The organism is Rhodanobacter sp. DHB23 (assembly GCF_014842975.1).
GTDB lineage: Bacteria > Pseudomonadota > Gammaproteobacteria > Xanthomonadales > Rhodanobacteraceae > Rhodanobacter_A.
In genome coordinates this window covers 1-56482 of record NZ_JACYXK010000026.1, presented here as the reverse complement: position 1 = coordinate 56482, position 56482 = coordinate 1, and the positions used below count along the sequence as shown (strand labels likewise).

The window sequence follows — 56482 nt, the reverse complement described above, 5'->3', positions numbered from 1 at the left end:
GCGTGCCGGTGACGATCACGCCCGCGCCGGTGGTGAGGTGCTTCACCGCGCTCTCGTAGTTGGTCAGCTTGTCGGTGGCCACGGCCTGGATCGGGTCGAAGCAGGAGCCGTCGGTCACGTTCACGAAGGACAGGCCGCCCTTGGCGTCGCGGATCGTGCGCACCCAGCCGCGCACCGTGACCACGCTGCCGGCCGCGATGGCGCCGGAAAGAGCCTGCTTGACGCTGACCACCGTCATGGATCGGAACTCCTGTTGAAATGCGCCGGAACAGGCACATCTGTAGGGGAACGCACTTCCAGCGAAGCGCGTGGACAAACCCGCATGATAAACTAGGCCTCGCACGTGCCGCGACCGGAAAGGCATGCGCCCTGCCACGTTTCCAAAGATCGCCCGCAGCCATGACCATCACGATCACCCCAGCCGCCAGCGAACGCATGCGCCGCTTCCTCGCGCAGGCGCCGGACGCCGCCGGCGTGCGTTTCGGCGTGAAACGCACGGGCTGCTCGGGATTCGGCTACGTGGTGGACCTGGCCCAGGCGGTGGGCGAGGGCGATCGGCTGGTCAGCATCGACGGCGTGCCGCTGGTGGTGGACGACAAAAGCCTGCCGCTGGTGGACGGCACCGTGATCGACTTCCAGAAGCAGGGCCTCAACGCCAGCTTCGTGTTCCACAACCCCAACGCCACTGGCGAATGCGGTTGCGGCGAGAGCTTCACCGTCGGGTGAGGGTGGTTGGTACCGGTGCGCTCGTCCGTGAGCGCAAGGTCAAACGGGCGGGCTATGGGGTATTTGTGCGCTCGTCCATGAGCGCGGAAGTCATAATGGGCGGCCATCCATGGCCGCACTCTTCAAGGTTCCCGCGCTTGGCCCGAGCGCAGGAATCAAAAAGCTGCCGTCCTCGGTCGTGCTCTTCAAATTCAGTCGCTTGCGTGGCGTTCCGCGCTTCGCGTACAATTCCGCCTCTGTCCGCCCTGCAAGGGGCGTGACGGGCACTTGCCTCACCGCATCCGGCGGGAGGCTGCGAGGCCATTCCGGCCGCATCCACAAGGAGTCGAACCACGATGTCCCTGCGACATTACGAAGTCGTGTTTCTGGTCCACCCTGACCAGAGCGAACAGGTCCCCGCGATGATCGAGCGCTACAAGGCGCTGATCGAGGCCGACGGCGGCAAGATCCACCGTCTGGAAGACTGGGGTCGCCGCCAGCTGGCCTACCCGATCGTCAACCTGGCCAAGGCGCACTACGTGCTGCTGAACATCGAAGTCGGCCAGAACGCGCTGAACGAGCTGGAGTCGGGCTTCCGCTTCAACGACGCCGTGCTGCGCCACCTCGTCGTCAAGCGTGACGCCGCCGACACCGAGCAGTCCTTCATCCTGAAGAGCAAGGAAAAGGACGACGCCCGCTCGTCGCGCCGCCGCGACGACGACGTTGACGGCCGCGACAACGACAGCGACAGCGAAGACTGAGAGGAACCACGACCATGTCCAAGTTTTTCCGCCGCCGCAAGTTCTGCCGCTTCACTGCGGAGAAGGTGAAGGAGATCGATTACAAGGATCTCAACACCCTGCGCCAGTACATCACCGAGAACGGCAAGATCGTGCCGAGCCGCATCACCGGCACCAAGGCGCGCTACCAGCGCCAGCTGGCGACCGCGATCAAGCGCGCGCGCTTCCTCTCGCTGCTGCCGTACACCGACAACCACGACGTTTAATCCGGGATTGGTGATTCGGGATTCGGGATTCGCAAGAGCGCCGCGTGCTGCTTTTCGGAATCCCCAATCCCGTCTCCCGAATCCCGGCTCTTCGGACACCCGTCCACGGCTGCGCCGGCCATCCCGGCGCTAACGAAAAGGAATACCCATGGAACTCATCCTCCTGCAGAAAGTCCGCAACCTCGGCGACCTCGGCGACAAGGTCAGCGTGAAGCCGGGTTACGGTCGCAACTTCCTGATCCCGCAGGGCAAGGCCGTGCGCGTGAACGCCGCCAACCTGGCCGCGTTCGAGCAGCGTCGCGCCGAGTACGAGGCACGCGCCAAGAACATGCTGGGCGAAGCCGAAGCCCGCAAGGCCAAGCTGGCCGACGTGTCGGTGACGATCGAGGCGCACGCCAGCCCCGAAGGCAAGCTGTACGGCTCGGTGGGTCCGCGCGACATCGCCGAGGCGCTGCAGGCCATCGGTCACGACATCCACAAGGGTGAAGTGATCCTGGGCGAAGGCCCGCTGCGCAACGTGGGCGAGTTCGAGGTGGCCATCCACCTGCACGCCGACGTGCAGACCAGCGTCAAGGTGATCGTGGTCGGCGAGAAGAAGTAAGCCACCTTCGCCACCAACGCAAACGGGCGCCTCACGGCGCCCGTTTGCGTTGGTGGCGCGGGATTCGGGAGACGGGATTGGGGATTCGGTAAAAGCGGCGCGCGGCGGGCCTGCCGTGCCTTTGCGAATCCCGAATCTCCAATCCCGAATGCCGGTCTTCTTATCCCCAACTTTCCCCAGCTTTTCCACAGGTTTCCATCTCGACCCTTGAGACGCCGCCGCGCATCATGTGGGTCTTGCCCGTCGACTGGCGTCGGCGCGTGCCGCGGCGAGCGCGGCCGTTTCGTCTTTCCGAGGTAGCCCGATGTCCTTCGTGCCCGAACGCAAGCCTTCGTCGCCGGCCATCGAGGCGCTGCGCGTGCCACCGCATTCCATCGACGCCGAACAGGCGGTGCTGGGCGGCCTGATGCTGGCGCCCGACGCGCTGGACAAGGTGGCCGACAAGCTGGGCGAGGACGACTTCTACCGCCGCGACCACCGCCTGATCTGGCGTGCGATCACCGAGCTGTCGAACAAGGGCATGCCCTGTGACGCGGTGACCCTGGGCGACTGGTTCGAGGCCAACGGCCTGGCCGAGATGGTCGGCGGCGCCAGCTACCTGATCGAACTGGCCAACAGCACGCCCAGCGCGGCGAACATCGCCGCCTACGGGGAAATCGTGCGCGAGAAGTCGGTGCTGCGCCAGCTGATCGACGCCGGCACCTCGATCACCGAGGACGGCTACCGCCCAGAGGGCAAGAGCGTGCAGGAGGTGCTGGAAAGCGCCGAGCAGGCGGTGTTCAAGATCGCCGAGTCCGGCGCGCGTGGCAAGAAGGATTCCGTCTCGATGCGCGAGGCGGTGAAGGACGCGTTCCGCCTGCTCACCGAGCGCTACGAGAACCGCGGCCAGCTCACCGGCATCACCAGCGGCTTCACCGACCTCGACAACCTCACCTCGGGCCTGCAACCCTCCGACCTCATCATCGTGGCGGCGCGTCCCTCGATGGGCAAGACCGCGTTCGCGCTGAACATCGCCGAGAGCGCCGCGCTGCGCGCGAAGAAGGCGGTGGCGGTGTTCTCGATGGAAATGTCCGCCTCGCAGCTGGCGTTCCGCCTGATCTCCTCGGTGGGCCGCATCCACCAGCAGGCGCTGCGCAACGGCGACCTCAACGAGGAGGACTGGCCGCGCGTCTCCAACGCCATCGCCATCCTCTCCGAAGCGAAGATCTTCATCGACGACACGCCGGGCATGTCGCCGGTGGAAATGCGCTCGCGCGCGCGCCGCCTGCACCGCGAGCACGGCGGCCTGGGCCTGATCGTGATCGACTACCTGCAGCTGATGCAGGTGCCCGGGAACAAGGAGAACCGTGCCACCGAGATTTCAGAAATCTCGCGTTCACTGAAGGGGCTCGCCAAGGAACTCAACGTGCCCGTGATCGCCCTCTCGCAGTTGAACCGCTCGCTGGAACAGCGCGCGGACAAGCGTCCGATGATGTCCGACTTGCGCGAATCCGGCGCCATCGAGCAGGACGCCGACGTGATCATGTTCATCTACCGCGACGAGTACTACAACAAGGAATCCCCGGACAAGGGCCTGGCCGAGATCATCATCGGCAAGCAGCGCAACGGCCCCACCGACACCGTGAAGCTCACCTTCCTCGGCCACTACACCAAGTTCGAGAACTACGCCGCCGACTCGTTCGTGGGCGGGTTCGAATGAGAGCCGGGATTGGGGAGTCGGGATTCGGGATTCGGAAAGGCAAAAGCCGCGTTCCGGCCGCTGAGGCAAGTCTTGCCGCGCTTCGCTTTGCCGAATCCAGAATCCCGACTCCCCAATCCCGGCTTCACACCGAATCCCGAATCCCGTATCCCGAATCCCGGCAGTCATGAGCCGCACCACCGTCGCCACCATCCATCTCGGCGCCTTGCGCCACAACCTTGCCCGCATCAAGGCGATGGCCGCGCCGGCGAAGGTGATGGCGGTGGTCAAGGCCGATGCCTACGGCCACGGGCTGGAGCGCGTGGCGCGTGCGCTGGACGCCGATGCCGAATGCTTCGCGGTGGCCGCGTTGGGCGACGGCCTGCGCCTGCGCGCGGCGGGACACCGGCAGCGCATCGTGGTGCTGTCCGGTCCGGACCAGCCCGGCGACATCGCCGAGATGCAGCGGCTGGGGTTGGATGCAGCTGTTCATCACGAGGCGCAACTGGCATGGCTGTCCGAGGCCAGCGCGACACGTGGGCGCCTGCGTGTATGGCTGAAGATCGACAGCGGCATGCATCGCCTGGGCTTCGTGCCGGAGCGCGTGGCGGAAGTGCATGCGCGACTCGCGGCGTTGCCAGGCATCGACCCCGAGATTGGCCTGCTCACGCACTTCGCCGAATCGGAGGTATTCGACGGCGACGTCACGCGGGCGCAGATCGCACGCTTCAACGAAGTGACCCGTGGCCTCGACGGGCCGCGTTCGCTGTCCAACTCGGCCGCCGTGCTGGGCTGGCCCGAGGCGCGTGCCGACTGGGTGCGTACCGGTGGCCTGCTGTATGGCCTGTCGGTGGTGGACGGCAAGAGCGGGGCGGATTTCGGCTTCCGTCCCGCGATGACGCTGTCCACGCGGCTGATCGCGGTCAACCGCATCGGCAAGGGCGAGCGCATCGGCTACAACGGCACCTGGGTCTGTCCCGAGGACATGCCGGTGGGCGTGGCCGCGATCGGCTACGGCGACGGCTACCCGCGCAGTGCGGCCAGCGGCACGCCGGTGCTGGTGGGCGAGACGCGCGTGCCGCTGGTCGGCCGCGTCTCGATGGACCTCGTCACGCTCGACCTGCGCGAAGCGCCGCAGGCGAAGGTGGGCGATCGCGTCACCCTGTGGGGCGACGAGTTGCCGGCGGAAATCGTCGCTGCCCACGCCGGTACCATCAGCTACGACCTCACCTGTGGCATGACGCGGCGTGTGCTGTTCGTCGAGGATGAAGGCTGACGCCTCGCGTCGGCGATGCCGTCTCGTCGCCTGCGATAGATGCCGGTTACTCTTGGCCGCATCACCTTTGCACTCGTCCATGAGTGCGAAGATAAAGAACAGGAACCTCTGCATGACCAAAGCCAAGACCGCCTACGTCTGCACCGACTGCGGCGCCGAGCATCCCAAGTGGCAGGGCTCCTGCGTGGAGTGCGGCGCGTGGAACACGCTGTCCGAGATCGTGCTGCAACCGGCGGTGAAGTCGGCCGGCGCCGCGCGCGGCGGTTATGCGGGCAAGGCGGCCGGTTCTCCCAGGGTCATGCCGCTGACCGAAGTCGCGGTGACGGCCGAGGCACGCACGCTCACCGGCATCGGCGAGCTGGACCGCGTGCTGGGCGGCGGCCTGGTCGAGGGCTCGGTGGTGCTGGTGGGCGGCGATCCGGGCATCGGCAAGTCCACCCTGCTGCTGCAGATGCTGGGCACGCTGGGCGTGCAACTGCCCAGCGTCTACGTCACCGGCGAGGAGTCGTTGGCCCAGGTGGCTGCGCGAGCGCAGCGCCTGGGCCTGCCGCTGGAGCCCTTGCAGGCGCTGGCCGAGACCTGCATCGAGCGCATCCTGGAACAGACCGCGATCGCGCGGCCACGCGTGCTGGTGATCGACTCGATCCAGACGATCTGGACCGAACTGCTCACCGCCGCGCCGGGTTCGGTGTCGCAGGTGCGCGAGTCGGCGGCACGGCTCACGCGCTTCGCCAAGGAGACCGGCACGTCCGTGTTCCTCGTCGGCCACGTCACCAAGGAGGGCGGCATCGCCGGCCCGCGCGTGCTGGAGCACATGGTGGACGCGGTGCTGTATTTCGAGGGCGAGTCCGGCAGCCGCTTCCGCGTGCTGCGCGCGTTCAAGAACCGCTTCGGCGCGGTCAACGAGCTGGGCGTGTTCGCGATGGGCGACAAGGGCCTGCGCGAGGTGCCCAATCCTTCCGCGATCTTCCTCTCCGCGCATGCCGGCCCCACCCCGGGCAGCGCGGTGATGGTGACGCGCGAAGGCACGCGGCCGCTGCTGGTCGAGGTGCAGGCGCTGGTCGACCAGTCCAGCCTGGGCAATCCGCGCCGCGTGGCGCTTGGCCTGGAGCAGAACCGCCTGGCGATGCTGCTGGCCGTGCTGCACCGGCATGGCGGCGTGGCCGCCTACGACCAGGACGTGTTCATCAACGTGGTGGGCGGCATCCGCGTGCAGGAGACGGCGGCTGACCTGCCCGCGCTGCTGGCGGTGCTGTCCTCGCTGCGCGACCGGCCGTTGCCGGAAAAGATGATTGCCTTCGGCGAGGTGGGTTTGTCGGGCGAGATCCGCCCGGTGCCGAACGGCGAGGAGCGCCTGAAGGAAGCCGCGCACCACGGCTTCCGCCGCGCCATCGTGCCGAAGGCGAACGCGCCGAAGTCCGGTCGCGTGGGCGAGTTGGAGGTGGTGGGGGTGGAACGTCTGGGGCAGGCGATCGACGCCTGCCGTTGATCGCCTGCGTTGCGCCTGGTTCATGCAGCAGGCGCGCCTGCGCACGATGGTTTCGCATCGCTGTGGCGGGTCATTTCGCGATGCGTGGCACGGGCGGTATACACCGTCCCGCGGACGGGGCCGTGATAGCGAAGGAATTGCGCGGAGGGCAACCGCATCGTGCCTTTGCGGAGAATGTCCCCGTGGCGGTTGTCGCAATGGAACCAGGTTGCCTCCCGATGACAGCGGATGGCAGGTGCGCCCCGGGAATTCACGCAAGGTTGAGGGTGCAGGCTGGATCGTGGAGCAGGCCACGGTACGGCTTGTGCCGGAACAGGAGCGTGGTGGCGCGCAACCGCAGGGAGTGCCGGAGAAATCGACCGAGGAGGATTCCATGAAGAAAGCTATCGGTGTAATGGTGCTGAGCGGTGCCTTGCTGGCTTCGAGCGGGGCCGCCTTCGCCCAGCAATACGGGCCCGGCCAGGGCTATCCGCCGCCGCGGCACGACCAGCAGCGGTATCACGGCATGTACGACCAAGGCCGTCACGAGGGCTGGTACAAGAAGGGCGGTCACCTGCCGTCCTCGTATCGCAGTCGGCAATACGTGGTGTCCGATTGGCGCGGCGCCCATCTGCGTCCGCCACCGCGCGGCTATCACTGGGTGCGCAGCGACAACGGCGACTTCCTGCTGGTGGCGATCACCACGGGCGTGATCGCCAGCATCATCGCGTCGGCGGTCAGCCACTGACGTCGTTCGATTCCCTGCCGATGCCGCACGGCATCGGCAGGGAACGTCAGGACCTGTTCACGATCCACCCATGGTCCGCGCCAGTGCGGCCGTCGAAACCAGGGCGGCGAAGGGAACGGGTGGCGGTGGCGGAACCGTCGCCACCTGCAGCTCCTTCTGCCACACGCCCACGTCCCACCAGCGGCCCAGCTTCCAGCCGCTCTGGCGCCACACGCCGGCAGGCGCGAAGCCCATCGTTTCATGCAGCGCCACGCTGGCGGTGCCGGGCAGGGTGATGACGCCCACGGCCTGCGTCAGGCCCTGCAGGCGCATCACGTCGAGCAGGCAACCGTAGAGTCGTCGCGCGATGCCGCGTCCCTGCGCGTCCGGGTGCACGTAGATCGAGGTCTCGGCGATCCAGTCGTAGGCGGCGCGTTCGCGGAAGCGGCCGGCATAGGCATAGGCCAGCACCTCGCCGCCTTCTTCCCATGCCAGCCAGGGGTAGTGCGGCAGGCGCGCGCGGATGCGTTCGCGCATGGCGTCCACGCCGGGCACGACGTTCTCGAAGGTGGCCACGCCGTCGGTGACGTGCGGCGCGTAGATCGCGTGGATGGCGGCGGCGTCCGCTTCGTGCGCGGTACGGATCATCGGGCGGTGGTCCTCGTGTCGTATTTCCAGTTCCGGCGCTTGCCTTCGGCCAGCCATTCCAGCGTGGTGGCGAGGCGCTTCTGGCGGGTGGCGTCGGTCTTCGCCTCGACGATCCAGTCGATGTACTCGCGCTGGCTGCCGGGCGGGAAATTTTCCCAGACCTTGCGTGCGGCGGCGTGCTTGCGCTGGGCGAGCAGGGCGGTGAAATCCTCGGGCGGCGTGGGCGGCGGTTTGCTGCCGGCCTTGGCGCGTGTCGTTTTCACGCCGGTTTCGTTCAAGGCCATCGCCTTCCTGACGAAGGCGACCAGTGCTTTCCTCGGTGGCAGTTCGCGCGCCGAAGTGAGCTTGCCGAACTGGCCCGCGCCGTCTTCCGCATCCGCACCGGTGACCTGTTTGCCCAGCCAGAAGCCGAAACTGCAGTGCTGCTTGAACGCCGACATCATGCACAGCGTGGCGTCGCGATAAGTGAAGAACGGCCGGCTCCACTTGATCGTCTCCTCGACCTCGGGGCAGGCCTCGTGCACCACGGCGCGCAGGTGGTCGAGGATGGGTCGGGCGAATTCCGCGGACTTGGCGATGTAGGCATCGATGCGCGGATCGCGATTTGCCATGACATATCTCCTTTTCAGAGATCGCGGATGAAGAAGCGGTCGCAACTGAAGTGCCCGGTGCCGCCCATCGGCGCGCACAGCGGGGTGAAGCCGGACTTCGCGTACAGCGCCTGCGCCGCGTCCATGCCGGTGAGCGTTTCCAGGTAGCAGCGGCGGAAGCCCTGCGCACGCGCCGCGTCGAGGCAGTGCTGCATCATCGCCGCGCCGGCACCAATGCCGCGCGCCTCCGGCAGGAAGTACATCTTGCGCAGCTCGCACACGTCCGGCTCGCCGTTCACCAGCGGCGCCACGCCGCCACCGCCGATCACCCGGCCATCCTGTTCGACCACGAAGTAGCTGCTGCGCGGCTGCGCGTAAGCGGCGCTCATCGTGTCCACCTCGGCATCGTGGATCGCGAAGCCGGGGCCGTCGGCGCCGAACTCGGGCATCACAGCGCGGATGATCGCTGCAACCGCGGCGTCGTCGCGTGGCTCGATGGGACGGATCAGGAACGACGACATGGCGGCTCCGGGGGCAGGGGAGTCCGGATTATTCCATTTCATGGCATGGGCGCCAGTGGTGGGGTGAATCCAAAGGGCAGGCTGGCTGCATCCAAGCCTTCGACATCCGCGCTTGTGCGGACCGGACACCATCAGGAGAGCGCAATGACGAGCCATTCCATCCATGTCCATCCGCCCAAGGCACGGAGGCGTTTGCTGGCTTTCGTCCTGGCCTGTGCGGCAAGTGTGCCCGCGGCCATGGCGGCGACCCCGGCGATGAACCCCGCGCTGCCCGACACCCCGGTCGGAAAGCTCGCCGGCACGCTGATCCGGCATATCGATGCCGACACCCCGGCGCAGATCCGGCAGTGGGCCCCCGGCGTCCTGGCTGCATCCGTCGCCGCGGACGACAAGGCGGATTTCATTGCCGGCCTGGTTTCGGCCGTGCGCGACGAAGGTGGCGTGGACGTGTTCGACGTGCGCACCGACCCGCGCCAGCCGGGGCTGCTCGAAGTCGCCGTCAAGGGCCGACGCAACGCGCAAGCCGGCCTGTTCTGGCTGGTCGCCGACCCGGCGCATCCCGGCCAGTTCGCGGATGCGCACCTGGTCGGCATGGACAATCCGCTTTATGCCGACTGGCCCAAGGGGCCGGTGCCGCATGCGGAGTTGCGGAAGCTGATCCATGCCGCGCTTGACCGGCTGGTGAGCGTGTCCGACTTCTCCGGTTGCGTGACCGTTTCCGATGGCGGCGAGACCGTGTTCGACGAGTGCCGTGGCCTGGCCGAGCGCAATTTCAACGTGCCGGTCGACCAGCAGACGAAGTTCAATGTCGCCTCGGTCGGCAAGATGTTCACCGCGGTCGCCATCGCGCAACTGGTCGAGGCCGGCAAGCTGTCGTGGGACGACACGCTGGCGAAGCTGGTGCCGGAATATCCCGACCAGGCGACGGCGAAGAAGATCACCGTGTGGGAACTCCTGCACCACACCTCGGGCCTGGGCGATTTCATGGTGCCGGACTACTTCGAGCACGCCCAACGCTATGTCAATCCGGCGGACTACCTCGGGCTGATCGCCCGCCAGCCCAAGGTGGGCGAGCCCGGCAAGGCGCCGAGCTACAGCAACGCCGGCTATGTCCTGCTCGGCCGCATCGTCGAGAACGTCTCCGGCGAAAGCTACTTCGACTATATCCGGCGCCACGTCTTCGAGCCTGCGCAGATGACGTCCAGCGGCTTCGAGAGCATCGATGAAATCGTTCCAGGGCTGGCCGTCGGCTACTACCACGACGACGGGGTGTTCTCCCGGACGTGGAAGGCAAACTGGATGCAGGGCATCTACAAGGGCAGCCCCGCAGGTGGCGGTTATTCCACCAATGCCGACCTGCTGCGGTTCGCCGAGGCCTTGCATGGAGGCAAGCTGCTCAAGCCCGCGACGCTGGCGAAGATGTTCGACGGCGAAGTGCCGATCGGCCCCGGCATCGCCTTCGGCGCCGGCATCGACGAACGGCTCTCGCGCGGCCGCCACATTCGTGGCCACCAGGGCGGCATCGAAGGCACCACGGCAGACCTGGAGATGGTTTGGGAAACCGGTGCGGCCGTGGCCCTGACCAGCAACGAAGGGCCGTCGCAGCACTGGTTGCTGGCTGAGCAGATTGCCGATCTGCTTGCCGCCGAAGGCGCCAGGCACTGAGTTCCGGCAGGCGTGTTGCACCATCATTCGTTGCCCAAGCCTTCCGGCCCGCTACACCCTCTGGAGCAAGACCATGGAATTCCTTTTCATCCCCTTCGTCGTGATGTCGGCTCCCGTCCTCATCGTGCTGATCCTGCTGCGCTATCGCTACCTGCAGACGCAGGCGCGCTACCGCACCTTGATGCAACTGGCCGACAAGGGCGTGGAGCTGCCGCCGCAGCTGCTGGTCGAGCCGGCCGTCGCCTATTCCGAACGGCGCCGCGCGCTGGTGCTGATCAGCATCGGCCTCGGATTGATGGCGACGCTGCTTGCGTTGCCGGTCCAGCTCGACAGCGGCCGCAGCATCGGCAGCCTGTGGGGCCTGGGCTTGCTGCCCTTGATGAGCGGGCTGGGCTATCTCGCGAGCTGGTGGTTGAACCGGCGCGACGGCCGGCATGACTGATGGCGATGCCGAGGCACGCGTCGACCGGGCACTGGTGGCGCGTGCCCTGCTGGAAGGCGACCGCAGGGCGTTCGAGCAGTTGCTGCGCCGGCACCAGGGCATGGTGCGCGCCCAGCTGCGCCGGCTGCTGCGCGGCGACGAGGCCGCGGCCGACGACTTGGCGCAGGAAACATTCCTGCTGGCGTGGCGCAAGCTCGACCAGTTTCGCGGCGAGGCGCGCTTTTCGACCTGGCTTTACCGCATTGCCTACAGTTGTTTCCTGCAGGCCGTGCGCAAGCGATCGTGGCCTGCCGGCGACGCGGACGACGGCGAGTTCCAGCAGTTGCCGGCGTCGCCGCAGCCGGTCGACCTGCAACTGGATGTCGAGCGCGCAATGCAGCGCCTGTCCAGCGCCGAGCAGGCGGTGCTGCTGCATTGCGTACAGATGGGCCTGAGCCACGACGAGGCGGCCTACGTGCTGGCGATGCCGCTGGGCACCGTGAAGACCCACGCATTGCGCGGCAAGGCAAAACTCAAGACATGGCTGGCGGCGTGGCAAACCAACGACGAGGAGCGCGCATCATGAGCGACTTGCACGATGACGAGATCGAGACACTGCTGCGCCGGAACTTCGATGGGCCGGTGCCCGATGCGGGCTTCAGCGGGAAACTGATGCAGCGATTGCCGCCACGCCGGCGTCGTACCGCATGGCCGTTGTGGGGCGGCATCCTGGCCGGGATCGGGGCGTGCGGATGGAGCCTGCTGCGCTCGCCATTGCTGGGCGATGGCCTGCACGACTGGCTGCGTGGCGAGTGGTCGATGCCGGCGGTCGCGCTGCTGCTGACGGCGGCCGGCATGTCGCTGCTGACCTGCTGGTGGGGCGCGACCGAGGCAGATGCACGCTGAGCAGCGGGAAGCGCCGGGCGGACATGACATCGCGTCAGCGATGATCCAGGGGACGGCTGCCAGGACTGGCGGCCACAAAAAAAGCCGGCGTCAGCCGGCTTTTTCATGACGCGCAAGGCGAACGGCTTACGCCAGTTCGTGGATCTTCGCGTTCAGGCGGCTCTTGTGGCGAGCAGCCTTGTTCTTGTGGATCAGGCCGCGCGAGGCGTAGCGATCCATCACCGGCTGGGCGGCGGCGAAGGCTTCGACGGCGGCAGCCTTGTCCTTGGCCTCGATGGCCTTGACGACCTTCTTCAGCGCGGTGCGCACCATGGAACGGGCGCTGATGTTGCGCAGGCGGCGCTGCTCGGACTGGCGCGCACGCTTCTTCGCGGACTTGATGTTGGCCAAGGTAGAACTCCCGAATCGCGGGTTGCAGGTTGGAGAAAGAGGAGGATTATGCGGCCGATTCGCTCATGCGTCAAGCAGTTAGGCGGCTGGAATGGGGTGTTGCCCGGGTTCGGCCATGATCCGCCGGTGATCTTGCCCGCGCCGGCTGGCAGACTGTGCGCCCATTCGCCCGCTTGACCCAGGATTCCCCACCGGATGAAGTCCCCCAGCATGTTCCGCGGGCTGCTCTCGTTCAGCAGCATGACGATGGTATCGCGCGTGCTCGGCCTGATCCGGGACATGTCGCTCAACGTGGTGTTCGGCGCCAATGCCGTCACCGATGCGTTCTGGGTGGCGTTCCGCATCCCCAACTTCATGCGCCGGCTGTTCGCCGAGGGCTCGTTCTCCACCGCCTTCGTGCCGGTGTTCACCGAGGTGAAGGAGAAGGGCACGCACGAGGACCTGCGACAGCTGATGGCGCGCGTCTCCGGCACGCTGGGCGCGGTGGTGCTGGTGGTCACCGCGCTGGGACTGATCTTCGCGCCGCAGGTGGCGACGCTGTTCGAGCCGGGCGCGCTGGACCAGCCGCACAAGTTCGACCTCACCATCGACCTGTTGCGGCTGACCTTCCCGTTCCTGTTCTTCGTCTCGCTGACTGCGTTGGCAGCCGGCGTGCTGAACAGCTTCCATCGCTTCGCGCTGCCGGCGCTGGCGCCGGTGATCCTCAACGTCTGTATGATCGCGGGCGCGCTGTGGCTGTCGAAGCACCTGGCTGTGCCGATCATGGCGATGGGCTGGGCGGTGCTGGTGGCGGGCGTGCTGCAGTTGCTGTTCCTGCTGCCGGAGTTGCGCAAGCTCGACATGCTGGTGTGGCCGCGCTGGGGCTGGAGCCACCCCGAGGTCAAGCGCATCCTCAAGCTGATGGTGCCCACGCTGTTCGGCTCGTCGGTGGCGCAGATCAACCTGCTGCTGGACACGGTGATCGCCTCGCTGCTGGTCACCGGTTCGCAGAGCTGGCTGTCGCTGTCCACGCGCTTCCTCGAACTGCCGCTGGGCGTGTTCGGCGTGGCGCTGGGTTCGGTGGTGCTGCCGTCGCTGTCGCGCCACCACGTGAACACGGACCGCGAGGGCTTCTCGCGGGCGCTGGACTGGGGCCTGCGGCTCACCCTGCTGATCTCGGTGCCGGCGATGTGCGCGCTGCTGCTGCTGAGCGGGCCCATCGTCAGCACGCTGTTCCAGCACGGGCGCTTCAATGCCTTCGACACACGGATGTCCACGCTGTCCATCCTGGCGCTGTCCTGTGGCCTGCCGGCCTTTGCGCTGGTGAAAGTGCTGCTGCCCGCGTTCTACGCGCGGCAGGACACCCGCACCCCGGTGCGCGCCGGGGTGGCGGCGATGGTGGTGAACATGCTGTTCAACGGCGTGTTCATCGCGATCCTGTTCGAGCTGTGGGCGACGCCGGCGGCGCGGCAGGCCGGCTGGATGGCCGGCATCGCGCAGGTGCCGGGGCTGCACTTGGCGCTGGGCATCGCCAGCTCGCTGTCCAGCTACCTCAACTTCGTGCTGCTGTGGCATTGGCTGAAGCGTGCAGGTGTGTACCACCGCCAGCCGGGCTGGTTGCGGCATTGGACACGGCTGGCACTGGCCTGCGCGGCGATGGTGGCGGTGCTGCTGTTCGGCCGCTGGCTGTGGCCGGACTGGGACCACGTCGGCACCTTCACCCGCGTCTGGCGCCTTGCGCTGATGGTGGCGGCCGGCGGCGCGGCGTATGTCGCGGCGCTGTTTGCGGCGGGCTTGCGGATGAAAGACTTGCGGGCCGTTTGATTGCGATCGTCCCTGATCGCGAAGATCAAGAAGCGGCCATCCTTGGCCGCAACTTCCATGGGGTGCGATCGTCCTTGCTCGCGAAGATCAAAAGGCGGCCATCCATGGCCGCACTGTTCACAAGAAGCTTTGGATCCCTTTGGCGACGGGGTCGGGATGGGCCCGATATACTGGCCCGATGACGAAACTTTCCCGCGACATCGCAGGACCCTGCCTTGCACCCAACGGCAGCGTGGTGGCCATCGGCGCGTTCGATGGCCTGCATCGGGGGCACCAGGCCCTGTTTGCGCAAGTGCAGCGCCGTGCGCGCGCCTTGGGGTGCACGCCGGCGGTGGTGACGTTCGAGCCGCTGCCACGCACCTATTTCTCGCCCGAACCGTTGCCCCGCCTTTCCAGCGTGCGCGAAAAGCTGCTCGGCTTTGCGGCGGCGGATTTCGAGCAGGTGCACATGTTGCGCTTCAACGCCGGGCTGGCGGCGATGTCCGCCGAGGACTTCGTGCAGCGCATCCTGGTCGAGCGCCTGGCTGCCAGGGAAGTATGGGTGGGCGCGGGCTTCCGCTTCGGCCACAAGCGTGCGGGCGATGTGGCCCTGCTGCGCGAGCTGGGCGAGAAGGCCGGTTTCGCGGGCTGCGTGATGCCGTCGATCCTGCTGGATGGCGAGCGCGTCTCCGCCAGTCGCGTGCGCCAGTTGCTGGGCGCGGGCGAGTTCGCTGCTGCTGCCGCGCTGCTTGGCCGCCCGTTCGTGATCGAGGGCCGGGTGGAATACGGCAACCAGCTCGGCCGCACGCTGGGTTTCCCGACCGCCAACGTGCACCTGCGCGGGCGGGTCAGCCCGGTGCAGGGCATCTTCGCCGTGCGCGTGGGGTTGGGCGAGGGTGAGTGCAGCTGGCCGGGCGTGGCCAGCCTGGGCGTGCGGCCCACCGTGAACCAGGTCAGCCAGCCGCTGCTGGAAACCCACCTGTTCGATTTCGAGGGCGACCTCTACGGCCGGCGCATGGCGGTGGAGTTCGTGGCCAAGCTGCGCGACGAGCAGAAATTCGACGATCTGGATGCACTGAAGGCGCAGATGAATCATGATGCGCATTCGGCCCGGGAAATCCTGGGCATGAATCCGGTACTGGCCCGCGCATGAGCACCCGCGAAAAGTCCAACCTGCCGCACCCCGCCCGCGAGCGCGCCAGCGCAGTCGCGGCGATCGTCATTATTATTTGAAGGCATCCGCCTGCAGCGCGAGCGCCTGCCGCCGCGCGCGGCGGGCGGCACAACAGCGCTTCGGGCCGGCCGGCTTCGGGGCGAGACTCAAGTCGAGGCACCCGAAGCGATGAGCACCGATTACAAGAGCACGATCAACCTGCCGCAGACGGATTTCCCGATGCGCGGCGACCTGCCCAAGCGCGAGCCGGGCTGGCTGGCCGACTGGGAAAAGGCCGGCCGCTACGCGCGCATCCAGCAGGCCACGGCGGGGCGCGACAAGGTTTTCGTGCTGCATGACGGCCCGCCCTACGCGAACGGCGCGATCCACATCGGCCACGCGGTCAACAAGATCCTCAAGGACATGGTGGTGCGCTCGAAGCTGCTGGCCGACCACCGCGCACCCTACGTGCCGGGCTGGGACTGCCACGGCCTGCCGATCGAGATCGCGGTGGAGAAGCAGCACGGCAAGCCGGGCGAGAAGCTCGACGCGCGCGCGTTCCGCCAGAAGTGCCGTGAATACGCCGCCGAGCAGATCGACACCCAGCGCGCCGGTTTCAAGCGCCTGGGCGTGCTGGGCGACTGGGAAAACCCGTACCGCACGATGGACTTCAAGTACGAGGCCGACATGGTGCGTGCGCTGTCGCGCATCGTCGCCAACGGCCACGTGGTGCGCGGCGCCAAGCCGGTGTACTGGTGCTTCGACTGCGGCTCGGCGCTGGCCGAGGCGGAGATCGAGTACGGCGACAAGGTCTCGCCGGCGGTGGACGTGGCCTACGACGCGGTCGACGCCAAGGCGCTGGCCGCGAAGTTCGGCGTGGATGCGGGCGACGTCATCGTGGCGGTGCCGATCTGGACCACCACGCCGTGGACGCTGCCGGAAAGCCAGGCCGTATCGCTGGGTGCCGAGCTGGAGTACGCGCTGGTCGATGGCCCCGCGCGCAACGGCAAGCGCGTGCTGCTGGTGATCGCCGCTGCGCTGGTGGAGAAGGCGCTGGCGCGCTACGGCGTAGAGTCGCCCACGGTGCTCGGCCATGCCAGCGGTGCCGGGCTCAATGGCACGAAGCTGCAGCATCCGTTCTACGACCGCATCGTGCCGGTGATCCTTGGCGACCACGTCAGCGCCGAGGACGGTACCGGCGCGGTGCACACCTCGCCCGACCACGGCGTGGAGGACTTCGTGGTCGGCCGCGAGAACGGCATCGGCCTGCTCAACTACATCGGCGCGCGTGGCACCTACCGCGACGACACGCCGAAGGCCGGCGATCTGGACCTGGCCGGCATGCACGTGTGGAAGGCCAACGACGCCATCGTCGAGCTGCTGCGCGCGCACGGCGTGCTGCTGGCGCACGCGAAGATCGAGCACAGCTATCCGAACTGCTGGCGCCACAAGACGCCGGTGATCTTCCGCGCCACGCCGCAGTGGTTCATCGGCATGGAGCAGGCCGGCCTGCGCGCCACCGCGCTGCAGTCGATCAAGGACGTGCGCTGGGTGCCGGGCTGGGGCGAGGAGCGCATCGCCGGCATGGTGGCCGGCCGCCCGGACTGGTGCATCTCGCGCCAGCGCACCTGGGGCGTGCCGATCGCGCTGTTCGTGCACAAGGCGACGCAGGAGCCGCACCCGGATTCCGTGGCGCTGATGGAGCAAGTGGCGCAACGCATGGAGCAGGGCGGCATCGACGCGTGGTACGACCTCGATCCTGCCGGCCTGCTGGGCGACCAGGCCAGGGACTACGACAAGGTCACCGACGTGCTGGACGTGTGGTTCGACTCCGGCGTCACCCATTTCGGCGTGATCGGCCAGCGTCCCGAGCTGCAGCAGGGCAGCGCATCGCAGTACAAGGTGATGTACCTCGAAGGCTCCGACCAGCACCGCGGCTGGTTCCAGTCCTCGCTGCTCACCTCGGCGGCGATCCACGGCCGCGCGCCGTACGACGACGTGCTCACCCACGGCTTCACCGTGGACGCCTCGGGCCGCAAGATGTCCAAGTCGCTGGGCAACGTGGTGGCGCCGCAGAAGGTGATGGACACGCTGGGCGCCGACGTGCTGCGCCTGTGGGTGGCCTCGGCCGACTACCGCAACGAGATGAGCGTCTCCGACGAGATCCTCAAGCGCGTGTCGGACGGCTACCGCCGCCTGCGCAACACCGCGCGCTTCCTGCTCGGCAACCTCGACGGCTTCGATCCCGCGCAGCATCTGGTTGCGGTTGCAGACAGCCTGCTGCTCGACCAATGGGCGGTGCAGCAGGCATACGACGTGCAGCAGGCGGTGGTCGCGGCCTACGAGCGCTACGACTTCCCCGAGGTGGTGGCGCGCGTGCAGAACTTCTGCACCAACGAGATGGGCGCGCTGTACCTGGACATCACCAAGGACCGCCTCTACACCATGCCCACCGACAGCCACGGCCGGCGCAGCGCGCAGAGCGCGATGTACCGCATCGCCGAGGCGCTGGTGCGCTGGCTGGCGCCGATCCTGGCCTTCACCGCCGAGGAAATCTGGCAGGCGTTGCCGGGGCAGCGCGGCGAGAGCGTGCTGCTGGAAACCTGGTACGACGGCCTGGCCGCCACGCAGGCGTCGCCGGAGCAGCGGCGCTGGTGGGCCGACCTGCTGGCGGTGCGCGACACTGCCGCGCGCGTACTCGAAGGCATGCGCAAGGACGGGCGGATCGGCGCCGCGCTGGAAGCGAAGCTGGCGATCCACGCCGACGCCACCACGGTGGCGCGCTACGCACCGGCGCTGGACGAACTGCGCTTCTTCTTCATCACTTCCGATGCGAGCCTCGCGGCCGCCGAAACCCAGCCCGCCGACGCGGAAGCCGTGGAGCTGGACGGCGCCAAGGCCTGGGTCTCGGCCAGTGTCAGCGACGCCGCCAAGTGCGTGCGCTGCTGGCATCGCCGCGACGACGTGGGCAGCCACGCCGATCACCCCGAGCTGTGCGGTCGCTGCGTGAGCAACGTGGAAGGGCCGGGCGAGACGCGTCGCTGGTTCTGATGCTTTGCTTTTCCTCTTCTCCCCTTCGGGACGCGGGGAAGGGCCATGGATGGCCCTGCCTTGAGGAGCGAGGAAGAGGAGCGAGGTGAGGGGCGGGTGCTCGCGGAAATCCCTCCCGACATACGCTCCGATTTAGCTTCACGGCAAGATTGGCCCCTCACCCCAACCCTCTCCCCTGCGGGGAGAGGGAGTAAACCAACCAGACTGTGTCCCCATGACCACCAAACCCAACGCACTCCCCTGGCTGCTGCTTTCCGCCCTCATCGTCGCCCTCGACCAGCTCAGCAAATGGTGGGCACTGGCCGCGTTGCAGCCCGCCGGGTTGCCGCATCCGGTGATCCCCGGTTTCCTGAACTGGACGCTGGCCTACAACCCCGGCGCGGCCTTCAGCTTCCTAGCCTGGGGCAACGGCTGGCAGCGCTGGTTTTTCGTGGTACTGGCGCTGGTCATCGGCGCGGTACTGGTGGTGTGGCTCGCACGCACCGCGCGGCGCGACTGGTGTACCGCGCTGCCGCTTTCGATGATCGTCGGCGGCGCCATCGGCAACCTGATCGACCGCTTGCATGCCGCGGCAGTGACCGATTTCGTTGACGTGCAGTTCGGCGCCTGGCATTTCGCGACCTTCAACGTGGCTGATTGCGGCGTCAGCGTGGGGGCGGTGCTGCTGGTGGCGTTCGGCCTGTTCGGCGGCAAGGGACAGGGCAGCGTGCGATAATCCGCATTCGCCCGTGGGAGCGCACCCTGTGCGCGATGGCTTTGATGCTTGATCGGAGCAAGAGCAATCGCGCACAGGGTGCGCTCCTACGCCGGTTTCGCTCTGCTGGTGCTTTCATGGACATCCTGCTCGCCAATCCCCGTGGTTTCTGCGCCGGCGTCGACCGCGCCATCGCCATCGTCGAACGGGCGCTGGAGTCGTACGGCGCGCCGATCTACGTGCGCCACGAGGTGGTGCACAACCGCTACGTGGTGGACAAGCTGCGCCGCGACGGCGCGGTGTTCGTGGAGGAACTGCACGAGGTGCCCGACGGCGCCACGGTGATCTTCAGCGCCCACGGCGTGTCGCAGGCGGTGCGCGAGGAGGCCGAGCAGCGCGACCTCAAGGTGTTCGACGCCACCTGCCCGCTGGTCACCAAGGTGCACATGGAAGTGGCGCGGCTGGGCCGCGTCGGCCGCAGCGTGGTGCTGATCGGCCATGCCGGCCATCCCGAGGTGGAAGGCACCATGGGCCAGTGGAACGCCGCCAACAGCGGCGAGATCCTGCTGGTGGAATCGGTGGAGGACGTGGCCGCGCTGGCGCCGGAGTTCCCGCACGATCTGTCCTACGTCACCCAGACCACGCTGTCGGTGGACGACACCAAGGCCATCATTACTGCGCTGCGCGCGAAATTCCCCGACATCGAGGGGCCGCGCAAGGACGACATCTGCTACGCCACGCAGAACCGCCAGGACGCCGTGCGCCGGCTCGCCGACGCGGTGGACCTGATGCTGGTGGTCGGCTCGGTCAACAGCTCCAATTCCAACCGCCTGCGCGAACTGGCCGAGAAGCAGGGCGTGCGCGCCCACCTGATCGACGGTGCCGAGCACATCCAGCGCGAATGGCTGGACGGCGTGCAGCGCATCGGCCTCACCGCCGGCGCCTCCGCCCCCGAGAAGCTGGTGCGCGACGTGGTTGCTCGCCTGCAATCCTGGGGCGCCGGCGCGGTGCGCGAGCTGGATGGCGAGCCGGAAACCATCACCTTCGCCCTGCCCAAGGAACTGCGCCTGTCGGTGGGCGGCCAGGCGGCGGGTTGATCCGGTCCGCCAGACGACAAAAGGCCCGCAGCGATGCGGGCCTTTTACTTGTTCGATGGTGCCGGAAACAGGAGTCGAACCTGCGACCTACGCATTACGAATGCGGATTTATACACAATAGAAACAAAGTGTTAGCCATTTAAATGGCTTTTCTGGCACACTCTTGGCACAGTGAGTCAAGAGGTCACGATGGCGACAATTCGACGAAGGGGGCCGCATCAGTGGCATGCCCAGGTACGGCGGCTAGGCTGGCCCTCTCAAACCAAGACCTTCGACACCAAGGCGGAGGCCGAGGCTTGGGCCTCTATGATCGAGTCGGAGATGAACCGCGGCGTTTGGCTGGACCGCAGCGAAGCGGAAACCACAACGCTGTATGCACTCCTTGATCGCTACGAGACCGAAGTCATGCCGGCCCTGAAGGGGGTCGTTCGTGAAAAGTCAGTGCTTGGTCTGTGGCGCGACACGCCCTTGTCCAAGCGCACGGTGGCGACGATTCGTAGCGGCGACATTGCACAACAGCGCGACACCTGGCTGGCCGCTGGCTTGGCACCGGCAACCGTCTTGCGCCGTTTGGCGCGACTTTCTCACTTGTTCAACACGGCGCGGAAGGAGTGGGGCATGGAAAGCCTCTCGAACCCGGTCGAGCTGGTGCGCAAGCCCACGCCCAACAACGCGCGCACGCGCCGCGTCGTGGCACCCCCGTCTAACGGTCGTCGTTGCGACCGCCAGATGGATGAATTGGCGCGCATCAGCGCGTCCAGCGAATCACGGGTACTGCCGGTGATTTTGACGCTGGCCGTCGAGACGGCGATGCGTCGCGGCGAGATCGCCGCTCTGCTCTGGGAGAACATCGACCTCGGGCGTCGTGTAGCGCATCTCCCCGAGACTAAGAATGGCAATAGCCGAGACGTGCCGCTTTCGACGGTCGCCGTCGATGTGTTGGCCAGCTTGTTGCCCAAGGGAGTGGGGAAGCGGCGTAAGACGTCGATTGTGCCGCCTGAACTACGTGGCTTGGTCTTTGCCATGCACGCTGACGGCATCACGCAAGCATTCGAGAGGGCGCTAGAACGGGCCCGCACCAAGTACCTCCAGGAATGCGCCGAGCACAACCAGCCCCCTGATCCAGCTTTCTTGCGGGATCTGCGCTTCCATGACCTGCGCCACGAGGCGACAAGTCGCTTGGCGGCACGATTCCAGCTTCACGAGCTGGCCAAGATCACCGGGCACAGAGACACGCGCATGCTGTTGCGTTACTACCACCCCGATGCTGCAGACCTCGCCAAACGCTTGGATTGAGCCTGCCTCTTGAATCCACGTCCCTCACATCCCTTGCCCCCACGAGTGGGTATCGGGTCAGGCTCGGTTACGGTTGACAATGTTAACTTATGAGTTAACAATTCTCCCCCGGCTGGCAAAGGGCCACGCACATGCTGATCTGGAGTCAAAGGGTTGCCAACTCGAGTCGAGTACGCCGGGCAAAAAGCATCCATCGAACTCTACGTGTTCGAGGACGGCTCGTGCCCCGCAGCGGACTACCTTGAGGGGCTATCGCCGGCGGATCGTCAGAAGGTCGATACGTTGTTCGCGCTCATGGGGGATCGTGGCGAGATCAGAAACAATGAGCAGTTCAAAAAGCTCGAAAAGTCAGATGGCATCTTTGAGTTCAAGCGCTTCCAAGTGAGACTCCTTTGCTTTCACGCAAAGACCTCGCCCAAAAAGCTTGTCATCACACACGGTGTGACGAAGAAGCAAGACAAGCACGCCAAAGCCGATATCACGCGCGCTGAGGCGATCAAAAAGAAGTACCTCGGAGAATGATGTAATGGGAATCAATGAAGCCTGGGTTGCTCGTCAGGAAGCTTCCGACGAGAGTCGTCGTCTCCATGAGCGCGATCGCCTGGCTGTGTGGACGATGGATTCGATCGCTGGGCTGATGGAGGATCAAGCTGTCTCGAAAGCGGAGCTGGCTCGCAAAATCGGAACCAGCCGTTCTTACGTGACGCAAGTCTTCTCTGGTTCGAAGAATCCCACATTGGCCACCGTGGCGGATCTCGCGTGGGCGCTTGGTTTTCGCGCGTGCGTGAAATTCGAGCCTCTGCGTTCGGGCGAATTTATGTCTGTACCCGTCCAATCCTGCAAAGTGCATGCGCTCCCTAAGCGCCGTGAGGTGAATTCCGTTACGCGCATGCGGGATCCGGAAGATGGTGGCTTGGCTGGCTTCGGCCGGCTAACTGCCGCAGGGGGATTGTAATGACGACGAATCTCGAACTTGCCGGTAAAGTGGCGAGGAACGTAGAGCTGGACGCCATCAATCTGCGCTATGCCAAGGTGGAATCTGGGTGCGAACCCGGTGACTTGCCTGAAGAGTTGTCGGTTGATGTCCAGTACAGGACATCCATCAATCACCGGCACCGTAAGGATGAGCCATCTTCACCTGAGCTCGCTGTGATGGTGGACTTTAGATTTCATGTGCACGGTGCGGGTGAGGAAGTGCCGGCAGAAATTCTGTCCTTGGAAGCAAGCTACTTGCTGACGTACTTGCTCAATCCTGAAGCGACGCTGGAGGAGGATTGCTTCAAGCACTTTGCCGAAGTGAATGGCCCTTATAACGCTTGGCCATATTGGCGAGAGTTGGTGCAGTCTGTGACTGGGCGTGTCGGTTTGCCTGGCTTTGTTGTGCCTGTTTTTCGTCCTGCTTCTGTTGAGGTGGAAGGATCTACCAAAAAGCCCCCCCCGACTGCCTGACTCTCTCCCTCCTCATGAGGTCGACAGCCTGCGTCGAAGCCGCATTCTGATCTATCACTGACCGTCTATAGGTAGCTTGGGAAAGGATTCTCGGCATAGGGAGAATCCAAGGGTGGGTAGATGAACGACGATGCGAGCAAAAGCGCGGATCAGGCTGCCCAGCCCGACGATGAAACGCTACGTCGGCGTGCTTTGTTTGATGCTTACTGGACTGAACAGCAGACACGTGAACGCGCGAATAGCGACAAGTACGACAACACGATTCTGGCCTACTCTACGGGTGCACTTGGACTTTCTATAACTTTCATTAAGGATTTAGTGCCTTTAGCTATCGCGCATGACCTGTGGGCGATCAAGACATCATGGGTACTATTTGCTGTTTCGCTATTACTGATGCTTGCATCCTTTCCGATTGCAGGAAAAGCAAACCGACAGAGCGTTGAATCTGCCCACGAGTATTTCATCAATCGTAAAGATGACTTCTACAACAAAGAGCGCTGGGCAGCAAAAACTTTGAAATGGCTGAATCCACTTGCTGGTTTTGCCTTTTTTGCTGCCTCTGCCTTCACTATCGCATTCGTTTGGATCAATGTTCACGATAACGGGAACGCAGCCATGACAGATCCCAAGGTGCCATCCATTACTCCGACTCAATCCTTGGTAACAGAGGGCTTAGGCTCCGCATCTATGCAGGTTGTGCATAAAGGCACTCCCAGTGCGGCGATGCCTACGGTTCAAGCACCGGCACCAGCACCAGCACCAGCACCAGCACCAGCACCAGCACCAGCATCGTCGGGCAAATGAAGAGCATGTGCCCAGTCACGCACGCCCACACGAATCGCGTCTATAACCAAGTAGCACACCAATGACCAACAAGAGCAATTGGAGCGGGTATGCCAACGATGGCATGCCATCGGCTCTCATGAGCAAGGTTGTATCCACTAACAACTCACGCGGTGCACCGAGTGCGCAAATGCCTCGCGCGCCGGCTCCCGCGCCGGCGGCACCGGCACCTGCACCTGCACCTGCATTGGCTAAAGATTGACGAAGGCTGCTATCTCCGCAGCTACATCAATCGGTTCGGCATCTGTCGTCGCCCAGTCGCCCAGCTCGGGCTGCATGCGCTTGGGTGGCGCGGGCACGAAAAGCTGCTCGACGAGTTCGGATGTGTAGCCCACCCTAGGGTTGGTTTTGACGGGCACGCACGGCCCTGGCCGCGTGTCAATGTCGCCCAAGGTTAAGTGAATCATGGTTGTCTCCCTTCACTTGTTGGGTTGCTTGCTGTCGTTGCTGGCATAGTCGGCAACATTTGACGGGATGTCTGATTCTTCGATGTGAGGCTGCGCTGAACTATCGGCATCAGCACGTGGTGTAAGTGCGGGATCGATAGCCGGATCGCGGGCTGCATTCCACGCAGCCACTCGGGCGGCCATCGTGCCGCTGCGAACTGGGGCAAGCTGGCCTTGATAGCCGCTCCCGCCCACGGCCTGATCCATGGCATGCACGCTCGAATGGGCGACAGCCATTGCCACAGTTCCTACCGCCGAACCCGTCGCGGCGGCACGGCGACCGAACGATGTTCCACGGCCGCCGCTGCTTGATGGCTGACGTGGGCCGTCACCCATCGCCGCGGCGAGTGATGCACTGTCCTCGGCACCTCGACTGTTGTCGTTCGCGGCGCTCATGGTGTCGGCCAAGTCCGCGCCACTGCCGTCCAAGCCGCTGCCGGCGTCACTGCCGGCGTTCACCGCAGCCATCATTGGGCCGAGAGAGCCACTGCCCGTGCTACCTGCCGCTGCGCCCGTCGCACCTGCCGCCAAGGCCGCACCGCCTGTAGCAGCCGCGATACCGATACCAGCGAGAGCACCTATGGCGGCCCCCATGCCGAAGCTGCCATGCGCGCCCCCGTTGTTTCCCGTGATCGAACCGACGAGCGGCGGAACCTTGTGGATGATGAAAGCCAGCACGAGCGCAACGGAAACCATCACCATCAAGGACTGCATGGTGGTAGTTCCACTGCTGACCTGGACGAGAAGGAAGTTGAAAACCGTTTTGGCGAGGCCAACGAGCAACAGCATCGTCATGTACGTGACGGCCACTCCAAGCACGGTTCGGAAGTAATTGATAGCGATATCGCTAGTCCACCGCAGCGCGCCGAAGCCCACCAGGACACAGCCGGCGTAGGCCATGATCCATGCGGTGCAGAGTGTAATCACCATGTTGGCGGCGACAACACACATCGCGATCATGATGGTCAGATCGACCATGGCCAAAGCGACGCTGTTGATGGGATGAACGATGCTTTGTGCGTTCCCGGTAGCCACGTCGATTTGATAGGCAACGTCCAACGGGGTGGATGGTCCGAGCGACTGGGTCAAGCCACCTATATCTCCACCCATCTGCTGGAAGGAGCCGAAGATGGCACTGGCCATGGCAGCGGCATGCTGTGTGAGCCACCAGAAGAAGCCAACGAACAGAAGCCACCGGATGAAGGTGGTAAAGAACGCACCGATATCCTCGCGCTGCAGGGCAAGCCAGCCGCAATCCCAGATCAGCCCGATGACCGCGAGGCCGAGAAATATGTTCTCGGCATAGCCCGTGGCCTTGGCTCCCCAAGTCTGTGTGGCGTCGTGAAACGTCCGCACGACATTATCCAGAATGCCGGCCGAAGGCGCAGCCGGAGCCGCGTGAGCGAGGGCTGTCACGCCAAGGAATAGCGTCAGAGCCAGCAGGCTACGGATGAACCACCGCCCCGTTCTATGCGCCTGTGTCATGACTGCGTCACCGTTGAGGGCTGGAGGTAGATGCGGTTGACGCAGGGTCTCCAATCTCGAACTGTTCGGCCGGGGTTTTATCGACAGGCTGTCGTTTGAGCACTGTCGCGTCGCCAGCTGTTTGACGTGCTTCTTTCGAGGCATCTGAGGGGTTCTGGCAAGCACTCAGCAACCCGACGATGGTGAGACCTAGAAATAGATCGCGAGCTTTCATGCCAGGCCTCCTGTCAATTGGCGATATCGAACTGCTCTGGTTGGACAGTGCTCACGGGCGTGCGAGTGAACACGGCTGTGTCGCCGGCTGTCTGCTGCGCGTTGATAGCGTTTTGCTGTTCTTGTGCCGCCGCCTGTGCGGTCTGCTGCGCAACCAGAAGCGCTCGAATCTGCACAAGCTGATTGGTCTGGGCAGCGGCGAGCTGATTGGCCGCATCAAGTGCGGCTTTCTGGCCGCTTGCTCCTGCTGCACTGCTCTGTAGCTGTTGGACGTTTGCCGCGTCAGTGGATAAAGAGGCCTGTTGCTGCTGAAGGGCTTCTAGCTCGCTATCCGTTGCCGCTTTCACGCCGGCATTGCCGGTTGCATTGTTGGACTGGATTGCGGCGAGCTGGGTTTGAGTGCACGTGCTCCCGTTGAAGCACGGTTGGCTTGCGTAGGTATTCGTGTTGCCGAACTTGTCGAGGTAGGCCTGAATACTGCCCGCGCCGTTCGTCATGTTCTGCAAGCCCTGCATGGCTTGCGTCAGCCCGTTGATGGTGCCCTGCACCTGCGACCAGGTTTGCTGTGGCAACGCGGCCGTGTTGGTCAGCATGTTCTCGTACTGCTGCAGCTGCGTGGTGTACTGCTGGATCTGCTGTTCGTACTGGGCGACCGTTTCGAGGGCCGTCACGATGTTCTGGGCGAGATTGCTGCCGTCGATGACCGGAATGCCGGCCAAAGCCGGAATGGCGGAGAGCGCCAGGGCCGCGACCAAAGCACTCGACAACACAAGCTTTTTCATGGCGTTCCTCCCTTGTTGTACGGGAGTCCAAATTACCATAAAACAACGTAAGTCATTGATTATAAAAGTTTAGCTAAACTTTTCAGAATGACATTCAGCGTTTAGCGGCTAAACGCTGTGCTTGAGGTTTATCCTTGTACCCATCGTGCTAGGAGGCAGCATGTACACCAGCCAAGTACGGCAACTAACAGGTGCAACCGACCCTCGTTTCCAGAACAGATGGGAGTGGTCGACTTGCACGGAATGCGGCCATCAGGTTGATGGCGGCATAGCGGAAACCGAGCACGACGCGCGAGCTGCTGCAGAAGGATCCCTGGCTTCGTACCACCTTCAAGAAAGCTTCGCCTATTGGCTCGACCGATTTAACGCCTACACAGACGGTCGCGCCTTGGGTATGAGCGCCGGTCTTTTCTGGGAGGTTGGCAAGTACGGCATCAGCATCGATCAGTTGGACGCCATGATCGAAGCTGCGAAGGCCTGCCGGTATACAGCCGAGTTGCAGCCAGAGATCGAGAGCTGGAAGCGCTTGTTGGATGCGCAGCTGTCGCGCTTGGATAGCCAGCCCCTCCCGATGTCAGCCCAGCAGACACATCTGGAACCACGATTCATCGAGCCAGGTGACAACGAGGACATGCCGTTGCCAGTGCCTCCCACTGCGACGCGGAAGCACTTGAGCAAGCACTCCGCCATGGGATCTTGGGTCATTCCAGATCCCATGCCTTCAGGGAGTGCCACCGGACGCGTCGTCGACGAAAGCCGTTCGGTCGCGCGCATCAATTACGACGCGGGCATGAAGCTCCTGCCCGAGCTACACCAGGCGCGCTGGGCCGAGCGCTATGGCGAGTTGATGCGCGATCGGAGCAAGGCCAAGGCGACCGGCGACGTGACCAAGGTCGAGGAATTGCGGCAGGCCATCCTCGAACATCACAAGTCGCGCTACGACACCAGCAGCACGCGCGAGCTGATCGAGGCACAGTATCGCAAGGACTTAGAAAAAGAAGAGCAAAAGACTGCTGTATAAGCTGGCCGCTCTGAACGAGCTGACCGTATAGCCGCTATACGCTGTATCACCTTGATGCGAGGATGCGGTCCATCACGTCGCGCATAGCACTCTGGCTCGCTTCGATTTGGCCTAGCGTGGCGGCGATAGTGCGGTCGATGTGAGGGAACCGCCGTGGATCGAGCCTGGGATCGCCCGTGAGCCAGAGCTTGAGCAGACCACCCAAGCGGCCCAGGTCGGCGTTGATCTTGGCCAGCTCGGCGATCTGCTTGAGGTCGACGATCGACCGTACGGGATAACCGACGCCGACATTTCGCAGGAACGCAGACACGCTCAATCCAGCGACATCGGCGTTGGCCTGAATGAGCGCACGCTCCTTCTCGTCAACGAATACGCGGATTCGCGTTGAGTCGCGCCGAGTCTTGGTCTGGGTCGGCTCCCTTTGGCGTACATGCTTGACCATCGTTTGCGATCCTTCCTTTTTGTCGGCGGTAGCCGGCCAGCTCCGCAGGACAAGACACCGTTGAGCGCCCCGCGCGAATAAGGGAAGTGATGAAGGCCAACACGCTTGCGTGGGGGCTCTCATCACCTGTCTTGCCCGCACTTCGTGCGCTTTACGCCACGATTAAACCACGATTCGGCACCGACATATTCGCCGCAATAATGCCGCATTAGAGCCTTGACGACATCGGTATATAACTCAAGTCGTTTTCGGCGTTTTCCGGCGGCTTTGCGGTTATTTTTTGGCTTCATGCGGCGGATATGCGGCGGTTTTGCGGTTCAAGTTTCGCTTTTATCGTAAGTCTAAACTTTAGGTCAAAAATAAATACTTGATTTTTGAGTTGTCAATTGCAATAACATTCTATTGTTGGCAGTGTGATGCCATATCGTGTGGATCGACCCAATGTCTCAGATAAGCCAAGCGCAGATCCGTCACCGCGCAATCATGAAGTCGGTTGCGCTGATGCATTCACTGATGGAACGTACTGACTCTGACAATGTTGGAGGCTTCTCCCGCCTCTATGACGAGCTCACGGCTTCCGTGGCTCTGCCGAGAGGAGGCGGCCAGGTCGCCAGTTCATCTGAGTCAAAGAAGTGGTACCCGGTCGCGAAGGGGCTGCAGCCGATAACAATGGCGGCTCTTTCCTCGCTCAGAAGGGTTTTTCCCGACGCTGAACAGCTCTATGACCAAGGCCCCAGCGATCTCTGGAAGGCGTTATGGGGGAGCGAGGTCGAGCTCTGGCCGATTTGTCGAACAACGAAATTCGATGGCGACCTTCTCCTTGGAGACTGCGAGACTTTCCAAGAGGCCCTGCTGGAGTTTGAAGCTGACATGCTTCTGGCCGAGGCCTACGAGATTCCGATGGATCTTTCACGGTTGGTCGTCGCGGTGGCTTTATATCGGCTTTATTGCTATTTGAACCATTTGGCGCCTCTCGACCTTGATGGGGCTGGGTTATATCGTTGCGTAGGCTTGTGTTTAGGAAATGGATATATACGCCTGAGACTCAAACAGTTGGGGGTTTATGAAGATTTCAACAGCGAGCTTCTGAAGATGGAGCAGTCACGTCTACATAGGCGAGGTGCCGAAATCGATCTTTTGGCAACTGTGAATACGAATCTTGAGGGTTATTTGAAGGATCCCGTACGCTCTTTGACTGCCGACCAGCGATGGGCAGCGCTGTCTGGGAAACTTGATTGGTTGTAGGCGAGAGTTTGTCGCCGGGCTTACTTGGCTGTGATGCAACGTATAGCGGCTAGACGCTCGATTCGGACTGGATGTCTTTCAAGTTATCCACAGCTCTGTATGGGTAGAGAGAAGGTAGAAAGAAGGTAGAGGGTCGTAACTCGCCAAAAGAAGCAATTGGAACAGAGGGTTAGGTTATGGTGGCGCGACGCAACCCCGATAAAAGGCGACGCAACCCCGATATGAAGCGACGCAACCCCGATGAGTTGTGACGCAACCCCGATCGTTTCAGAGCTTCGTCCACACCGCCTGAGTACGCCCCTTGCTGCTGACCTCGATGCGTCCATCTCGGATGATTTCTAGCCGCACAAGCTCGTTCATCGCACGACTTATGGCGTCTTCGAAGTCGGTCTTGCGGCCCGTGTACTCGAGCTTGCTTTTGAGCCAGTCCAGGGCATTCCGCTGTTCGGGGTCCGAGGATGTGGCCACCAGTCGTTGAAGGGCTTTGGCCATGTCTTGGTGTAGCCCAAATTGCAGTCGCTTGTTCCAGTCGACCATGGCAAATTCGCTATTGCTGTACATGGCATGCCAGCGAGGATCGATGCGGATTGCGTACGTTCCGTCCTCGAAGTCAAATTTGTCGATCAGATGAAGGGCGCGCGTTGGATCAATCCCAAGCTTCAACTTGCCGTCTCGGGTTCGCACTTCGATCACGATCATGGCAAACGACAGAGCGAGCAGTGCACGATGCAGCCATTTGTATTCGTAGTTGCCGGTATGTCTGCCGATAGCACGAAGGAAGGCAGCCCGTTTGAAAATAATCCGCTCACCTAAGGGATACTTACGGGCCTCGTACATGGCTTGCATCCACACGTCAGCCTGAGACTCATCGAGTTGTTCGCCCCAGAATTTGATGATCGCATCGCTGCGACTGACCAGGACTTTATCTTTGTAGATCTTCTTCCGCCCTGGAGCGACCGGGGCAAACAGACTAGAGCGAGCAATGTGGTTGGGCATCGCTCGCATGATGTCTGTCAGACCGGGCAGGAAGAGCCGAGTCGGTTGTTCGATCTTGGGGGTAGGCTTGATGCCGGCGGCTCTCCAGCGTGCCTGTAGGGCTTCGACCTCCGCAAGTAATTCATCCCGAACGCCAACCGTTGCCGATGGTGTGCTGTGAAGATCCATGCTCAGCGCGAAGCCCTGGCGCGCTGCTGAGCTTTGGTCGGCCTGCCTCGCCGTCGAACAGTGACTAACGTCGACTCGCTCCTCATGTCCCCTTGAACGTGATGCGCGAGCCACTGCTCGACATCTTCCACACGCCAAAGAAGTCGCTTGGTGTGAGGTAGCCTGCAAATAGGTGGGAGCGACTCAGGGTTACGGGAAGCATCGCTGCGAATGCTGCCCGCGGTTTTGTGCAGATAGACGGCGAGCTGATCGACCGTGAGTAAGGCTTGCATCCATCTGTTCCATCGTTAGCTGCGATGGACGCCAAGATCGACAATGGATCGCAATGGGGCACGGTATGCGGCGGTGTAGCTTTCACCACCGTTGTTTACACCTGCGGACCTTTGGCACAAGCCGGCACAATTTTGGCACACGTGTACTGCAGAATCGTGCATTACAAAGACAAACAGCGCATCACACTGCAATGTGTAATACGCTGTTTTTATTGAGAAAACTTGGTGCCGGAAACAGGAGTCGAACCTGCGACCTACGCATTACGAATGCGCCGCTCTACCAACTGAGCTATTCCGGCGATGTTGAACCGCGGATTTTACGGGGCGGCAGGGTGGGGCGCAAGCCGCGCGGCCAGGCCGGAGTGGCGCTGCGTGCGGTGGGCGATGGCCTGCTCCACGATGGCGGCACTGCCGACCAGGCTGAAGCGGCGGCGGGCGCGGGTGATGGCGGTGTAGAGCAGCTCGCGGCTGAGCATGCTGTCGAAGGCGGTGCCGCCGGGGTCGGGCGGCAGCAGCAGGGCGGTGTGTTCGAACTCGGAGCCCTGCGACTTGTGCACGGTCAGTGCCCAGGCGGTTTCCGCGTCGGCCAGCCGTGAAGGCGGGACGAAGCGCAGCCGCTCGCCGCTTTCGCGGTTCGTGCCGGTGGCGAGAAAGGCCACCAGCAGCCGCGTGCCGTCGTTGCCGGCGGCGGGCAGGCGCAGGCACAGGCCGACGTCGCCGTTCATCAGGCCCAGGCTGTAGTCGTTGCGGGTGAGCAGTACCGGACGGCCTTCGTACCAGTCTGGGTGGTCGAGGGCATGGCCGCCGTCGATCAGCCCGCGTGTGCGCAGCGCCGTGGCGATCTGCCGGTTCAACCCGTCCACGCCATGCGGGCCGCGCCGTAGCGCGCACAGCAACTGGAAGCGGTTGAAGGCTTGCAGCGCGCCGCGCGCCCAGTCCGCGTGCGTCGCCTCGCCGGCATCGCCGGCCGGACGGTGCGCGCGCAGCCATTCGAGGTAGTGGCGGTAACCGCAGGCGTCGCCGCCGTCCGGCGTGGACGAGCCGTCGATGGCCAGGGCCGCCAGCGCGCTGGCGTCGACGCCGCGCTGCCACGCGAGGTCCGGCGCGGGCGCCTGCAGCAGCGCCAGCGCGGCGGGTGCATCGCCCGCGTTCACGGCCTGCGCCAAACGGCCGATGCCGCTGGCCGCGCCGAAGCGGTGGCTTTCGCGCAGCATCGCGATGCGCTGGTCCAGCGGTTGCGCGTCGGCCTGCACGAAGGCGGCGATGTCGTCGCCGGTGGCGGCGGCGATCCATCGCGCGGTGGCCTCGTCGTAGTGGCCGGCTTCCGCGCGTCTGCACAGGTCGCCGAGCACCGCGCCGGCTTCCACCGAGGAGAGCTGGTCCTTGTCGCCGAGCAGGACCAGCCGCGCCGACGCCGGCAGCGCATCGAGCACCGCGGCCAGCATTTCCAGGTCGACCATCGAGGCTTCGTCGATCACCAGCACGTCCAGGTGCAGCGGGTTGCGGCGGTCGTGGCGGTAACGCCGCGTGTCCGGCCGCGCGCCCAGCAGGCGATGCAGGGTGAGTACCTCGGAGGGGATCGCCGCGCGCACGGCATCGTCCACGTCCAGCTGCGCGAGCTGTGCGGCGATCGAAGCGTTGAGCCGCGCCGCGGCCTTGCCGGTGGGCGCGGCGAGGCGGATGCGCAGCGCTTGCCCGTGTTCCCGCAATTGCAGCGTCTGCAGCAGGCCGAGCAGGCGAACCACGGTGGTGGTCTTGCCGGTGCCGGGGCCGCCGGTGACCACGCCGAAGGCGCCGCGCGCGGCGAGCGCGCAGGCGACGCGCTGCCAATCGGGCGAGACGGCCTCCGCGGGGAACAGCTGCGCGAGTTCATCGGCGAAATGTGCGGCGGGCGCTTCGTCGCACGCCACGCGGTCGAGGATGCCTTGCGCCACGTTGCGCTCATGGTTCCAGTAGCGGCGCAGGTAGAGCCGCGTGCCGTCCAGCACCAGCGGTGCATCGGCAGGTGCACCGTCGCTGTTCGCTGCAAGCAAGGGCGAGACGGGCAGGTGCAGCGTATCGTCATCGCGCAAGGTGTCGGCGAGCGCACGCCAGTCCTCGGGCCAGTCCTGTTCCTGCGCCAGTGCAGGCAGCAGATCGAGGTCGAGGCAGAGGTGGCCGTCGGCCAGTTGCCGGCTCAACACGGCGGCCAGCCACAGCAGCGCGGGTGCGAGCTGCGTGTCGCGTTCGGCGAGGAAGCGTGCGAAGGCTACGTCCAGCGGGCGCAGGCGCTGTTGCTCCAGGGCGCGGTCGAACAGGAGGGAGATTGGGGTCTTCATGCGGCGCGCTCGCTCCCCTCGCCCGCTTGCGGGAGAGGGGTTGGGGGAGAGGGCGCTTTTGCTTTGGCTGTGTTATCGCAAGGGACAGAGCGGTTTCGTCCGCCTGTCGGCGGCCGAGCTACTTCTCTTTTGCTTGTCCAAAAGAGAAGTAGCCAAAAGAAAACGACACCCCGATGGCGCGCCCTCCGGGCATCCTGCCCTGCGGGTACGCGGGTGAGCTGCGGGGTTTTTCGACGGGACTCCTGTCCCGGCGAAAAACTGGCCCGCATCCATGCGGGCCACCCTGCGGGCTTTCCGCCGCCCATCCGCCGCGCCATAGGGGCCCCGGGTAGAGCAGCGCGCTCCCGGCGCGCAGAAGCAAGAGCACCCCACCCCAGCCCTCCCCTGCAAGCAGGGGAGGGAGAGGAAGAGCTGCAAGCTCGCGGCACTCTGCTTTTGCCGTTGCTGTTGCCATTGCTTCTGGCGCGCACGATGCGCGCCTGCTCTTGCGGGGCCCCTGGGCGGCGGTGAGGCGGGGACGGCCAGGCCGCGCAGCGGGCGAGCCCAGGGAAGGGCTCGCCTTTTCGCGCGGGCAGGAGCCCGCTCGAAAAGCCCGGTCCCGCCTCACGGACTTGCCGGGCAGGAGGCCCGGCAAGCGCCAACCGGGGTGGCCTTCTCTTTTGGTTACTTTTCTCTTGGCCACGCAAGAGAAAAGTGACTCGGGCGCCGACAGGCGCACGAAACCGCTTCGTCGCTTGCGACAACCCAGCACGAGCAAAAGCCCCTCTCCCCCAACCCCTCTCCCGCAAGCGGGCGAGGGGAGTGAGGGCGCCGCCAAATTCGCAGCTCCCCCGCAAGGGCATGGCGGGATGTTTTTCAGCTGCGCGCATGACCATCCCCACCCTCCGCAAACAAACGATCCAGCGCATCGACCAACGCGAACGGCAACCGCTCGCAGTGCACGCCATGCCCCTCGCCATCCACCCCACGCAGATAGAGATAGAGCACGCCACCCATGTCGCGCTCGTACTCGTAGCCCGGCAGGCGCGCCTTGAGCTGCCGGTGCAGCGCCAGCGTGTAGATCGCGTACTGCAGGTCGTAGCGGCTTTGCAGCACCGAGTCGCGCATCGCCGTGTCGGTGTAGGCGCCGGCATGCGCACCCAGCCAGTTGGATTTGTAATCGGCCACGTACCAGCGGCCCGCGTGTTCAAACACCAGGTCGATGAAGCCCTTGAGCATGCCGTTCACGCGATTCGGCGGCAGCGCTGGGCGCGCCGCGCCGTCCAGCGTATGCGCGCTCACGAGGCGATCCAGCGCGGCGGCATCGACATGGTTCGCCTCGAACCAGAACTCCAGCTCGGCGCGGTAGCGCGTGGTGTCGGTGAGCGCGGCCAGCGCCATCGCGTCGCCATCGGGCAACGGCAGCGGCGTGCGCAGCAGCGCGGGCAGCCATTCCGTCAGCGGCTTGATCCAGAGCTGCCAGCCGCGCGCCTGGCAGCGCCGCGCGATGGTGTCGCGCAGGCCGGCGGAAGGCGCGGCGGCGCGCGCGAAGCCTTCGTCGGCGCAGCTTTCCAGCAGGTCGTGCAGGAAGGTGCCGGCGTTCGCGCCGCGGGGGAAGGCGTGGATGCCGTGTGCGTCCATGCCACCGGCTTCCGCATTGGCCGCGGCGACGTTCTCGGTGAGCGTGGATTGATCCGCGGTTTCGGGCGCGTGCCGTGGTGTCGATGCATCGTCGCTGTGCGCCAGCGCGCTATAGCTGGCGATCCACCACGGCGCGTACGGGGGCAGGGTGCAACGGCGTGCGTCGCGCGGCTGGATCGCGTTGCCCTGGGGCCGGTAGTGCTGCGTGTCGGCCTGCTCGGGCAGGTTGGCGACGTGGATGGCCGGCTGGCCTTGGGCGAGTTCGTCGACGCGTGCGCGCAGTTCGGCAGGCTCGATGGACTGGCCGCCGGCCAGCACATAGCCGAAGGCGGATTTGTGCAGCTCCGACGCCTTGCCGCCGCCGTTCTTCAGGCAGGCCACGCCCAGCCAGCACAGGTGGCGGGCGCGGGTGAGCGCCACGTAGAGCAGGCGCAGATCTTCCTGTCGGCGCTCGACCTCGGCTTGCTCCCAGGCCTCGATGTCGGGGCGCAGGTCGAAGTGCGCCACGCCGCGCGCGTCGTGCCACAGCAGCGGCTTCTTGTCGCTGGTTTCGCGGAAGCCGCAGACGAAGGGCAGCAGCACCACGGGGTATTCCAGACCCTTGGATTTGTGGATGGTGACGATCTTGATCAGCGCGGCCTCGCTCTCCAGCCGCACGATCTGTTCCTCGGCGGCCTCGCCGCCGGCGGGGTTGGCGATTTGCGCGGCGAGGTGGCGGATCAGCGCGTGCTCGCCGTCCAGCCCGCTGGCGGCCTGCTGCAGCAATTCGGCCAGGTGCAGCAGGTTGGTGAGCGCGCGCTCGCCGTCGACGCGGACAAGCAGGCGCGCCGGCACGCCGAAGCGATGCAGCAGTTCGTGCAGCATCGCCAGCACGCCGTGGCGCTGCCACAGCGCATGCAACTGGCGGAAATGTTCGCCGCAGGTTTCCCAGTGCGCCTCGTCGGTGTTCAGGCGCTCCAGTTCGGCCAGGCTCTGTCCCATGCTCGGCGTTGCCAGCGCGGCGCGCATGGCGCGGTCGTTGCCGGGCTGGGCGCAGGCGGCCAGCCACGCGAGCAGTTCCGCGGCCTCGGCGCTGGCGTACACCGACTGGTTGTCCGAGAGGTACACGTGGGCGAGGCCACGCGCGTGCAGCGCCATGCGCATCGCCGCGGCGTCGTGCCGGTCGCGCACCAGGATCGCGATGTCGCCGGGTTGCAGCGGGGTGAGCTGGCCGTGCCCGTCCGCGAAGCCGCAGCGGCCTTGCTGCGCGGCGCCCAGCCACGCCACCAGCTGCGCGGCAGCGTGTTCGGCCATGGTCTTGCGCCAGGCGCCCGAGCCGAGGGTCGATGCGGACGTCTGGACGGCCATTGGCATGGCAGGCAGGGTTTCACCATCGAGCTGCAGTTGTTCCTTGCGGCCCTTGGCGCCCACCGCGATGAAGGGCAGCGCCTTGCCGAAGCCGAAGGCGCCGTCGTCGTATCGGTCGGCAAACAGGAAGACCCGGTTGATGGCCTCGACCAGTGCTGCGGTGGAGCGGTGGTTGGTGCCCAGCGTCCAGTGCGGCTCGCTGGCCTGCCCGCGCGCGGCGAGGTAGGTGTGGATGTCGGCGCCGCGAAAGCCGTAGATGGCCTGTTTGGGGTCGCCGATCAGGAGCAGAGCCTTGCCTTCGACGTCCACGTAGCAGCGTTGCAGGATGCGCCACTGCAACGGGTCGGTGTCCTGGAACTCGTCGACCAGGGCCACCGGGTATTGCGTGGCGATCAGGCGTGCCAGTGCGTCGCCCGCTGCGCCGTGCAGGGCGGCGTCCAGCCGTTTCAGCATGTCGTCGTAGCCGAGCTGGGCCAGCCGGCGGCGGGCTTCGTCCATGTGCTGCGCCACCCAGGGCGCGGCATGGGCGAGCAGCAGCGGGGGAAGCGCCAGGGTTTCGGCGCGGCAGGCCTGCAAGTGTTCCAGTGCGGCAAAGGCAGGGTGCGAAGGGGCTTGCCTGTCCTTGGCGGTGCACTCGATCAGACGCGGCTGCGTGAAGCGAGCCAGCGTATCGTCGTCGAGTTCGTTGCCCTGGGCCCACGCGCGCATGGTGGCGAGGTGGCCGGGAAGGTTTTTCGGTACGACCAGGTTGCCCTTGAGCACCTTGGTTTCCGAGGCAGTGAGCAGCATCGCCTCGATCGCGTCGACGGCGGCCAGCCACGTTTGGCGAGCCGCGGCCTCGGCCTCGTGCAGCGCGCCGGCGGGGGCGTCGAGCAGGTCCTTCGGTTCGTGCGGCGCGGGCAGCGGCTGGCCGCCCAGCTGCAGGTGATCCGCGTGGGGCAGCAGTGGCGCGAGCACCTTTTGCAGATCCGCCGGGGTCTTCCACGCGCCGAGGAACACGGCGGCTGCCGCGCGGCCCAGCGTGAACACATGGCCGCGCCAGTAGTCGCGCACGGCTTCGGCCAGCAGCTCGGCATCGTCGGTCACCTCGTCGCTGGCGGATGCCTCGCCGCTGGCGAAGGCGTGCTGGCCGAGCATGCGCTGGCACCAGCCGTGGATGGTGAACACCGCGGCCTCGTCCATCCACTGCGCGGCCAGTTCGAGCTGGCGCGCGGCGCGGGCGCGCTGCCCGGCGTCGGGGTAGTCGGCGATCAACGTGGTGAGGAAGTCGTCGGGCGTGCGCTTGCCACGGAAGGCTTCGGCCGCTTCCGCGAGCCGGGTGCGGATGCGCTCGCGCAGCTCGGCGGTGGCGGCCTTGGTGAAGGTCATCACCAGGATCTGAGCGGGCAGCAGCGGCGCGCCGCCGCCGTGGCCCAGCACCAGGCGCAGGTACAGCGCCGCGATGGTCCAGGTCTTGCCGGTGCCGGCGCTGGCTTCGATGAGCTGGGTGCCAGCCAGTGGCAGGCGCAGCGGGTCGAGCGCTTGCGTGCCGCTCATGCGGCACCGTCCACGACGTGTGCGGCGTCGAGCAGGGGACGATACAGGTGCAGCCAGTCCTCGAAGCCGGCGGCGTGCAGGGCGGCGAAGTCGGGCCAGCTGCGGGCGAGGGCGGGCTCCTCGTCCACTTCGCCGCGGCCGTGCTCGCCGTCGCTGTGGTCGTAGTACTTGCTGGCTACCGCAGCGGTTGCATCCGCGAGGGCGGCGGCGGACTTCTGTTTGTCCGGCGCGGCTTTTGCGTTTGCCGCCTCGACCTGCAGCCAGGCGAAGGCGGTCCTGCGCGCGAGCGGCAGCGGCGCGCACAGGCCGGCGGCGAACGCGGCGAGCAGCGCGTCGAGATGGCGTTTCGCGTCGGCGGCATCCAGCGGGCGCAGTTGCACCATGGCATCGGGCGCCACGATGTGGGTGGTGGTGGGCAGCGCATTGGCGTTCACCAGCAAGTGCGTTGCCCAGGTCGCCAGCAGCTTGTCGTGGCGCAGCTTCTTGTCCGGCATGAGCTGGCTCGCCGTGGCCACGAGGCAAACGTGGCCGCCGTCGTCGTCCGTGCGCAAATCGTCCAGCGTGTCCTCGATGCTTAACCCGTGCGCCGCGCCGTGCAGCGCGTGGCTTTTACCGGTGAGTGGATAGTGGGCATCCAGCGCGTGCCAGCGCGTGGCGGCGCGCCTGGCGGCGGCTTCCATCGGCGCCAGCGCCAGTTCACCGAAACTGCCCGGCGGCAGCTCGCCCTGTTCGTACAGGCGTTGCGCGACGGGCGCCAGCGCGGCGTCGCCGGCGTGGATGGCGGTGCGCAGCAGGGCGTCGGTGAGCTGATGGTTCTCCAGCGGACCGAGGGCGAAGGGCTCGTGGTCGGTGTCGGCATCATCGTCGCCGGCGAAATGCACGCCTAGGCGTTCGGCGTAGAAGAGCCTGGCCGGCGAGCGCAGGAAGCGTTGCAGCAGGGCGAGGTCCAAGGGCGTTTCGCGCGGCCACGGCGCGAGCGGGACGGCTTCGGTTTCGCGGCTGAGCCGCCGCGCGCGCTGCCATTCGGCAGCGTAGGTGAACAGGCGTGCGTCGCTGGCGGCGTCGAAATAGCTGGGGCTGAAGGCTTGCAGCGGGTAGTCGGTGGTGAGCGCGGCCAGCGGGGCATCCCAGCCAGCGGCGAGGTAATCGCGCAACTGGCCCACCAGCACCGAGGGCGGCAGCTCGCTGTTGTCACGCGCGCTCTTGCCCACCCAGCTCACGTACAAGGCGTCGCGTGCGGAGAGCAGGGCTTCGAGGAACAGGTAGCGGTCGTCCTCGCGGCGCGAGCGGTCACCGGGGCGCTGTTGTTTCGGCAAGGCCATCAGGTCGAAGTCGGGCGCGTCGTGACGGCGCGGATAGTCGCCGTCGTTCATGCCGAGCAGGCAGACCACGCGGAACGGGATCGCGCGCATCGGCAGCAGGGTGCCGAAGCTCACCGCGCCGCCGAGGAAGCGCTGCGACAGGCGGCTTTCGTCGATGGTGGCCAGCCAGTGCTCGCGCACCACGGCGAGCGGCAACGGTCCATCGAAGCCGGCTTCGACGCAGGACTGTTCCCACGTGGACAGCGCATCGTCCAGTCGCTGCAGCAGGAGGGCGTCGTCATCGTCGCGGCCCGCGTCGAACATCGCCGCGAGCACGGCGCGCAGGCGTTCGATCCATTGCGCGGGCGTGGCCGGGATGGCGAATACGCGCCACCCGTGTTCCAGCTGTTCCAGCAGCAGGGCGAGCGGGCCGACCAGCGCGGCGTCGAGGCCGCCGACTTCGTCGTAGGGCGCGATGCCGTCCAGCGACATGCCGTCGCCCACCGCATAGCCCAGCAGCATGCGGCGCAGGCCGAAGCGCCAGCTGTTCTGTTCTTCGGGCGGCAGGCCCAGGCCCAGCTTCTGCCTGCCGTCGAGGCCCCAGCGGATGCCGGCGCCCTCGATCCAGCGACGCAGCACGGGCAGGTCGGCCTCGTCGAGGCGGAAGCGGCGGCGCAACGCGGGCGCATCGAGCAGGTCGAGGATGTCGCCCGCGGCGAAGCGCGATTCGGGCAGGCGCAGCAGTTGTTCCAGCGCCACCAGCAGCGGCGTGGCGCCGCGTGCGGGTCGGTCGGCGATGCTGCACGGCAAGTAGCGCGGGTCGCCGGGCTGCACGCGGCCGAACACGGCCTGGATGTGCGGCGCGTAGGCCTGGATGTCCGGCACCATCACCATCACGTCGCGCGGCGCCAGTGGCCGGCCCTCGCGCGCGGCACGCTCGAACAGCGCCAGCAGTTCGTCGTGCAGGACCTCCACTTCGCGCTGCGGGTTGTGCGCGACGTGGAAACGCAGCGACTCGTCGCCGGGTTCCAGCGCTTGCCGTTGCGCAGGATCGGCGGGCAGTGGTTCGAGGTCGAGGATGGCCCGCTGCACCTGGTGCAGCAGGCTGTCGCGGCCGGGATCGGCAAACAGGTCGATGTCGCGGCCCAGCGCGGCGAAGCGCGTGCGGTAGATCGCCGGCGCATCGAAACCGTCGAGCAGGCGGATGTAGTCGCGGCCCTGCTTGCCCCAGGCGGCGAGCAGCGGGTTCGCGTGCAGGTGCAGCTCCTCGTACTGCGGCGTTTCCGGCGCTCCGGGCTTGGCGGCGTGGCGGTGCCGCTCGGCCTTGAGCAGTTCGCGGTCCTCGATGATGTCGGCCCAGTAGTGCCGGCACGGGTTGGCCACCAGCAGGAACACCTGGCACACGCGACCCAGCGCGGTGAGCGCCTCCAGCGTCTGCTGCGGCAGCGAGGAAATGCCGAACACCACGATGCGTCGCGGCAGCGCGGCGGGTCGCGCTTCCAGCGTGGCGACGCGCGCGAGGAAGGCGCGGTGCATGGCGGCGCGATGGCTGTCGCGTTGCGCACTGCCCACGTCGCGCAGCAGCGCGCGCCACAGTTGCGCCTGCCAGCGCTGCTCCGCGGGCAACGGCAGGCGCTGCCCGCGCGGGTCGCGCAGCCCGTCGCGGCCGTGTTCCCAATCGTCCAGCCAGTCGGCGCGATAGACCTGGTACTGGTCGAACAGGTCGGCGACCTGTCGCGCCAGCTGGAAGAGCCTGGCCGGATCGACGCGGCCCTCGCCGAGGAAGTGCCGCAGCGGCGCGAAGGCCGCGTCGCCAAGCTGCGCGGGCAGCAGGCGCATCAGCCGCCAGGTGAGGCGCGACTTGTCGAACGGCGAATCCGCCGGCACCGCCTCGCGGCCCAGCACGGCGCGGTAGGCGCGCCACAGGAAGCGGCCGGGCAGCTGCATGTCCACCGCCGCGCTGATGCCCATGCCGCCGGCTTCGCGCGGGCGCGCCAGCGCCAGCTTCAGCCACTGCGCGATGCCGTTGCTCTGCACCAGCATCAGCTCGTCCTCCAGCGGCGCCAGCGGCGCGCGCGCCAGCCATTCGACCAGCAGGTCGCGCAGGTCTTCCAGGCGGTTGCCGTGCACGACCATCAGGCCGGGCTGGATGTCTTCCATGGAGGGCGGGGCTGTCGGCATCCGCAGATTCTGCCCAGCTTTCGTCTCGGCGTCTGCGATCCGGAAACGCCGGCGGCGATTTTCGACATCGCGCCGCGGTGGCACGAAAGGCAATGGCCAGTGGCGGGGCAAACAAAGCGGCCCGGAGTAACCCGGGCCGTTCCCTGAGTAGTGCGGCCATGGATGGCCGCCCGTTTGATCTTCGCGATCAGGGATGACCGCAGAAGTACATCTACATCCACATCTACATCTAAACCCTCAGCCGTTCACCCACACGCCCGCGCGGAAGTGCCAGCCATCGCCGCGCTGCTCCCAGTGCGGATGCACGTAACGGTAGCCGGGCCGGACCACTTCCCAGTGGCCGGCCACGCCGACGTAGCGGCGGCCGTTCCAGCGCCAGTAGCCGCGTGCCCAGACGTAGCCGGGGCGGGGCGGTGGCAGCACTTCCTCGATGGGCGGCGGCGGGGGCTGCGGCGCGATCACTTCCACCACCTGCGGCGGTGGCGGCGCGTAGACCATCGGGCGCGGGCGGGGACGCGGCGGCGGTTCCACCACACAACCCGCGGCGGACACTGCCGCGGCGGCGACCATCAACAGACCTGCAAGACGACGTGACGACATGAGGTTCCTCCCTCGTTTGGTGAAGCGAAGCGGCATTTCGCGGCGTTGTCGCGCCGCGAAGTGGCCGGAATCAGGATGCGGACGGTGCGACGGCAAGGACGTGCCGATGCCATCGCGGGCCTCCGCGTGTTCAGTGCGCCCAGTAGCCGTCGCGGAAATGCCAGTTGCCGTGCGGCCCACGGTCCCAGTGCGGCGGCAGGTAGCGCCAGCCGGGGCGCGCACGCACCCAGCGGCCGCCCACCCACACATGGCGATGCATGCGCGGGCTCCACATCCAGTAGCCCGGCGCCCAGACATAGCCGTAGCGCGGCGCCGGCACCGGCTCGTAACGCGGTGGCGGTGGTGGCACGCCGATGCCCACGTTCACTCCCACGCCAATCACCTGCGCCTGCGCGGCGGGCATGGCGACGAGGCCGGCACCGGCCAGCGCCAGGCCGGCGGACAGGATCAGGGCGGAAGACTTGCGGCTCATCAGGCTCTCCGTGGTCGCCGCGAAAGGCGGCGTGCAGGTGGGGAAACGCCGGCCTGCCCGCGTGTGTTGACGCGGTACCGGCAACGCGTTCAGGTCGGAGCAGGGGGGGCCTTGCCCGCATGGCGCGGGCCCGGCGCGCAAATCTGTTGCAGGAGCGCACCCTGTGCGCGATGGCTTTGGCTTCGATCGAGCAGCAAAGCCATCGCGCTCAGGGTGCGCCTGCCTCCGAACGATGAGGCCATGCAGGACACGGGGGAGGCCTTCGTACAGTCTCTCAGAGACAGCGGGCGAGGCGCCGCACGCTCTCCTGGATGGAACGCTCGCCCACGCTGCCATAGCCCAGGATCAGGCCATGGCGCTTCGTCTCGCCGCGGTAGCAGGGCGACAGCGGCCGTACCGACACGCCGGCCCGCGCCGCCCGTTGCGACAACGCCACGTCGTCCACGCCCGGCGGCAGCAGGGCGGTCAGCTGCAGGCCCGCCTCGGCGCCCACGACCTGCAGCGTGTCGGGCAGGTGCCGCCGGATCGCCGCCTGCAGTGCCGCGCGCCGCGCCGCGTACAGCATGCGCATGCGGCGGATGTGCCGCGCGAAATGGCCCTCGCGGATGAAGTCGTGCAGCACGCGCTGCGGCAGCATCGGCGAGCAGGTGTCCAGCGCGTCGCGGGCGGCGCGGAAGGCCGGCAGCAGGTCCTTCGGCACCACCAGGTAGCCGAGCCGCAGCGCGGGGAACAGCACCTTGCTGAAGGTGCCCACGTAGATCACCCGCGCGTCGGCATCCAGTCCCTGCAGCGCGGCGATCGGCTTGCTGCCGTAGCGGTACTCGCTGTCGTAGTCGTCTTCGACGATCCAGCTGCCCGCGCGCGTCGCCCACTGCAGCAGCTCGATGCGCCGCGCCGCGCTCATCGTGGCGCCCAGCGGGAACTGGTGCGAGGGCGTGACGTAGGCCAGCCGCGCCGCCGGCGCGCGGCGGACGCCTGCGGCCACGTCCATGCCGTCGGCGTCCACCGGCACCAGCACGGGCAGGGCGCCCACCGCCGCCAGTGCCTGGTGCGCGCCGGGATAGCCGGGCTCCTCCACCCAGGCGTGGTCGCCGGGATCGAGCAGCGCATGCGCGCAGATCTGCAGGCCGTGCTGCGAACCGCTGGTGACCAGGATCTGGTCGGCGTCGGCATGCACCGCGCGCACCGTCGCCAGGTACTCGGCGATCGCCGCGCGCAACGGCGCGTGGCCCAGGGTGTCGCCATAGACCAGCGCGTCGGTGCCGACGTGGCGCGCATGCCGGCCCAGCAGGCGCGACCACGTGCCGTGCGGGAAGTGGTCGAGCGCGGGCACGCCCACGCGGAACGCGCCCTGGCTCTCCAGCCAGGTCTGCGGCGGCGAGGCCATCGCCGCCACCCGCGCGGCGACGCGGCGCGGCCCGGATGCGGCGGCGGCGGCGGTTGGCGAGCGTTGCACCCGGCGACGCGGCGGGGCCGGCCCCTCGTGCGGGATCGCCGCGGCCACGCAGGTGCCGCTGCCGGTGAAGCTTTCCAGGTAACCCTCGGCAAGCAACTGCTCGTAGGCGCCCAGCACCGGCAGGCGCGAGACGCCGAGCTCGCCGGCCAGCGCGCGGGTGGAGGGCACGCGCTGGCCCGGGCGCAGCCGGCCCTCGGCGATGGCGCGGCGGAACCATTCCGCCAGTTGCTGGTAGATCGGCCCGCTGCCCTCGAGCGCGATAGCCGGGACCAGGCTGGCGGAGGCGCGTTTCGTGGCGGCTTGCCGAGTGGTCATGTCATGTCCTCGTCGGGTGGCTATTCATTCGAGCCACTTGGTTGCCTAGTCTGCTCCTGGCGCACGAAGAGTGGAGGTGTCGGTGGTCATGCGGGCACAGGCGGCAAAGGCATGCTTGCGGTGGCGCCGACTCGCGCTGCCGTTCGTCCTGCTGTCGGGTATCGGCACGGCCGTCGCGCAGGATGCCGGCCCGTCGCGCCAGTCATTGGACGACGCCTGGTGGACCGGCCCGATGCTGGCCAATTCCGCCGAGACGCTGCCGCAGGGGCACGTGCTGGTCGAGCCCTATTTCTACGACGTCGCCTCGAAAGGCTCGGATGCCTTCGGTTCGCGCGCCTACGTGCTGTACGGGCTCACCGACCGCCTCACCGTGGGCCTGATCCCCATCGTCGGCTACAACCGCGTCAGCAACGGGCCGGACAGCTCGGGCATCGGCCTGGGCGACCAGATCGTGCAGGCGCAGTACCGGCTCACCCGCTTCCACGAAGGCAGCTGGCTGCCCACGCTCGCCGTGCAGCTGCAGGAGACCCTGCCCACCGGCCGCTACGACAACCTGGCGCGCGCCAGCGACGGCCTGGGCGGCGGCGCCTGGGCCACCACGCTGGGCCTCAATGCGCAGAGCTATTTCTGGATGCCGAACGGCCGCCTGCTGCGCGTGCGGCTCAACCTCACGCGCACCTTCAACGGCGATGCCGACGTCAGCGGCGCCAGCGTCTACGGCACCGCACCCGGCTTCCGCGGCACGGTGCGGCCGGGCGACGCGTTCTACATGGGCACCTCGGCCGAATACAGCGTCACCCGCCGCTGGGTGCTGGCGCTGGACCTGTTCCGCAGCCACGGCGCGGCCACCCGCGTGGACGGCAGCACGGACCCGGTCGACGCCTTGCCCGTGCCCACGCACCTGCAGTCGGGTTCCAGCGATGCCTACGGTTACGCGCCCGCGGTCGAGTACAGCTTCAATTCCAGCCTCGGCGTGCTGCTGGGCGCGCGCGTGATCGTGGGCGGGCACGACGCGACACGCTCGGTAACGCCGGCCATCGCGATCAACTACGTCCATTGATGGCATCCCGCAACGCTCCCCTCCCCTTGAGAGAACAGACGCCATGCATGCGAAAACGATGTTGCGTACAGGCCTGCTTGCCCTTGCGCTGACGATGGGCTGGCCGTCGTCATCCGCCGCAGGCGCGGCACGGGGCGACGACCAGCAGCACGCCTTCGATTTCCACTTCGGCACGTGGCAGACCCGGATCATGAGCCGGGACGTCACGGCGTCCGGCGTCGGTGCCTGGAGCAACTTCACCGGCACGGTGATCGACCAGCCCTTGTGGAACGGGCGCGCCAACATCGAGAAGATCGAAGCCTCCGGCTCCGGCGGCCACTTCCAGGGCGTGACCCTCTTTCTCTACGACCCGAAGTCGCGGCAATGGAGCGAGCAGTTCGCAGGCAGCGACGACGGCACCATGCAGGCGCCTTCGTACGGCGAGTTCAGCAACGGGGTCGGCGTGTTCCATGCCTGGACCGAAGCCGGCGACAAAAAAGTTCTCCAGCGCGACATCTGGTCGAACATCACGCCGGACGCGTACCACTACGAGATTGCCGTCTCGCTCGACGGCGGCAAGACCTGGACCACCGACTTCGTCGCGCAGCTCACCCGGCTGAAGAAAGCGCCGGACTACGACGTGCACCACGCCCAGGGCACCGGCCCGGAGCACGACTTCGACTTCAACATGGGGCAATGGATGACGCGGATACGTGCCGTGCCGCATCCGTTGTCTTCACCCGATGCGTGGAGCGACCTGAGCGGCACGCATGCGGCGTATCGGCTCTGGGAGGACTGGGCCAACATCGGCCAGCTCGAAGTCGACGGACCCGGCGGCCACCTCGAGGACCTGGCGCTGCGCCTGTACGACCGCAAGACGCAGCAGTGGCGGGTCTACTTCGCCAATAGCAAGTCCGGCACGCTGGAGCAGCCGATGGTCGGCGAATTCCGGAATGGCGTCGGCACCTTCATCGGCATGGACGAGATCGATGGCAAGACCGTGCTGGCCCGCAACGTGTGGTCCGGCATCACGGCGAAATCCTGCCGGCAGGACTGGGCCATCTCCACGGATGGCGGCAGGACCTGGGTGCCTACGTGGACTTCCGTCGACACGCTGGGCGGCTGAAACCGATCCAATGCACGGCCATCCGTCCGGGAGACACCATGGCTTCGATATGCCGGGAAATACTGCTGGATGCCGACCCTGCGGATGTATGGGCGGCCATCAGCGATATCGGCGCGACGCACGAACGACTCGTGCCTGGCGTGCTGGTCGACACGAAACTGGACGGAGACGCCAGGATCGTCACATTCGCCAACGGCCTGGTGGTGCGTGAACGCATCGTCACGCTCGACCATGACGCGCGCCGCTTCGTCTACGCCTCCGTCGGCGGCCGGGCGAGCCACCACAACGCGTCCTTCCAGGTCTTTGCCGATGGCGAACACCGCACGCGCCTGGTCTGGATCACCGATGTCTTGCCGGACGAACTGGCCGGGCCCATCGGCCAGAACGTGGAACTGGGCGCCGCGGCCATGAAGCAGGCGCTGGAAAGGAAAACGAGTGCCCGGTGATGCTGGCCTTGCCACCCCAGCCCCGCGTCATCGAATGCTTGCGACCCCGATCGGCGAAGCCGCGTCCGGCGGGTGATGCACCCGCCGGGAATGCCTTGCCGCGCGTCAGCCGTGGTTGGAGGCGGCAGGAAGCAGGGTCGGGCCCGCGCCATCCGTCTGCACGGTGCCGTCGGCAATGGCATCCGCTGCATCCGCGTCCGGCCTGTCGACCCAGGGTGCCGGCGTGTACGGGCCGGGGACATAGGTTTGCCAGGTGTGGTCGGGCTTGGGTGCGCCCCATACATTCAAGTTGTAGGTAACCGGCACGCGGACCGTCCAGCTGTCCTGCTGGGCCAGCTTGCCCGTGGTGGGGATTTCGTAAGTCCATCGGCTCGCGGCCTGGCGGGCCGAGCGCGCCAGGATTTCGCGATAACGCTTGAGCGTGTTCTCCTGGCCGAGGACCCCGAGATTCACCTGCAAGGCCACGGCATCGGTCACATGGCCGCTGCGATCCACGTGCAGCGCCAGATACACCGTTCCCTGCACGCGCTCCTTGATCGCGACCATGGGGTAATCCGGCACGAGCTTTTTGTTGAGCGGCGAATTGTGCAGCGTGCTGGTGTCATTCGGGTCGTCGTCACCGAACGTGACGCCCTTGATGCGTACCTCGAAGTTGCCATCGGGCTTCTGCTTCAGCACGACGCGGGCATGCATGCTGGTCTTGGCCAGTACGGGTTGCCCGTCCTGCAACACGGGTTGGAAGCGCCAATGCATCGCGGTGTCGTGCACGAAGTTGGCGATGGATTGGCCGTATTTGGCCGGGTTGTCGACCACCGCGCTTTGCACCGTGCCGTCCTGCGCCAGCACGATGGTGCCATTGACGACGGCGGAGGACTCGATGTCCTGGCGGGTGGCGGCCTGGGCGGTCATGGCCGCCATGGCGAGAAGTGCCCCCAGCATTGCCTTCTTCATACGATTTCCCTGTCAGCGTTGAAGTCGATCAACCCCGTACGACAGACGGTGGTGGCATGCGGTCCGCCGCGTGCCTGATCCACCGCGTTCGTCGGCCCCACGCCAGGCATGGCGGCCGCTTCCTGTGTTCCGGTGGCTTGTCCACTTGGCCGGACGCCCGGCCGTCGATACCCAAAGTATGTAGGCAATTCATGACCGGCGTAAGCCGGTTCGGTGGGCAGATACGGCCCGGCGTCGCGGCCCCATACGCCCCGGTACACGCGCTGCAGCAAGCTCTTCACGCCGATCCCCACTAAAATCGTCCGGTTCATCGCACACGATGTCGGAGTCGCCATGAGTTCCCCCGCCAAGCACGTCCCTGTCGGCTCGCCCCAGGCCGAGACCACCCCGCTGCGCTTCGTCACCGCGGCCAGCCTGTTCGACGGCCACGACGCGGCGATCAACATCATGCGCCGCATCATCCAGAGCCAGGGCGCCGAGGTGATCCATCTGGGCCATAACCGTTCGGTGGAGGACGTGGTGCGCGCGGCGCTGCAGGAGGATGCGGACGCCATCGCGCTGTCTTCCTACCAGGGCGGCCACGTCGAGTACTTCAAGTACATGGTGGACATGCTCAAGGAGCGTGGCGCCGCGCACATCCGCGTGTTCGGCGGCGGCGGCGGCACCATCACGCCGGAGGAGATCAGGGAGCTGCAGGCCTACGGCGTGGAGCGCATCTACCACCCCAACGACGGCATGAAGCTCGGCCTCACCGAGATGATCGATGACGTGATGCAACGCGCCGGCCGCGCCGCCGCGCAGCGCGCGCCCGACACCGCCGCGTCCAAGGTGGACGTGGACGACGAGATCTCCATCGGCCACATGCTCAGCGCCATCGAGGAAGGCAAGCTCTCCGCCACCGACCTCGACCACCTGCGCAAGCAGTGGAAGCTGGCCGGCAAGGCCACGCCCGTGCTCGGCCTCACCGGCACCGGCGGCGCGGGCAAGTCCAGCGTGGTGGACGAGCTGCTGCTGCGCTTCCTGCACGCCTTCCCGCAGATGCGCATCGCCGTGCTCGCCATCGACCCCACCCGCCGCCGCTCCGGCGGCGCGCTGCTGGGCGACCGCATCCGCATGAACGCGCTGCGCAGCCACCGCGTCTACATGCGCTCCATGGCCACGCGCCGTCAGCACGCCGCCACCAACGAAGTGCTGCACGATTGCATCGACTTCCTCAAGGCGCAGCCCTACGACCTGGTGATCGTGGAAACCGCCGGCATCGGCCAGAGCGATTCCGAGATCGTCGACCTGGTGGATTTCCCGGTCTACGTGATGACCAGCGACTACGGCGCGGCCAGCCAGCTCGAGAAGATCGACATGATCGACTTCGCCGAACTCGTCGTGCTCAACAAGTTCGACAAGCGCGGCGCGGAAGACGCCCTGCGTGACGTGCGCAAGCAGTGGAAGCGCAACCGCACCGCCTTCGCCGTCAAGGACGAAGACGTGCCGGTGTACCCCTCCATCGCCAGCCAGTTCAACGACCCCGGCGTCACCTGGATGTTCGCCAACCTGTGCCGGCTGATGCGCGAAAAACTCCACTTGGGCCCGAACGCCTCCGTAGGAGCGCACCCTGTGCGCGATAACACGGCCGCGAACACCGACGAAAAAGCCATCGCCCACAAGGTGGGCTCCTACAAAGGCGGCTGCGATTGGACGCCGCGGCTTGACACCACGCTCAAGGAGCCGCGCGCCACCGTGCTGATCCCCGGCAGCCGCGTGCGCTACCTGGCCGAGATCGCCGAGCAGGGCCGCGGCATCAACGCCTCCATCGCGCACCAGTCGGAAGCCGCCAGCAAGGCGCAGCACTACTACGAGTCGCTGAAGGAACTGGGTGACGACAAGCTGCCCAAGCCGCTGGAGCTGTACCACAGCGAGGATCTACACAACGCCGTCATCCCGGCGAAGGCCGGGATCCAGTCAAACGACTCGCGCGAAGCGCACGACTCAAGTGCCAAGGCACTGGATTCCGGCCTTCGCCGGAATGACGGTGAGGCAAGTGTCGACCGCACCCTGCTGCTGCTCCGCCAGCGCTACAACACCGCGCTCAAGGAACTCACCCACGAGTCCATCCACCTGCTGCGCGACTGGCCGGCGCTGCGCGAGTCGGTGACCAAGGACGTCAACGAATACAAGGTGCGCGACAAGACCATCCGCGTCGAGAACTACCGCGAGTCGCTCAGCCACCAGAAGATCCCCAAAGTCGCACCACCCAAGACCGAAAGCTGGGGCGACCAACTGCTGTTCCTCGGCAAGGAAAACCTGCCCGGCTACTACCCCTACACCGGCGGCGTGTACCCGTACCGCCGCAGCGGCGAAGACCCCACCCGCATGTTCGCGGGCGAGGGCACGCCCGAGCGCACCAACCGCCGCTTCCACTACCTGAGCCAGGGCGGCGCGGCCACGCGCCTCTCCACCGCATTCGACTCCGTCACCCTGTACGGCGAAGACCCGGCGCCGCGCCCCGACATCTACGGCAAGATCGGCAACTCCGGCGTCAACATCGCCACGCTGGACGACATGAAGAAGCTGTACTCCGGCTTCGACCTCAGCGCGCCCACCAGCTCCGTGTCGATGACCATCAACGGCCCCGCGCCGATCATCCTCGCGATGTTCATGAACACCGCGATCGACCAGAACGTGGAGAAGTACCTCAAGGAAGATCCCGCCCGCTGGGCCGCGGCGGAAAAGCAGATCGCCGCCATGTTCCCCCACGGCCGCCCGCAGTACTCCGGCGAGCTGCCCAAGGGCAACGAAGGCTTGGGGCTGGGCCTGCTCGGCGTCACCGGCGACCAGCTGGTGGACGCGGAGACCTACGCGAAGATCAAGGCCGAAACCCTCAGCACCGTGCGCGGCACCGTGCAGGCCGACATCCTCAAGGAGGACCAGGCGCAGAACACCTGCATCTTCAGCACCGAGTTCGCCCTGCGCATGATGGGCGACATCCAGCAGTACTTCGTGGAGCACAAGGTCCGCAACTTCTACTCCGTCTCCATCTCCGGTTACCACATCGCCGAAGCCGGGGCCAACCCGATCAGCCAGCTCGCCTTCACCCTGAGCAACGGCTTCACCATCGTGGAGTACTACCTTGCGCGCGGCATGAAGATCGACGACTTCGCGCCCAACCTGTCGTTCTTCTTCTCCAACGGCATGGACCCGGAATACACCGTGATCGGCCGCGTGGCCCGCCGCATCTGGGCCCGCGCCATGCGCGAGCGCTATGGCGCCAGCGCGCGCAGCCAGATGATGAAGTACCACATCCAGACCAGTGGCCGCTCCCTGCACGCGCAGGAAATCCAGTTCAACGACATCCGCACCACGCTGCAGGCCCTGTACGCCCTGTTCGACAACTGCAACAGCCTGCACACCAACGCCTACGACGAAGCCATCACCACGCCCACCGAGGAAAGCGTGCGCCGCGCCGTGGCCATCCAGATGATCATCAACAAGGAACTGGGCCTCAACTTCAACGAAAATCCCTGGCAGGGCAGCTACATCGTCGAAGAACTCACCGACCTGGTGGAAGAGGCCGTGTACAAGGAGTTCGAAGCCATCAGCGAGCGCGGTGGCGTGCTCGGCGCCATGGACACCATGTACCAGCGCGGCAAGATCCAGGAAGAGAGCCTGTACTACGAGCACAAGAAGCACGACGGCAGCCTGCCGCTGATCGGCGTCAACACCTTCCTGCCCAAGGACCACGGCGGCGAGATCGCCACCGAGATCGAGCTGATCCGCTCGACGGAGGAGGAGAAGGGGCAGCAGATCGCCAATGTGCAGGCGTTCCAGAAGGCGCGGAATGCGCTGGCGCCCGCCGGCGAGACGTCACATGCGCATGGCACCGATTCCACCGACGAACCACAATCCGCTCGCCCTGAGCGTAGCTCGCAGGGCGGAGTCGAAGGGCACGGCCTGGCCTACCTGCAGAACACCGCGCGCGACCGCAAGAACGTGTTCAATGCGCTGATGGAGGCGGTGAAGACGCATTCGCTGGGGCAGATCAGCCATGCACTGTACGATGTGGGTGGGGAATATCGGCGGAATATGTAATTCATTGCACAGCGCAATCGCTGGGCGAAAAATCGCATAGTCTGGGCTCTGGTGGCTAAGCAAAAGGAAGAGTAATGCTAAAGAGTGTTCGCTTGAGTGGTTTTCGGAGTATCGAGGAAAGCGGCTGGATTGATTTGGCCCCTATTACAGTCGTTTTGGGGAAAAATAGCTCAGGCAAGAGCAGCTTCTTACGGCTTTTCCCGCTACTAAAGCAAAGTCTCAACGAGGAAACAAAGGAGCCCATACTTTGGTACGGGCGTCTTGTCGACTTTGGCAGCTTTTCCGAGACGCTGTCTAAGTTTAGGGAGGTCGGGGAGTTGTCGATCGGCTTCCGGGCAGAAATTGCGACTAATAGACGTCGTGAGGTGGTCTACTCCTCCTCCGGCGAGCAGCTTCGTCTTTATCTTCCGGGTGCGCGCCGACTATTCATTCAAGAGAACGTAATTGTTGATGCGTCTCTCACGTTTCGAAAGAGGGAGGGAGGGGAAAGTGCTTATGTGTCAGCCATTATGGTGGCTGTATTTGATTCAGAGGTTAGGCTTGAAATTGATCCGTCAGGCAATATTACTAGGGCCGTTTCGTGTGGAGTTGAGGTGGTTCTTGATCGTCCCTATCGCATAGAAAATTTGCGTCGCGGCTTCTTCCCAGCGATAAAGTCTATAGCCCAAGACGATAGCGTAGACATAGAGGCCATGATGAATAGCGATGGCCCCTTCTTTAGTCTTCTTCTGAAGAATACTGATTATTTGCACCACGGAAATACTAGTGCCAAGAGGAGGCGAGATCTCGCGAGGAGGCTTCGTCTGGCGAGTGAAGAGTCCTTCATTAATCATGTATCTAAGATATACCCTTCTCTCTCGAAATATGTGGCCGGAGAGGGCGATTCTGGCAGCATGCCTGCGAAGTGCTCAGAAATATTCCGTTACGCGCTCTTAAAGTTTATGCCGGATCTGTTGGCTCAATTCAATGTTGAGCTAGACCGTTTTGCCGGCTCTGTTCGATACTTGGCCCCTGTACGCGCAACCGCGTCGAGGTACTATCGCTTCCAGGAATTAGCGGTCGATGAAATAGATCCGTTGGGTGATAATGTTCCAATGTTCATCAACTCGCTGTCTTACAACGAACGGGTGGCACTTGAAACATGGATGACCAATTCGCTCGGATTCAAGGTTCAGGCTAGGCGTTCTGAAGGCCATACCGCATTGATCGTTCGTGAGGAAGGTTCGGAGAGTGATCGAAATCTCGCAGACACAGGCTTCGGTTATAGCCAAGTCCTGCCAATTGTCTTGCAAATTTGGAAGAGTCTTCAGATAAAAGAGAAGATTCAACCTAATGAGACAAACCGCTCATCGATCATCGCTATCGAGCAGCCCGAGCTTCACCTACATCCTAGGTTCCAGGCCCTTCTCGCTGATGTTTTTGCTGATGCTATTCGGCATTCAGATGAGCGCGGAAACGTGAGCTTCATAATCGAAACGCACAGCGAGCATATCGTTAATCGCCTAGGTGCATTGGTTGCAAAGGGGTTGCTACGAGAAGATCAGGTGACAGTTGTCTTATTTGATAAGGAGTCACCAACAAAACCGACTATAGTACGTCGCTCGTACTTCAATAAAGAAGGTGTGCTTGAGGGTGATTGGCCTTTCGGCTTCTTTTTGCCGGAGGCTTAAGATGTTTATTCAACTTGAGTTTGACTTTGATGGGGCTGAGCTTTCGGAAAAGGAGCTTCTGGCCATTGAACATCTCGGGATGGCCTCGTTTCGTGGCCTACACTTTGTAGTTGGTTCAAGGTCGCTGCTTGAAAAGTTGTCAGTGTTACCTCAGTTGTCGAATTTTTCTCGTGTTGCTTTCAAGAGAACTTTACAGCGCTTGCCTACCTTCTCGGGCTTGCGGCCGGCCGGTTTCTTTATCGTGGTGAAGAGGGATTGTCTGGAGGAGACGCGAAATGGTGATTTAGTAACAGCGCCGTTACGCGTATTTTCGGACGAAATTTGGACGGAGCGGGTTGAACTGCTTTGTGAAGATCTAAGTGATGCCCAGCTTTATTGTGAATTAGCTCAGCGGTACGTGCAACTTTCACCTTACCGCGGATTGCAAGTTAGCTTGCGCCCGCTTGGCGGCGGAGGTACAAACGTTGGTGTCGAGCTAGAGCAGCGGAAATCGCAGGGCCGGGTCGCAATATGTGTCGCAGATAGCGACAAGTGGCATCCTGGCGACTCTCTGGGTGATGTCGCTAAGAAGTGTCTTTCTGTTGCAAGCGAAGCGCTTTATCGACTTTGCTTGATCATCTTGCCAGTCAGGATGATTGAGAATCTCTTGCCCACTTCTTGGATTGCTGGCACGCAAACAGGTCGTCAATCAATTGAGCAAGTCAGGTTTCTTGAACAAATGGATGAGCGTGGGCTAATTAAGTTACGTCGATTTGCTAATTTCAAAGATGCGGTGTTAATTTGTAAGCTTATACGCGCGAGGCCGAGATCCGACGAGATCCTTTCCGATATTCAATCTTTTACGGGTCGAGCTATAGAGATCGCGCCGTGCGAGGATGGACTATGTGGAGAGTGTCATTTCATGGGAGGGCTTGGTGGATCGTTGCCTGATCAGGTATTGCAGTGTCTGCCGAATATAGGCCGATGTGAAGTGAATGCTCAAATCACTGATGGATTTTTCCCTGCGATCTTGATGGACATTGTAGGAATGGGTTTGGCCGCTGCGCCTATTCGTGTTTAGATCCGCCATAAATGAAACAACCATAAGGGGGCGGAGGGAATTAAACGTTTCCCGGCCGGATGACGTGTCGCTGTAACCGGCCGCGCTGGCGCAGCTGGGCGTGGCGACTTAGCGCTTTTTCGATCATGGCCTGGAACCTGGCGTCGCCCAGCCCGGGTCGGCCGGGCGGCCTTGACGCAGCCGCCCGGCGAGATGAGGTGCGTAGTTCAGTACGACACGTCGTTCGAACGGATTGGAGTGGTCACGGGCAACTGGCTGAACGCTTCGGCTTGCTCGCTGAGGAAGTACAGGGCGGCGAAGAGGCCTTCGGTGGTGGGCGCATCCAGCGGGCAGCAGCCAGGTTCGATGGTGTCGCTTTGGCTGTTGGTGTGGAGATCGCGGAAGGCTTCGCTGTTGGCGAGGACGCGGGCGAGGGCGCGAATGGCGGTGGTGAGGCCGGCGAGGGTGGCGGCATCCTGCTGCTCGGGTTTGGCCTCGGTGAGCGTCCAGTAGTGGCTCGAGAGCGGGTTGGTGGGGATGCGCGCATCGTCGCGCGCGACTGCCGTATGATCGGGCTTAGCCATGGTCAACTCCGTTGAAGTTGGTTGTGGTCAGCGGGTCGTATGAGTTCCAGCTCATGCGGCCCGCGCTGCTTTGGGTCTTGCGGATTTCCTTGGGTGGCGGTTTTCTCCGGCCGACGGCGATGGCGCTGCGGCGGTTTTGATATTAAATCGAATGGAAAACAAAATCTGTCAGGTGGATGGGATTAGTTTGTAGGGATTGGACTTTATTTTGTGGTCCATGGATTTAATTAATTCAATTGATTCATTCGGCTTTAATTGGTGATTTAAGTGGCTGGTATGTGGTTGGCGGAGAAGTTGCAGCGGGTGTTATAAGCTACCGCGCGGCAAATAATGATCAGGGGGCGCCATGGAAGCAGCGATAACGGCCAAGCCGAGGGAGGTTCGTATCGGCGTTCTTTGCCTTTGGGTGGCGCTGGCCATCGGGCTGCTCGGTAGCCTCCAGCACATTGTCCGGTTCGGAACGGGCGTTTCCCCCGTGGTCCTGTGCTGCAGCTACCTGCTTACGGTGCTGTTCTCGGCGTTCTTCATCCACAAGATTTCGCAAGGGCGAAGCTGGGCGAGGGCCACTTACCTGATCCTGCTCTTGCTTGGTGTGGCTATAACGGCCCGTGGGCTGGTGGATGAATTCAGCCTCGACTCCGTCGCGGCAATGATGACGGTGGGCCGCGTCGTTGTATTGGCCTGCGCGGCGTATCAGTTGTTCAGCTATCCGAGCGATGCCTGGTTCGCAAGCCGCAAGCCGGCGGTGGCGCGATGACGCCGCGGGCCTATCGCTGGCTGGATCGAATCTGCCGGCCTGTCCAGTGGATGGTCGGGTTCGTCACGGGCTGGGGCAGCTTTCTCCTGTGTGTGATAGCGGTTGGAGATGCTTGGCGATTGGGGCCGATTCTTCCCATGTTGATCGTGTCGTTGCTTGGCCTTGCCACCGTCATCATCCACGAGCTTGGTCACTATGCAGCAGCGCGTTGGGCCGGCATGACGGTCATGCAGGTTCGCTTTGGACGCATCGAGGTCATTTCGCAGCAGCGAGGATGGCGTGTGCGATGGAGCACCCGACAAAAGATCCGTGTAGGTGGCTTAGTTTCGGCTGCCTGCGATCCTGGGCGGCCTATGCGCCCCCAGGTGCTTTGCTTGGCTGCGGGCGGGCCGCTTGCCAACCTGGTGGCGGTGGCGATCTTCGTTGTCCTGGCAAAGGTATGGTCTTCGGCCGGCTTAAGGGGACGGAGGGAATTAACAGGCTGTTGAGAAGCGACATCTTTCGCGCTACGCGATAGCTTTCATAGATCGTGCAGCGCCATCCTTGGCGGTTTCACGTCAACCTTGCCCTTCTTCCGGACGCACGTTTCCTCAAGTCGGTGAAG

Annotated in this window: 50 protein-coding genes and 2 tRNA genes (1 of these 52 cut by a window edge); 32 read left to right on the top strand and 20 right to left on the bottom strand. The window is 65.0% G+C overall.

Features of this window, described 5'->3' with window-relative positions; all coding sequences use genetic code 11:
• A protein-coding gene (gene asnS, locus IHE47_RS08715) for an asparagine--tRNA ligase (protein WP_192105505.1) crosses the window boundary here: on the bottom strand, window positions 1–238 show its 5' end (the start). 1163 nt of this gene lie to the left of the window's left edge; the window shows 238 of its 1401 coding nt (coding positions 1–238); it begins with the start codon at window positions 236–238; the stop codon falls past the left edge of the window.
• A 161-nt stretch (window positions 239–399) separates the two neighbouring features.
• Here asnS and IHE47_RS08710 point away from each other — a divergent pair, with 161 nt between their 5' ends.
• From IHE47_RS08710 to IHE47_RS08675, 8 genes are all read left to right on the top strand, one after another.
• Entirely contained in the window at window positions 400–726 is a 327-nt protein-coding gene (locus tag IHE47_RS08710; protein ID WP_192105504.1) for an iron-sulfur cluster assembly accessory protein, read from the top strand.
• A gap of 335 nt (window positions 727–1061) precedes the next feature.
• Window positions 1062–1466 (top strand): 30S ribosomal protein S6, encoded by a 405-nt coding sequence (gene rpsF / locus IHE47_RS08705; RefSeq protein ID WP_192105503.1) that lies wholly within the window; start codon window positions 1062–1064, stop codon window positions 1464–1466.
• Between the two features lie 14 nt (window positions 1467–1480).
• A complete protein-coding gene (rpsR, locus tag IHE47_RS08700; protein WP_008213232.1) occupies window positions 1481–1711 on the top strand; it encodes a 30S ribosomal protein S18 in 231 nt (76 codons plus the stop codon).
• 148 nt (window positions 1712–1859) lie between these two features.
• Entirely contained in the window at window positions 1860–2312 is a 453-nt protein-coding gene (gene rplI, locus IHE47_RS08695) for a 50S ribosomal protein L9 (protein WP_192105502.1), read from the top strand.
• Window positions 2313–2616: 304 nt separating this feature from the next.
• The gene (locus IHE47_RS08690; RefSeq protein WP_192105501.1) at window positions 2617–4011 is read left to right on the top strand and encodes a replicative DNA helicase; all 1395 of its coding nucleotides are present in this window, start codon (window positions 2617–2619) and stop codon (window positions 4009–4011) included.
• A 166-nt stretch (window positions 4012–4177) separates the two neighbouring features.
• Window positions 4178–5266: an alanine racemase gene (gene alr / locus IHE47_RS08685; protein WP_192105500.1), complete on the top strand. Its 1089-nt coding sequence runs from the start codon at window positions 4178–4180 to the stop codon at window positions 5264–5266.
• Between the two features lie 112 nt (window positions 5267–5378).
• Window positions 5379–6755, top strand: a complete 1377-nt coding sequence (gene radA, locus IHE47_RS08680; RefSeq protein ID WP_192105499.1) for a DNA repair protein RadA — start codon at window positions 5379–5381, stop codon at window positions 6753–6755.
• Window positions 6756–7128: 373 nt separating this feature from the next.
• On the top strand, window positions 7129–7482 hold the full coding sequence (locus IHE47_RS08675) for an RcnB family protein (RefSeq protein WP_192105498.1): 354 nt from the start codon (window positions 7129–7131) through the stop codon (window positions 7480–7482).
• A gap of 57 nt (window positions 7483–7539) precedes the next feature.
• Here IHE47_RS08675 and IHE47_RS08670 read toward each other — a convergent pair whose 3' ends face one another.
• From IHE47_RS08670 to IHE47_RS08660, 3 genes are read right to left on the bottom strand one after another with little or no spacing between them, the layout of a single operon-like run.
• Window positions 7540–8109 (bottom strand): GNAT family N-acetyltransferase, encoded by a 570-nt coding sequence (locus tag IHE47_RS08670; RefSeq protein ID WP_192105497.1) that lies wholly within the window; start codon window positions 8107–8109, stop codon window positions 7540–7542.
• Window positions 8106–8720 (bottom strand): YdeI/OmpD-associated family protein, encoded by a 615-nt coding sequence (locus IHE47_RS08665; protein ID WP_192105496.1) that lies wholly within the window; start codon window positions 8718–8720, stop codon window positions 8106–8108. Before IHE47_RS08665 ends, IHE47_RS08670 begins: the two co-directional genes overlap by 4 nt.
• A 14-nt stretch (window positions 8721–8734) precedes the next feature.
• Complete coding sequence (locus IHE47_RS08660; RefSeq protein ID WP_192105495.1) at window positions 8735–9220, bottom strand: GNAT family N-acetyltransferase; 486 nt, start codon at window positions 9218–9220, stop codon at window positions 8735–8737.
• Window positions 9221–9364: 144 nt separating this feature from the next.
• On the opposite strand from IHE47_RS08660, the gene IHE47_RS08655 reads away from it, so the two are divergent.
• The 4 genes from IHE47_RS08655 to IHE47_RS08640 all read left to right on the top strand — a co-directional run bounded on the left by IHE47_RS08655 (window position 9365) and on the right by IHE47_RS08640 (window position 12212).
• Window positions 9365–10885: a serine hydrolase domain-containing protein gene (locus tag IHE47_RS08655; RefSeq protein WP_225561726.1), complete on the top strand. Its 1521-nt coding sequence runs from the start codon at window positions 9365–9367 to the stop codon at window positions 10883–10885.
• Window positions 10886–10958: 73 nt separating this feature from the next.
• Entirely contained in the window at window positions 10959–11327 is a 369-nt protein-coding gene (locus IHE47_RS08650) for a DUF6249 domain-containing protein (protein ID WP_192105494.1), read from the top strand.
• The gene (locus tag IHE47_RS08645) at window positions 11320–11892 is read left to right on the top strand and encodes a sigma-70 family RNA polymerase sigma factor (protein ID WP_192105493.1); all 573 of its coding nucleotides are present in this window, start codon (window positions 11320–11322) and stop codon (window positions 11890–11892) included. Before IHE47_RS08650 ends, IHE47_RS08645 begins: the two co-directional genes overlap by 8 nt.
• Window positions 11889–12212 (top strand): hypothetical protein, encoded by a 324-nt coding sequence (locus IHE47_RS08640; protein WP_192105492.1) that lies wholly within the window; start codon window positions 11889–11891, stop codon window positions 12210–12212. The genes IHE47_RS08645 and IHE47_RS08640 overlap by 4 nt, the downstream gene beginning before the upstream one ends.
• A 126-nt stretch (window positions 12213–12338) precedes the next feature.
• Here IHE47_RS08640 and rpsT read toward each other — a convergent pair whose 3' ends face one another.
• Window positions 12339–12602, bottom strand: a complete 264-nt coding sequence (gene rpsT, locus IHE47_RS08635; protein WP_192105491.1) for a 30S ribosomal protein S20 — start codon at window positions 12600–12602, stop codon at window positions 12339–12341.
• Window positions 12603–12797: 195 nt separating this feature from the next.
• Here rpsT and murJ point away from each other — a divergent pair, with 195 nt between their 5' ends.
• From murJ to ispH, 5 genes are all read left to right on the top strand, one after another.
• Entirely contained in the window at window positions 12798–14405 is a 1608-nt protein-coding gene (murJ, locus tag IHE47_RS08630) for a murein biosynthesis integral membrane protein MurJ (RefSeq protein WP_225561725.1), read from the top strand.
• Between the two features lie 178 nt (window positions 14406–14583).
• Window positions 14584–15537: a bifunctional riboflavin kinase/FAD synthetase gene (locus tag IHE47_RS08625; protein WP_192105490.1), complete on the top strand. Its 954-nt coding sequence runs from the start codon at window positions 14584–14586 to the stop codon at window positions 15535–15537.
• A 189-nt stretch (window positions 15538–15726) separates the two neighbouring features.
• Window positions 15727–18588, top strand: a complete 2862-nt coding sequence (gene ileS / locus IHE47_RS08620) for an isoleucine--tRNA ligase (RefSeq protein WP_192105489.1) — start codon at window positions 15727–15729, stop codon at window positions 18586–18588.
• Window positions 18589–18802: 214 nt separating this feature from the next.
• The gene (gene lspA / locus IHE47_RS08615; RefSeq protein WP_192105488.1) at window positions 18803–19303 is read left to right on the top strand and encodes a signal peptidase II; all 501 of its coding nucleotides are present in this window, start codon (window positions 18803–18805) and stop codon (window positions 19301–19303) included.
• A gap of 116 nt (window positions 19304–19419) precedes the next feature.
• Window positions 19420–20379: a 4-hydroxy-3-methylbut-2-enyl diphosphate reductase gene (ispH, locus tag IHE47_RS08610; RefSeq protein ID WP_192105487.1), complete on the top strand. Its 960-nt coding sequence runs from the start codon at window positions 19420–19422 to the stop codon at window positions 20377–20379.
• 56 nt (window positions 20380–20435) lie between these two features.
• Here ispH and IHE47_RS08605 read toward each other — a convergent pair.
• A tRNA-Ser gene (locus tag IHE47_RS08605) sits at window positions 20436–20536 on the bottom strand.
• Between the two features lie 149 nt (window positions 20537–20685).
• Here IHE47_RS08605 and IHE47_RS08600 point away from each other — a divergent pair.
• The 5 genes from IHE47_RS08600 (at window position 20686) to IHE47_RS08580 (ending at window position 23928) form a co-directional block, all read left to right on the top strand.
• Complete coding sequence (locus IHE47_RS08600; protein WP_225561724.1) at window positions 20686–21675, top strand: site-specific integrase; 990 nt, start codon at window positions 20686–20688, stop codon at window positions 21673–21675.
• Window positions 21676–21828: 153 nt separating this feature from the next.
• Window positions 21829–22197, top strand: a complete 369-nt coding sequence (locus tag IHE47_RS08595) for a type II toxin-antitoxin system RelE/ParE family toxin (protein WP_192105485.1) — start codon at window positions 21829–21831, stop codon at window positions 22195–22197.
• Between the two features lie 4 nt (window positions 22198–22201).
• Window positions 22202–22630, top strand: a complete 429-nt coding sequence (locus IHE47_RS08590) for a helix-turn-helix domain-containing protein (RefSeq protein WP_192105484.1) — start codon at window positions 22202–22204, stop codon at window positions 22628–22630.
• The gene (locus IHE47_RS08585; RefSeq protein ID WP_192105483.1) at window positions 22630–23124 is read left to right on the top strand and encodes a hypothetical protein; all 495 of its coding nucleotides are present in this window, start codon (window positions 22630–22632) and stop codon (window positions 23122–23124) included. Before IHE47_RS08590 ends, IHE47_RS08585 begins: the two co-directional genes overlap by 1 nt.
• Before the next feature lie 120 nt (window positions 23125–23244).
• Window positions 23245–23928 carry a hypothetical protein gene (locus IHE47_RS08580; protein WP_192105731.1) on the top strand — a complete coding sequence of 228 codons (684 nt, stop codon included), beginning with the start codon at window positions 23245–23247 and terminating at the stop codon, window positions 23926–23928.
• Window positions 23929–24158: 230 nt separating this feature from the next.
• Here IHE47_RS08580 and IHE47_RS08575 read toward each other — a convergent pair whose 3' ends face one another.
• The 3 genes from IHE47_RS08575 to trbJ all read right to left on the bottom strand — a co-directional run bounded on the left by IHE47_RS08575 (window position 24159) and on the right by trbJ (window position 26893).
• A complete protein-coding gene (locus IHE47_RS08575; RefSeq protein WP_192105482.1) occupies window positions 24159–24374 on the bottom strand; it encodes a hypothetical protein in 216 nt (71 codons plus the stop codon).
• A 12-nt stretch (window positions 24375–24386) separates the two neighbouring features.
• Window positions 24387–26042, bottom strand: coding sequence for a P-type conjugative transfer protein TrbL (gene trbL / locus IHE47_RS08570; RefSeq protein WP_192105481.1), 1656 nt, complete (start codon window positions 26040–26042; stop codon window positions 24387–24389).
• Window positions 26043–26125: 83 nt separating this feature from the next.
• Window positions 26126–26893 (bottom strand): P-type conjugative transfer protein TrbJ, encoded by a 768-nt coding sequence (trbJ, locus tag IHE47_RS08565; protein ID WP_192105480.1) that lies wholly within the window; start codon window positions 26891–26893, stop codon window positions 26126–26128.
• A 160-nt stretch (window positions 26894–27053) separates the two neighbouring features.
• Here trbJ and IHE47_RS08560 point away from each other — a divergent pair, with 160 nt between their 5' ends.
• Window positions 27054–27914 carry a hypothetical protein gene (locus IHE47_RS08560; protein WP_192105479.1) on the top strand — a complete coding sequence of 287 codons (861 nt, stop codon included), beginning with the start codon at window positions 27054–27056 and terminating at the stop codon, window positions 27912–27914.
• 46 nt (window positions 27915–27960) lie between these two features.
• Here IHE47_RS08560 and IHE47_RS08555 read toward each other — a convergent pair whose 3' ends face one another.
• On the bottom strand, window positions 27961–28356 hold the full coding sequence (locus tag IHE47_RS08555) for a conjugal transfer protein TraJ (protein ID WP_192105478.1): 396 nt from the start codon (window positions 28354–28356) through the stop codon (window positions 27961–27963).
• Between the two features lie 441 nt (window positions 28357–28797).
• On the opposite strand from IHE47_RS08555, the gene IHE47_RS08550 reads away from it, so the two are divergent.
• Window positions 28798–29601, top strand: coding sequence for a hypothetical protein (locus tag IHE47_RS08550; RefSeq protein ID WP_192105477.1), 804 nt, complete (start codon window positions 28798–28800; stop codon window positions 29599–29601).
• A gap of 267 nt (window positions 29602–29868) precedes the next feature.
• Here the strand turns inward: IHE47_RS08550 and IHE47_RS08545 are convergent, their stop codons facing one another.
• From IHE47_RS08545 to IHE47_RS08510, 8 genes are all read right to left on the bottom strand, one after another.
• Entirely contained in the window at window positions 29869–30765 is an 897-nt protein-coding gene (locus IHE47_RS08545) for a plasmid stabilization protein (RefSeq protein WP_192105476.1), read from the bottom strand.
• A 495-nt stretch (window positions 30766–31260) separates the two neighbouring features.
• A tRNA-Thr gene (locus IHE47_RS08540) sits at window positions 31261–31336 on the bottom strand.
• A gap of 18 nt (window positions 31337–31354) precedes the next feature.
• Window positions 31355–33355: an exodeoxyribonuclease V subunit alpha gene (gene recD, locus IHE47_RS08535; RefSeq protein WP_192105475.1), complete on the bottom strand. Its 2001-nt coding sequence runs from the start codon at window positions 33353–33355 to the stop codon at window positions 31355–31357.
• Between the two features lie 855 nt (window positions 33356–34210).
• Entirely contained in the window at window positions 34211–37858 is a 3648-nt protein-coding gene (gene recB, locus IHE47_RS08530; RefSeq protein WP_192105474.1) for an exodeoxyribonuclease V subunit beta, read from the bottom strand.
• Window positions 37855–41340 carry an exodeoxyribonuclease V subunit gamma gene (recC, locus tag IHE47_RS08525; protein WP_225561723.1) on the bottom strand — a complete coding sequence of 1162 codons (3486 nt, stop codon included), beginning with the start codon at window positions 41338–41340 and terminating at the stop codon, window positions 37855–37857. The genes recB and recC overlap by 4 nt, the downstream gene beginning before the upstream one ends.
• Before the next feature lie 237 nt (window positions 41341–41577).
• Window positions 41578–41940, bottom strand: a complete 363-nt coding sequence (locus tag IHE47_RS08520) for a YXWGXW repeat-containing protein (RefSeq protein WP_192105473.1) — start codon at window positions 41938–41940, stop codon at window positions 41578–41580.
• Window positions 41941–42070: 130 nt separating this feature from the next.
• Complete coding sequence (locus IHE47_RS08515) at window positions 42071–42412, bottom strand: YXWGXW repeat-containing protein (protein WP_192105472.1); 342 nt, start codon at window positions 42410–42412, stop codon at window positions 42071–42073.
• A 274-nt stretch (window positions 42413–42686) separates the two neighbouring features.
• Entirely contained in the window at window positions 42687–44183 is a 1497-nt protein-coding gene (locus IHE47_RS08510; RefSeq protein ID WP_192105471.1) for a PLP-dependent aminotransferase family protein, read from the bottom strand.
• Between the two features lie 115 nt (window positions 44184–44298).
• On the opposite strand from IHE47_RS08510, the gene IHE47_RS08505 reads away from it, so the two are divergent.
• Genes IHE47_RS08505 through IHE47_RS08495 form a run of 3 tightly spaced genes read left to right on the top strand, consistent with a single transcriptional unit; the run spans window position 44299 to window position 46794 of the window.
• Window positions 44299–45243: a transporter gene (locus IHE47_RS08505; RefSeq protein WP_225561722.1), complete on the top strand. Its 945-nt coding sequence runs from the start codon at window positions 44299–44301 to the stop codon at window positions 45241–45243.
• Window positions 45244–45286: 43 nt separating this feature from the next.
• Window positions 45287–46348: a hypothetical protein gene (locus tag IHE47_RS08500; RefSeq protein WP_192105470.1), complete on the top strand. Its 1062-nt coding sequence runs from the start codon at window positions 45287–45289 to the stop codon at window positions 46346–46348.
• Window positions 46318–46794, top strand: coding sequence for an SRPBCC family protein (locus IHE47_RS08495; RefSeq protein ID WP_343227463.1), 477 nt, complete (start codon window positions 46318–46320; stop codon window positions 46792–46794). Before IHE47_RS08500 ends, IHE47_RS08495 begins: the two co-directional genes overlap by 31 nt.
• 105 nt (window positions 46795–46899) lie before the next feature.
• On the opposite strand, the gene IHE47_RS08490 is transcribed toward IHE47_RS08495, so the two are convergent.
• Window positions 46900–47733: an energy transducer TonB gene (locus tag IHE47_RS08490; protein ID WP_225561721.1), complete on the bottom strand. Its 834-nt coding sequence runs from the start codon at window positions 47731–47733 to the stop codon at window positions 46900–46902.
• A gap of 345 nt (window positions 47734–48078) precedes the next feature.
• Here IHE47_RS08490 and IHE47_RS08485 point away from each other — a divergent pair, with 345 nt between their 5' ends.
• The 3 genes from IHE47_RS08485 (at window position 48079) to IHE47_RS08475 (ending at window position 54558) form a co-directional block, all read left to right on the top strand.
• On the top strand, window positions 48079–51828 hold the full coding sequence (locus IHE47_RS08485) for a methylmalonyl-CoA mutase family protein (RefSeq protein ID WP_192105468.1): 3750 nt from the start codon (window positions 48079–48081) through the stop codon (window positions 51826–51828).
• Window positions 51829–51902: 74 nt separating this feature from the next.
• A complete protein-coding gene (locus IHE47_RS08480; protein ID WP_192105467.1) occupies window positions 51903–53498 on the top strand; it encodes an AAA family ATPase in 1596 nt (531 codons plus the stop codon).
• 1 nt (window position 53499) lies between these two features.
• Window positions 53500–54558, top strand: a complete 1059-nt coding sequence (locus IHE47_RS08475) for a hypothetical protein (protein WP_192105466.1) — start codon at window positions 53500–53502, stop codon at window positions 54556–54558.
• Between the two features lie 206 nt (window positions 54559–54764).
• Here IHE47_RS08475 and IHE47_RS08470 read toward each other — a convergent pair whose 3' ends face one another.
• Complete coding sequence (locus IHE47_RS08470) at window positions 54765–55121, bottom strand: hypothetical protein (RefSeq protein WP_192105465.1); 357 nt, start codon at window positions 55119–55121, stop codon at window positions 54765–54767.
• A 346-nt stretch (window positions 55122–55467) separates the two neighbouring features.
• Between IHE47_RS08470 and IHE47_RS08465 the strand changes: the two genes are divergently transcribed.
• Complete coding sequence (locus IHE47_RS08465; protein ID WP_192105464.1) at window positions 55468–55878, top strand: hypothetical protein; 411 nt, start codon at window positions 55468–55470, stop codon at window positions 55876–55878.
• 137 nt (window positions 55879–56015) lie between these two features.
• Window positions 56016–56366 carry a site-2 protease family protein gene (locus IHE47_RS08460; RefSeq protein ID WP_192105463.1) on the top strand — a complete coding sequence of 117 codons (351 nt, stop codon included), beginning with the start codon at window positions 56016–56018 and terminating at the stop codon, window positions 56364–56366.
• Window positions 56367–56482 lie beyond the last annotated feature (116 nt).

Excerpts from the sequence above, each read along its gene's own strand:
- recD (WP_192105475.1), bottom strand. The coding sequence starts at position 33,355 with ATGAAGACCCCAATCTCCCTCCTGTTCGACCGCGCCCTGGAGCAACAG.
- IHE47_RS08550 (WP_192105477.1), top strand. The coding sequence starts at position 28,798 with ATGTCTCAGATAAGCCAAGCGCAGATCCGTCACCGCGCAATCATGAAG.
- ispH (WP_192105487.1), top strand. The coding sequence starts at position 19,420 with ATGGACATCCTGCTCGCCAATCCCCGTGGTTTCTGCGCCGGCGTCGAC.
- IHE47_RS08675 (WP_192105498.1), top strand. The coding sequence starts at position 7,129 with ATGAAGAAAGCTATCGGTGTAATGGTGCTGAGCGGTGCCTTGCTGGCT.
- IHE47_RS08645 (WP_192105493.1), top strand. The coding sequence starts at position 11,320 with ATGACTGATGGCGATGCCGAGGCACGCGTCGACCGGGCACTGGTGGCG.
- recC (WP_225561723.1), bottom strand. The coding sequence starts at position 41,340 with ATGCCGACAGCCCCGCCCTCCATGGAAGACATCCAGCCCGGCCTGATG.
- rpsR (WP_008213232.1), top strand. The coding sequence starts at position 1,481 with ATGTCCAAGTTTTTCCGCCGCCGCAAGTTCTGCCGCTTCACTGCGGAG.
- IHE47_RS08480 (WP_192105467.1), top strand. The coding sequence starts at position 51,903 with ATGCTAAAGAGTGTTCGCTTGAGTGGTTTTCGGAGTATCGAGGAAAGC.
- trbL (WP_192105481.1), bottom strand. The coding sequence starts at position 26,042 with ATGCCTCGAAAGAAGCACGTCAAACAGCTGGCGACGCGACAGTGCTCA.
- IHE47_RS08545 (WP_192105476.1), bottom strand. The coding sequence starts at position 30,765 with ATGGATCTTCACAGCACACCATCGGCAACGGTTGGCGTTCGGGATGAA.
- alr (WP_192105500.1), top strand. The coding sequence starts at position 4,178 with ATGAGCCGCACCACCGTCGCCACCATCCATCTCGGCGCCTTGCGCCAC.
- rplI (WP_192105502.1), top strand. The coding sequence starts at position 1,860 with ATGGAACTCATCCTCCTGCAGAAAGTCCGCAACCTCGGCGACCTCGGC.
- IHE47_RS08575 (WP_192105482.1), bottom strand. The coding sequence starts at position 24,374 with ATGATTCACTTAACCTTGGGCGACATTGACACGCGGCCAGGGCCGTGC.
- radA (WP_192105499.1), top strand. The coding sequence starts at position 5,379 with ATGACCAAAGCCAAGACCGCCTACGTCTGCACCGACTGCGGCGCCGAG.
- IHE47_RS08625 (WP_192105490.1), top strand. The coding sequence starts at position 14,584 with ATGACGAAACTTTCCCGCGACATCGCAGGACCCTGCCTTGCACCCAAC.
- ileS (WP_192105489.1), top strand. The coding sequence starts at position 15,727 with ATGAGCACCGATTACAAGAGCACGATCAACCTGCCGCAGACGGATTTC.
- IHE47_RS08460 (WP_192105463.1), top strand. The coding sequence starts at position 56,016 with ATGTTGATCGTGTCGTTGCTTGGCCTTGCCACCGTCATCATCCACGAG.
- IHE47_RS08465 (WP_192105464.1), top strand. The coding sequence starts at position 55,468 with ATGGAAGCAGCGATAACGGCCAAGCCGAGGGAGGTTCGTATCGGCGTT.
- IHE47_RS08670 (WP_192105497.1), bottom strand. The coding sequence starts at position 8,109 with ATGATCCGTACCGCGCACGAAGCGGACGCCGCCGCCATCCACGCGATC.
- IHE47_RS08580 (WP_192105731.1), top strand. The coding sequence starts at position 23,245 with ATGAACGACGATGCGAGCAAAAGCGCGGATCAGGCTGCCCAGCCCGAC.
- lspA (WP_192105488.1), top strand. The coding sequence starts at position 18,803 with ATGACCACCAAACCCAACGCACTCCCCTGGCTGCTGCTTTCCGCCCTC.
- IHE47_RS08490 (WP_225561721.1), bottom strand. The coding sequence starts at position 47,733 with ATGCTGGGGGCACTTCTCGCCATGGCGGCCATGACCGCCCAGGCCGCC.
- IHE47_RS08590 (WP_192105484.1), top strand. The coding sequence starts at position 22,202 with ATGGGAATCAATGAAGCCTGGGTTGCTCGTCAGGAAGCTTCCGACGAG.
- murJ (WP_225561725.1), top strand. The coding sequence starts at position 12,798 with ATGAAGTCCCCCAGCATGTTCCGCGGGCTGCTCTCGTTCAGCAGCATG.
- IHE47_RS08640 (WP_192105492.1), top strand. The coding sequence starts at position 11,889 with ATGAGCGACTTGCACGATGACGAGATCGAGACACTGCTGCGCCGGAAC.
- IHE47_RS08710 (WP_192105504.1), top strand. The coding sequence starts at position 400 with ATGACCATCACGATCACCCCAGCCGCCAGCGAACGCATGCGCCGCTTC.
- recB (WP_192105474.1), bottom strand. The coding sequence starts at position 37,858 with ATGAGCGGCACGCAAGCGCTCGACCCGCTGCGCCTGCCACTGGCTGGC.
- IHE47_RS08475 (WP_192105466.1), top strand. The coding sequence starts at position 53,500 with ATGTTTATTCAACTTGAGTTTGACTTTGATGGGGCTGAGCTTTCGGAA.
- rpsF (WP_192105503.1), top strand. The coding sequence starts at position 1,062 with ATGTCCCTGCGACATTACGAAGTCGTGTTTCTGGTCCACCCTGACCAG.
- IHE47_RS08500 (WP_192105470.1), top strand. The coding sequence starts at position 45,287 with ATGCATGCGAAAACGATGTTGCGTACAGGCCTGCTTGCCCTTGCGCTG.
- IHE47_RS08520 (WP_192105473.1), bottom strand. The coding sequence starts at position 41,940 with ATGTCGTCACGTCGTCTTGCAGGTCTGTTGATGGTCGCCGCCGCGGCA.
- IHE47_RS08510 (WP_192105471.1), bottom strand. The coding sequence starts at position 44,183 with ATGACCACTCGGCAAGCCGCCACGAAACGCGCCTCCGCCAGCCTGGTC.
- trbJ (WP_192105480.1), bottom strand. The coding sequence starts at position 26,893 with ATGAAAAAGCTTGTGTTGTCGAGTGCTTTGGTCGCGGCCCTGGCGCTC.
- IHE47_RS08485 (WP_192105468.1), top strand. The coding sequence starts at position 48,079 with ATGAGTTCCCCCGCCAAGCACGTCCCTGTCGGCTCGCCCCAGGCCGAG.
- IHE47_RS08585 (WP_192105483.1), top strand. The coding sequence starts at position 22,630 with ATGACGACGAATCTCGAACTTGCCGGTAAAGTGGCGAGGAACGTAGAG.
- IHE47_RS08555 (WP_192105478.1), bottom strand. The coding sequence starts at position 28,356 with ATGGTCAAGCATGTACGCCAAAGGGAGCCGACCCAGACCAAGACTCGG.
- IHE47_RS08515 (WP_192105472.1), bottom strand. The coding sequence starts at position 42,412 with ATGAGCCGCAAGTCTTCCGCCCTGATCCTGTCCGCCGGCCTGGCGCTG.
- IHE47_RS08690 (WP_192105501.1), top strand. The coding sequence starts at position 2,617 with ATGTCCTTCGTGCCCGAACGCAAGCCTTCGTCGCCGGCCATCGAGGCG.
- IHE47_RS08470 (WP_192105465.1), bottom strand. The coding sequence starts at position 55,121 with ATGGCTAAGCCCGATCATACGGCAGTCGCGCGCGACGATGCGCGCATC.
- IHE47_RS08650 (WP_192105494.1), top strand. The coding sequence starts at position 10,959 with ATGGAATTCCTTTTCATCCCCTTCGTCGTGATGTCGGCTCCCGTCCTC.
- IHE47_RS08600 (WP_225561724.1), top strand. The coding sequence starts at position 20,686 with ATGATCGAGTCGGAGATGAACCGCGGCGTTTGGCTGGACCGCAGCGAA.
- IHE47_RS08660 (WP_192105495.1), bottom strand. The coding sequence starts at position 9,220 with ATGTCGTCGTTCCTGATCCGTCCCATCGAGCCACGCGACGACGCCGCG.
- IHE47_RS08560 (WP_192105479.1), top strand. The coding sequence starts at position 27,054 with ATGTACACCAGCCAAGTACGGCAACTAACAGGTGCAACCGACCCTCGT.
- IHE47_RS08655 (WP_225561726.1), top strand. The coding sequence starts at position 9,365 with ATGACGAGCCATTCCATCCATGTCCATCCGCCCAAGGCACGGAGGCGT.
- IHE47_RS08665 (WP_192105496.1), bottom strand. The coding sequence starts at position 8,720 with ATGGCAAATCGCGATCCGCGCATCGATGCCTACATCGCCAAGTCCGCG.